Genomic DNA, 54,032 nt, shown 5'->3' on the forward strand with positions numbered 1-54,032 from the left:
TCGACGGAGCCCTGGGGGCCGAACTGCTGGTCGCCTTCAAGAAGCTGATCGAGAACCCGATGGGCATGCTGGTGTAGGAAAGGAAAGGGCTGTGCGGATATTCTTCACCAGCCTTTTTGCCTTTCTCATTTCCGGGTTGGCCGGCGGGCTGATCGCGCAATGGTTGGCCGTCGCCACCGGCGCCGAGGAAGAATACATCATCGTCTTCATGTTCTCGGTACTGGTGACTTTTGTCGTCACCTTCGTCTTCTTCGTCGCGCAATTGACGAACGATCCGGTCGCGGCCGTGGCGACGGCGGGAAAGTGGACGCTGATTGTATTTGTGGCGCTGCTTCTCCTCTTGGTCGCGCTGATCCTCTACAGCGACAGCAGCGCCGCGGTGGTCAGGAGAGACATGCCGGTGGTTGCCGGTCTTGGTCTGCCGGGCCTGGTGACGATCATCATCCATTGGTTGTTCGTGCGCTGGCGCGTGAAGCGCGATGTGGCCGACATAAAGGCGGGTTGAACGAATGAAGACGGTTCTTTGTTACGGCGACTCGCTGACCTGGGGCTACAATGCCGAAGGCGGGCGTCATGCGCTGGAGGATCGCTGGCCAAGCGTGCTGCAAGCTGGACTTGGCGAAGGCGTCCAGGTTATCGCCGACGGCCTCAACGGCCGCACCACCGCCTTCGACGATCATCTGGCCGGAGCCGACCGCAACGGTGCGCGGCTGCTGCCGACGGTGCTGACGACGCATGCGCCGATCGACCTGATCGTCATCATGCTCGGCGCCAACGACATGAAGCCGTGGATCCATGGCAAGCCGGTTGCCGCCAAGCAAGGCATCCAGCGGCTGATCGACATCGTGCGTGGCCACGATTATCCGTTCGACTGGCCGGCGCCGCAGATCCTGATCGTTTCGCCGCCTCTTGTCAGTCGCACCGAAAATGCCGACTTCAAGGAGATGTTCGCCGGCGGGGATGACGCCTCGAAGCAGCTTGCACCGCAATACGCAGCACTCGCCGACGAAGTTGGTTGCGGCTTTTTCGACGCTGGCACGGTGGCGCAAACAACACCTCTCGATGGCGTCCACCTCGATGCCGAAAACACGCGAAACATCGGCAAGGCGCTGACGTCAGTCGTGCGCGTCATGCTGGAATTGTGATTGAAGGAGAAAAACCCGTGGCTGAGAACTACGACGTCATCATCATCGGCTCCGGTCCCGGCGGCTATGTCGCGGCGGTGCGTTCCGCCCAGCTCGGCTTCAAGACGGCCATCGTCGAGCGCGAGCATCTGGGCGGCATCTGCCTGAACTGGGGCTGCATTCCGACCAAGGCGCTGCTGCGCTCGGCCGAGATCATGCACTATTCGGATCACCTGAAGGATTATGGCCTGAAGCTCGACGGCGGCAAGATCAGTGCCGATACCGCGGCCGTCGTCGATCGGTCGCGAAAAGTGTCGCTCAGGCTCAATGGCGGCGTCGCCTTCCTGATGAAGAAGAACAAGGTCGACGTCATCTGGGGCGAGGCCAAATTGTCGAAGCCCGGCGAGATCGTGGTCTCCAAGACGGCCAAGAAGCCGATGGAGCCGCAGCCGCCGGTGCCGAAAGGCGTCAAGGGCGAGGGCACCTACACCGCCAAGCACATCATCTTGGCGACTGGCGCGCGGCCGCGCGCGCTGCCCGGCATCGAGCCGGATGGCAAGCTGATCTGGACCTATTTCGAGGCCATGGTGCCCAAGGAGATGCCGAAATCTCTGCTGGTGATGGGCTCGGGCGCAATCGGTATCGAATTCGCCTCCTTCTACCGCACAATGGGCGCCGACGTGACCGTGGTCGAGCTGCTGCCGGCTGTGATGCCTGTCGAGGATGCCGAAGTCTCGAAATTCGCGCAAAAGCAGTTCGAGAAGCAAGGCATGAAGATCATCCTCGAGGCCAAGGTGACCAAGGTCGAGAAGGGGGCGAACTCGGTCACCGCGCATGTCGAGATGAAGGACGGCAAGGTCGAGAAGATATCAGCCGACCGCATGATTTCGGCCGTCGGCGTCCAGGGCAATATCGAGAATCTCGGCCTTGAAGCGCTCGGCGTGAAGACGGACCGTGGCTGCGTTGTCGTCGATGGTTACGGCAAGACCAATGTGCCTGGCATTTACGCCATCGGCGATGTCGCCGGCCCGCCGATGCTTGCCCACAAGGCCGAGCATGAGGGCGTCGTGTGCGTCGAGAAGATTGCGAACTTCCCCGGTGTTCACGCCATCGACAAGCTCAAGATTCCCGGCTGCACCTATTGCAACCCTCAGGTTGCCTCGGTTGGCCTGACGGAAGCGAAGGCCAAGGCCGAAGGCTGGGATATTCGCGTCGGCCGCTTCCAGTTCGCAGCCAATGGCAAGGCGATCGCGCTTGGCGAAGACCAGGGCTTCATCAAGACCATCTTCGACAAGAAGACCGGTCAGTTGCTCGGCGCGCACATGGTCGGCGCCGAAGTCACCGAATTGATCCAGGGCTTTGTCGTGGCGATGAACCTCGAAACGACCGAGGAAGAGCTGATGCACACGATTTTCCCGCACCCGACGCTGTCGGAGATGATGAAGGAAAGCGTGCTCGACGCCTATGGCCGCGCCTTGAACGCATGATAGATTCGCCGCGGGAGACTCAGCTTCGAAAGCCGCAGGGTCGCGACGGCGAGGCAGTTCGTTTCCGGATGCATTTTTACTGGCGCAAGGAGAAGGCATATGCACTTGAACGGCGTGGGCTGGATCGCAGCCATCATCATCGGCGGCCTGGCAGGCTGGTTGGCCGAAATGGTCATGAAGAGCAACACCGGCATATTCATGAACATTATCATGGGGATCCTTGGCGCTGTGGTGCTGAACGCCATCCTGCAGGCGCTCAACATCGGCGTGTTCGGCGTAGGCTGGACCGCCTATCTGATCACCGGCTTTATCGGTGCCTGCCTGCTGATCTGGGTCGGTCGCCTGGTGCGCCGCTAGTCGATATCGCTCCGGCTATGCGAAAACGGTTGTGGCGGCATGCGCCGCTGCAGCCTTTTTCTTTGTGTTGAAAAGTCCTAGATGACGTGAAAGTGACGATCGCCGACGGGCGGTCGCGAGAAAAAAGCCAGGGTTCAGATGGTCATTGTCCTCGACACGATCGCCAACGCGCCGCGGCTGCGGCATCCCGAGAAAGCGCATAAGCCCGACCAGGAAGTCCTGCGCAAGCCGGACTGGATCCGCGTCAAGGCGCCGGTGTCGAAGGGCTATGCCGAGACGCGCGAGATCGTCAAATCCCACAAGCTGGTGACCGTGTGCGAAGAGGCCGGTTGCCCGAACATCGGTGAGTGCTGGGAAAAGAAGCACGCCACCTTCATGATAATGGGCGAGATCTGCACGCGCGCATGCGCCTTCTGCAATGTCGCCACCGGCATTCCGACCGCACTCGATCCAGACGAGCCGGCCCGCGTCGCGCATGCCGTCAAGCAGATGGGCCTTACACATGTCGTCATCACCTCAGTCGACCGCGACGATCTCGCCGATGGCGGCGCGCAGCACTTCGCCGATGTCATCCGTGAGATTCGGGCGGCAACGCCTCTGACGACGATCGAAATCCTGACGCCGGATTTTCTGCGCAAGGACGGCGCGCTGGAGATCGTCGTGGCGGCCAGGCCCGACGTCTTCAACCACAATCTCGAAACCGTGCCGTCGAATTATCTGAAGGTCCGGCCGGGCGCCCGCTATTTCCACTCGATCAGGCTGCTGCAGCGGGTCAAGGAACTTGATCCGTCGATCTTCACCAAGTCCGGCATCATGGTGGGTCTGGGCGAAGAGCGGAACGAAATCCTGCAGTTGATGGATGATCTGCGCTCGGCCAATGTCGACTTCATGACCATCGGCCAGTACCTGCAGCCATCGAAGAAGCACCACCCGGTGATCCGCTTCGTCACGCCCGAGGAGTTCAAGTCCTTCGAGACGATCGGCAAGACCAAGGGTTTCCTGCTGGTGGCGTCTAGCCCGCTGACGCGCTCGTCGCATCACGCCGGCGACGATTTCGCCAGGCTGCGCGCGGCGCGCGAAGCGCAGCTCGCGAAATCGCTCTGATGCGTCTTCGACGCGACGCGCTCTAGAGCCGGGTTCATGCCGAAATTCGAAGCCACCCGCCGCGTTGCCCATACGCCTGAGCAGATGTTCGCGCTGGTCGCCGACATCGAGACTTACCCGCAATTCTTGCCGCTTTGCGAAGCGCTGACGGTTCGTTCGCGCAAGGAGCGTGACGGACGCACCATCCTCGTCGCCGACATGAGCATCGGCTACAAGGCGATCCGCGAGACCTTCACCACGCAGGTGCTGCTGAAGCCCGACGAGAACGCCATCGATGTGAAATACATCGATGGCCCGTTCAAATATCTGAGCAATGTCTGGCGTTTCGAGCCAGACGGTGCCGGCTGTGTCGTGCGCTTCTTCATCGACTACGAATTCAAGAGCCGCATCTTGGGCGCGCTGATGGGCACGATGTTCGACCGTGCCTTCCGCATGTTCGCCGAGGCTTTCGAAAAGCGCGCCGACGTCATCTACGGCAAGACACCGGCGGCCTGACTCCCGCCAAGCGTCTGCAAGCCGAGCTTGAGCGCATGGTCGACCGTTTGCCGGCGGATGAAGTCACGGCCATTGTCGGCAAACAGCTTGTATTCGGCCGTCACGGGTTGGCCGTTCACCGCAACGCCAAACCAGACCAGGCCGACAGGCTTTTCGGCAGAACCGCCACCTGGACCGGCAATGCCGGTAACGGCCAGGGTCAGCCCTGCGCGTGAACGGGTGAGCGCGCCCTTTGCCATCTCGATGGCTGTCTCGCGGGAAACCGCGCCATGCGCGTCGAGCGTGGTTGTTCGCACGCCGAGCATGTCCATCTTAGCTTCATTGGAATAGGTGATGAAGCCGCGATCGACCACGGCCGAAGAACCGGCGATGTCGGTCAGCGCGGCGATGATCATGCCGCCGGTGCAGCTTTCGGCGGTCGCCAGCATGATGCCGCGCTCGCGGCAGGCCTCGAGCAGGGCGATTGCCAGGCCGCTGTCGGTCATTCCGGAACCTCGCCGGGAAACACCACGCTGGCGGTGGCGATCGCCGCAATGCCTTCCTCGCGGCCGACGAAGCCGAGCTTCTCGTTGGTTGTCGCCTTGATCGAGATTCGGTCGGCGGAAATGCCCAGCATCAGGGAAAGAACCGCCGTCATCGCCTCGCGGTGCGGGCCGACACGCGGTGCCTCGCAGATCAGCGTGATGTCGGCATTGGCGATGCGCCCGCCGCGCTCCCGCACCAGTCTTGCCGCATGTTCGACGAATATCCGCGACGCAGCGCCTTTCCACTGCGGATCGGACGGCGGGAAGTGCGTGCCGATGTCGCCGGCCCCGCAGGTCGCCAGCAGCGCGTCGGTCAGGGCGTGCAGGCCGACATCGGCGTCGGAATGGCCCGACAATTTCCTGTCGTGCGGAATGGCGACGCCGCAGAGCGTGACATGGTCTCCCGGCTCGAAGGCATGGACGTCATAGCCGTTGCCGGTGCGGATATCGGGGAAGTGTGCCCGCTCGCTGGAAAGTCGCTGGTGCGCCATGGCGATGTCCCGTGCCCATGTGAGTTTGATATTGTCCGGCGAGCCGGGAACGAGCTTCACCGGCATTTGCATCCATTCGGCAATCGACGCGTCGTCGGTAAAGTCGGTTTTGCCTCGGTTATAGGCTTCTTCATGCATCGTCATGATCGCGAGGAAGGGAAAGCCTTGCGGCGTTTGCGCCGCGTGCAGCCCGTTTCTGGGGACTGTTTCGCCGACCATGCCGCTGGCCGATTCGCGTTTCAGCGTGTCGGCAACGGGCAGGGCGGGAAGCGCGCCTTCACGCTCGCCGATGGCCGCGATCGTGCGGTCGATGAGATCCATGTCGACAAAGGGACGCGCGGCGTCGTGGATGAGGACCTTGTCCGGCGCGTAGCTTCTTAGCGCGTGCAGCCCGAGCCGAACCGAATCCTGCCTGGTGGCGCCTCCGGCGATTGCCGTCACCCGATCGGCATCGGTGCCCACCGCTTGCCGAAAAAGCTCCTGGTCCTCGGCATGAATGGCCACGACGATCCGGCCGATGAGCGGGTGCGCCAGAAAAATATCGATGACACGAGCGATGACGGCGCGGCCGGCAATTCGTTGATATTGCTTCGGGCCATCGGCCTGCCCGGCGCGCGCGCCGCGGCCGGCCGCGACGATAACCACCGCGACTTTGCCACCCGGATCCGAAGCCTGATTTTCAGTTGCGCCAATCATTTAGTCTGGTCCTAGTCGCGGCCAAGGCCGAAGGCCAGCATTTTCCCAATTGCGCCTTAATGTGGCGTCATTCCGCGTTGCACATTTCTCTCGATCTGGCTAGAGAATGTGCAGCGAATGGACATGCTTGGTTTTTGTGCATGGTTAACTTGATCAGATTGGCCGCGCCTCTCGACGTCGGCGGTGTGAGAATCCGCAACCGCGTCTTCCTCGCGCCGATGTCTGGGATTACCGACGAGGCGTTCAGGCAGCGCGCCCATGCGCATGGCGCCGGCCTAGTCGTGTCCGAAATGGTGGCCAGCGGCGAACTCGCCAAGGGCAGGGCCGGCTGCGACCTGCGCATACGTCATTCCGGCCTGCCCGTCCATATGGTGCAGCTTGCCGGCCGCGAGGCGATCCATATGGCCGAAGGCGCACGGATCGCCGCCGGCGAGGGCGCCGACATCATCGACATCAACATGGGCTGCCCGGCCAAGAAGGTCACCGGTGGCTATGCCGGTTCGGCATTGATGCTGGACCTCGACCACGCGCTCTCGCTGATCGAGGCCGTGGTCGGCGCGGTCAAGGTGCCGGTCACGGTCAAGATGCGGCTGGGTTGGGACGAGGCGGCACTCAACGCTCCCGTCCTGGCGCGCCGTGCCGAGCAGGCGGGCGTCAAGATGGTCACGGTCCATGGCCGCACACGCTGCCAGTTCTACCAAGGCAAGGCGGATTGGCGCGCCATCGCTCGCGTCAAGGAGGCCGTATCCATCCCGGTCGTCGCCAATGGCGATGTCTGCTACCCAAGTGAGGCAGCCGCTATTCTCGAACAGTCCGGCGCCGACGCAGTGATGGTCGGCCGCGCCCACTACGGCGCGCCGTGGGTCGCCGGCAGCATCGCCGCGGCTGCCGCCGGGGCATTTTCGCCCGGCATTCCCGAGACCCCGCAAGCGCTCGCCGACTATGTCGTTGCCCATTACGAGGACATGCTGGCGCTTTACGGCACCGAGAGCGGCCTGCGTCAGGCGCGCAAGCATCTGGGCTGGTATCTCGATCGACATGCCGGGGGCGTCGCTGGCGACAGTAGAAAGGCGATAATGACCGCGTTCGAACCAGCCCGTGTCATCGCCTTGCTGCGCGATGTGTTTTCGCGCGACCCGCAAACCATGAACCTGCGGAGTGCCGCATGACCGCCACCGCTAGCAAGGGCGTTGAAATGGCGGATGCCGCCCAGATCGTGCTGAACACGATCCGCCGCCCGGTGATCATGATCAGCGAGGAAGGCTTCATCACCTTCGCCAACGCCGATGCCGAGGATTTCTTTCGCTCCAGCGCGACCATGCTGGCGCGCAACACTCTGTCCAAGCTCATACCCTTCGGCAGCCCGTTGCTGACGCTGGTCGACCAGGTGCGCGAGCGCCGAGCGCCCGTCAACGAGTATCGGGTCGACGTCTCGTCACCCCGCCTCGGCATCGAGAAGGTCGTCGATCTCTATGTCGCGCCGGTGCCGGAGTTTCCGGGCTCCGTCGTGGTCATGTTCCAGGAGCGGTCGATGGCCGACAAGATAGACCGGCAGATGACGCATCGCGGCGCGGCGCGCTCGGTGACCGGCCTGGCGGCGATGCTGGCGCATGAGATCAAGAACCCGCTTTCCGGCATCAGGGGGGCGGCCCAACTGCTCGAACTGTCCGCCTCCGATGAGGATCGCGCGCTGACGCGGCTGATCACCGACGAGACGGACCGTATCGTGTCGCTGGTCGATCGTATGGAGGTTTTTTCCGACGAGCGGCCGATCGATCGCTATCCCGTCAACATCCATGTTGTGCTCGATCACGTGAAGGCAATCGCAAAGAACGGTTTCGCGAAGAAAATCAAGATATTGGAGGATTATGATCCATCATTGCCTCCAGTATTCGCAAACCGCGACCAACTGATCCAGGTGTTCCTCAACCTGATCAAGAACGCCGCCGAGGCAATTGGCAGCGATCCGCAGGGCGAAATCGTGCTGTCCACCGCCTTCCGGCCCGGTATTCGGGTTTCGGTCCCGGGCACGCAGGATCGTGTATCGCTGCCGCTGGAGTTCTGCGTGCGCGACAATGGTTCCGGCGTCTCGGAAGATATCCTGCCGATCCTGTTCGATCCCTTTATCACCACCAAGCCGAACGGCTCGGGGCTGGGGCTGGCACTGGTCGCCAAGATCGTCGGCGAACATGGCGGCATCATCGAATGCGATTCGACGCCGCGCGCGACAACGTTCCGGGTCCTGATGCCGGCCTGGAAGGAAACGGCGCTGGGCGCCGATCAAGACGGCGAAGGAGACCGCAAATGACCGTTCGCGGCAATATTCTCGTCGCCGACGACGACGCGGCGATCCGCACCGTACTCAATCAGGCGCTGTCGCGTGTCGGTCACGAGGTGCGCGTGACCTCCAACGCCTCGACGCTGTGGCGCTGGGTGGCCGCCGGCGAGGGTGACCTCGTCATCACCGACGTCGTGATGCCGGACGAGAACGCTTTCGACATGCTGCCGCGCATCAAGAAGGCGCGGCCGGAACTGCCCGTCATCGTCATGAGCGCCCAGAATACGTTCATGACGGCGATCCGCGCTTCCGAAACCGGCGCCTACGAATATCTGCCGAAGCCTTTCGACCTCACCGAACTCCTCAACATCGTCAACCGAGCGCTGTCCGAGCCCCGGCGGCCCAAGATCGATGCCCGGCAGGAAGAGCAGCCCGAAACGATGCCGCTGGTCGGCCGTTCGGCGGCCATGCAGGACATCTACCGTATGTTGGCGCGCATGATGCAGACCGACCTGACGGTCATGATCTCGGGCGAATCGGGCACTGGCAAGGAACTGGTGGCGCGCGCGCTGCATGAATACGGACGCCGTCGTGGCGGTCCGTTCGTTGCCATCAACATGGCGGCGATCCCGCGCGACCTGATCGAATCGGAATTGTTCGGCCACGAGAAGGGCGCCTTCACCGGCGCGCAGAACCGCTCGACCGGCCGCTTCGAGCAGGCAGAGGGCGGCACGCTGTTCCTCGACGAGATCGGCGACATGCCGATGGAGGCGCAGACGCGCCTGCTGCGCGTCCTGCAGCAGGGCGAGTACACGACGGTCGGAGGCCGTACGCCGATCAAGACCGATGTGCGCATCGTCGCTGCCACCAACAAGGACCTGCGCACGCTGATCAACCAGGGCCTCTTCCGCGAGGACCTTTTCTACCGTCTCAACGTCGTGCCGCTCAGGTTGCCGGCGCTGCGCGAGCGCTCCGAGGACGTACCCGATCTGGTGCGCCATTTCTTCAAGCTTGGCGAGATGGAGGGGCTGCAGACCAAGCGTATCTCTTCCGGCGGCATCGAATTGATGAAGCGCTATCCATGGCCAGGCAATGTGCGCGAGCTGGAAAACCTCGTTCGCAGGCTCGCCGCGCTTTATTCGCAGGACGAGATTTCCGCCGAGATCATCGAGGCGGAGCTCAAGACAGGGGAACGCCCGGTGGTGCCAGGCGCCGGCAACCTCATTCCCGACGATCTTTCCATCGGCCAGGCGGTGGAGCACTTCCTGCAGCGCTATTTCGCCTCCTTCGCAGGCGAATTGCCGCCCGCCGGTCTCTACGAGCGTATTCTATCCGAAGTCGAATACCCGTTGGTGCTGGCTTCGATGACGGCAACCCGCGGCAACCAGATCAAGGCCGCGGAGCTTTTGGGCCTCAACCGCAACACCTTGCGCAAGAAGATTCGTGAATTGGGCGTCAACGTCTATAAGTCGTCCCGCCAGACCTGAGCCGACGCCAGGCACACGATCTTTTCAGGGGACCGAACGGGGAAAGAGTCCCGCCTTGGTCACACTTGTTGCATAATCGCCACAATGCGTTGCATAGATCGGACGCAATCACTGGCTCTACACGGCGACATGGCTCCGCGGACACCTGTACCCAACCAACCGCATTTCAGCGAACCCGGCGCGCGCGACGGACGCCGGCTGCTGGCGCTGCCTGGCGTGATCGCGGTCGTCGGCGCCCTGATCATGGCGGCTATTTCGTTCGCCATCCTGGTCGGTGCGACACCGATCGCGCCGGATGCCAAGGCGACGTGGGCGCTGATCGCTCTCAACGCCGCCTTCGTGCTCGTTCTCATCGCGCTGGTCGGGCGCGAGGTGCATCGCATCGTCATGGCCCGCCGCCACGGCAAGGCGGCTTCCCGGCTGCATGTGCGCATCGTTGCCATGTTCGCGCTGGTTGCCGCCATTCCCGCCATCATGGTGGCGATCATCGCCTCGATCACGCTCGATATCGGCCTTGATCGCTGGTTCGAGATTCGCACCAAGACGATCGTCAATTCGTCACTGTCGATCGCCGATGCCTATGTCCAGGAAAACGCCCGCAACCTGCAGGGCACGACGCTGTCGATGGCCTATGATCTGGATGCGTCGCGAACGCTCTACGGCCTCGACCGCACCGGCTTTCTCGACCTCATGAACAAGGAAGCCGTGGGCCGCTCGCTGGCGCACGCCGCGCTGATCAAGCCCGACGGCTCCTTCGTCATGAGCGCCAAGACCGATGCCGATTTCGCCATGCCGGAACCGCCGGAAGGAGCGGTTGCCACCGCCACCGACGGTAAGCCGGTGCTGATCGAGCCGCGCACGCGCAACATCATGGGCGCCATCGTCAAGTTGCGCGAGATCGAGGGCCTCTATCTCTACACCATCCGTCTGGTCGACCCAGAGGTGATCAAGGCGCGGCAGATCGTCAGGTCCAACACCGACGAGTATCGCAATCTCGAGGACAACAGGCGCACCTCGCAAGTGGCATTCGCGCTGCCCTATCTGTCGCTGACCCTGATCATCATCCTGTCGGCAATCTGGACCGGCATAGCCGTTGCCGACCGACTGGTGCGACCAATCCGTCAGCTGATCGGCGCTGCCGATGAGGTCGCGACCGGCAATCTCGACGTCGCGGTGCCGGTGCGGCCATCCGATGGCGATGTCGCCTCGCTCGGCGATACGTTCAACAAGATGCTGCTGGAGCTCAAATCACAGCGCAACGAGATCCTGTCGGCGAAGGATCTGATCGACGAGAGGCGGCGTTTTTCGGAAGCCGTGCTTGCCGGTGTCACCGCCGGCGTCATCGGCGTCGACCCCTACGGCATCATCACCATCGTCAACCGTTCCGCCGAATCGATGCTGGCCATTTCCGCCAGCGCGGCACTCGGGCAGAACCTTTCCGCGATCCTGCCTCATGTCGGCCGCGTCTTCGAGATCGGCCGTAAGTCCGGCAAGCCCGTCTATCGCGAGCAGGTGACCTTCTATCGCGCCGGCGCCGAGCGGACCTTCAATGTGCAGGTCACCATCGAGGCCGGCGACGACGGCTCCGAGGAAAAGTCCTACGTCGTGACGGTGGATGACATTACCGACCTGGTTCAGGCCCAGCGTTCGTCCGCCTGGGCCGACGTGGCGCGGCGCATCGCCCACGAGATCAAGAATCCACTAACGCCGATCCAACTTTCCGCCGAGCGTATCAAGCGCCGCTACGGCAAGGTCATCACCGAGGACCGCGAAGTTTTCGACCAATGTACCGACACGATCATCCGGCAGGTGGAGGATATCGGCCGCATGGTCGACGAGTTCTCGGCCTTTGCGCGCATGCCAAAGCCCGAGATGAAGGCCATCGACCTGCGCGAATCGCTGCGCGAGGCTTCCTTCCTGGTCGAAGTCAGCCGTGCCGACATCACCTTCGAGCGGATATTCGGCAATGAGCCGCTCAAGGGCACTTTCGACAGCCGGTTGATGGCCCAGGCCTTCGGCAACGTGATCAAGAATGCCGCCGAGGCGATCGACGGGCTGGAACAGAACGACGGTTCGCACGGCATAATCCGGATTCAAGCCGGGCGCCAGAATGGCGCGATTCGCATCGACGTCATCGACAATGGCAAAGGCCTGCCGCGCGAGAATCGCCAGCGATTGCTGGAGCCTTATATGACCACACGCGAAAAGGGCACCGGGCTTGGTCTCGCTATCGTCAAAAAGATCGTGGAGGACCATGGCGGCAGGCTGGAACTCCATGACGCGCCTGCGGACTTCCATGGCGGGCGCGGCGCGATGATCAGCATCATCCTGCCGCCCGCGGCCGGCACGCTGCCGCGGGGCGAAAGCAGGGCGGACCACGAAAGAGAAACTGAAAAGGTCGGTAATGGCGTCTGATATTCTCATCGTCGATGACGAGGAAGACATCCGTGAACTCGTCGCGGGCATCCTGAGTGACGAGGGTCACGAAACCCGTACGGCATTCGATGCCGACAGCGCCCTGGCGGCCATCGCCGATCGAGCGCCGAGGCTGATCTTCCTGGACATCTGGCTGCAAGGTTCGCGCCTGGACGGGTTGGCGTTGCTCGACGAGATCAAGACCATGCACCCGAACCTGCCCGTGGTGATGATTTCAGGCCACGGCAACATCGAAACCGCGGTTTCCGCCATCCGTCGCGGCGCCTATGACTTCATCGAGAAGCCGTTCAAGGCCGACAGGCTGATCCTCATCGCCGAACGTGCGCTCGAGACCTCGAAATTGCGCCGCGAGGTTTCCGATCTCAAGCTGCGTAGCGGCGAGACCTTCGACCTGATCGGCATGTCGTCGGCGATGAGCCAGTTGCGCCAGACCATCGAGCGTGTCGCGCCGACCAACAGCCGCGTGATGATCGTTGGGCCCTCCGGTTCGGGCAAGGAGCTGGCAGCGCGCGCCATCCATACGCTTTCGGCCCGCAAGGGCGCGCCGTTCGTGACGCTGAGCGCCGCCAACATCACGCCCGAACGCATGGAGATCGAACTGTTCGGCACCGAATCGAACGGAGTCGAGCGCAAGGTGGGAGCGCTGGAGGAAGCCCATCGCGGTATTCTCTACATCGACGAAGTGGCCGACATGCCGCGCGAAACGCAGAACAAGATTTTGCGCGTGCTGGTCGAACAGCAGTTCGAGCGGGTGGGCGGTACAAAGCGGGTCAAGGTCGATGTCCGCATCATTTCCTCAACCTCGCAGAACCTGGAGGCGATGATCGCCGACGGGCGATTCCGCGAGGATCTTTACCATCGGCTCGCCGTGGTTCCGGTCATGGTGCCAGGGCTGGCCGAACGGCGCGAGGACATTCCCTATCTCGTCGACAATTTCATGAAGCAGATCGCCCGCCAAGCCGGCATCAAGCCGCGCCGCATCGGCGACGATGCGCTGGCCGTGCTGCAGGCGCACAACTGGCCGGGCAACGTGCGTCAGCTCCGCAATAACGTCGAGCGGCTGATGATCCTGGCGCGCGGCGAGGATGTCGACGCGCCGATCACCGCGGATCTGCTGCCGTCCGAAATCGGCGATGTCATGCCGCGCACGCCCAACCAGTCGGACCAGCACATCATGGCGCTTCCGCTGCGCGAGGCACGCGAACAGTTCGAAAAGGACTATCTGATCGCCCAGATCAACCGGTTCGGCGGCAACATCTCGAAGACGGCCGAGTTCATCGGCATGGAGCGCTCCGCTTTGCATCGCAAGCTGAAGTCGCTGGGCGTCTGACGCGCGGCGTCCATCGGCCGCGCCTGGGCCAAGCATTTGCCGGTTACGGCGGCGGCGGAATCGCATAAGAAGGCCCGAGAATTTTCCAGGGGTCGCCAATGCCGCGCATTGCCTATGTCAACGGGCGCTACGTCGCTCATGCGGACGCTTCCGTGCATATCGAGGATCGCGGCTATCAGTTCGCCGACGGCGTCTACGAGGTCTGCGAGGTGGCGCGCGGCTTCATCGTCGACATGCCCCGCCATCTTGCCCGGCTGAACCGCTCGCTGACCGAACTGTCGATCGCCTGGCCGGTGACGCGCAACGTATTGCCGCTGATCCTGCGCGAAGTGGTCAACCGCAATCATGTCGCCAACGGCCTGGTCTATGTCCAGGTGACGCGCGGGGTCGCCAGCCGCGATTTCGTTTTTCCGTCGGCGGACACGAAGCCGGCTCTGGTGGTGACCGCCAAGAAGGCGGATCCTGCCGCCGGCACGAAACGGGCCGAGACGGGTATCGCGGTCATCACCGTGCCCGAGAACCGTTGGGATCGCGTCGACATCAAGAGTACCGGTTTGCTGCCCAATGTATTGGCCAAGCAGAAGGCCAGGGAAGCCGGTGCCCAGGAAGCCTGGTTCGTGGACACGGATGGCAACGTCAAGGAAGGCGGCTCGTCGAATGCCTGGATCGTTACCAGGGATGGCGTTCTGGTCACCAGGCCGGCCGAACATGGCATTCTGCGCGGCATCACGCGCACCACCATGTTCGAAGTCGCGGCAAAGCTCGGCCTGAAGATCGAGGAGCGTGGATTTTCCGTTGCCGAGGCCAAGGCGGCTCGCGAAGCATTCATCAGTTCGGCGACGACTATTGCCATGCCGATCGTGACCATTGACGGTGATCCCATAGCCAATGGACACCCCGGCTCAATAACACTTTCGTTGCGGCAGGCCTTTTTTGACATTGCGGAAAAAAGTCCAGCCTGATAACCGCACAGGTGGAATGAACATCAATATATCTCGTTCTGCTTGTCGTTACTGACGGCAAGAGGGTGTTTGCGCGCTTGACATGTGCCCGGTAATTTGGCGCATTGGCTGCAAACCGAAGGGGATCGGCGAAAGACAAAAACAATGGCGGAACGATCGCAAAACCTTCAGGACCTGTTCCTGAATTCAGTTCGCAAGAGCAAGAACCCGCTCACCATCTTCCTCATCAACGGCGTGAAGCTGACCGGCGTGGTCACCTCCTTCGACAATTTCTGCGTCCTGTTGCGCCGCGACGGCCACTCCCAGCTCGTCTACAAGCACGCCATTTCCACGATCATGCCGAGCCAGCCGGTTCAGATGTTCGATGGCGAGGAAAGCCAGGGCGCCTGATTGGCACGTGAGAGAGACGCGGACGGCACGGTTCGCGGAAAATCAGCGCATCATCCCGGGACGGAAGCGGAAGCCCCGACCCGGGCCGTTGTCATTGTGCCTGTGCTTTCCCGCCAACCGCGCAATGACGATGACACGAGCCGTCCCCGGCTGACACGCTCGGCCGAGGCGCGCCACGACGAAGCAGTCGGCCTTGCCCGCGCCATCGACCTTGATCTGATCCATACGGCGGTCGTCACCGTCAACGACCCGCGTCCGGCGACATTGCTGGGCAGCGGCAAGGTCGAGGAGTTCGCCGGGATCGTCAAGGAAGGGCATGCGGAAGTGGTCATCGTCGACCATCCGCTGACGCCGGTACAGCAGCGCAATCTCGAGAAGGAATTCAACGCCAAGGTGCTGGATCGCACGGGGCTGATCCTGGAGATTTTCGGCGAGCGGGCGCGCACCAAGGAAGGCACGCTGCAAGTCGAGCTTGCCCATCTCAACTACCAGAAGGGCCGCCTGGTGCGCAGCTGGACCCACCTGGAGCGTCAGCGTGGCGGTGCCGGCTTCCTCGGCGGCCCCGGTGAAACGCAGATCGAATCCGATCGGCGGCAGTTGCAGGAAAAGATCATAAAGCTGAAGCACGAGCTGGAAACGGTGCGCCGCACCCGCGACCTGCATCGCGCCAAGCGCAAGAAGGTGCCGTTTCCAGTGGTGGCGATCGTCGGCTACACCAACGCCGGGAAGTCGACGCTGTTCAACAAGCTGACCGGGGCAGGGGTGCTGGCGCAGGACATGCTGTTTGCCACGCTTGATCCGACACTGCGCCGCGTGCGGCTGCCGCATGGCACGCCGATCATTCTTTCCGACACGGTGGGCTTCATTTCGGACCTGCCGACGCATCTGATCGCGGCGTTCCGCGCGACCTTGGAAGAGGTCGTAGAGGCCGATCTCGTTATCCATCTGCGCGACATTTCCGATCCCGATACGGCGGCGCAGGCCGAAGATGTCGAACGCATCCTCGCCGACCTCGGCGTCGACGCCAGCGACACCAAGCGCGTGATCGAAGTCTGGAACAAGATCGACCTGCTGGACGAAGGCAACAGGCAACGGCTGCTCGCCGACGGCGCCGGCGGCGGCAAGGAGCCGCCAATCGCCGTATCGGCGGTATCGGGCGAAGGCATCGATGCGCTGAAGGCGATCATCGAAACGCGGATGGCCGGCGAGCTGCGAGATCTGACGGTGACGATCGAGCCGGCCCAGTTTGGCCTTCTCGATTGGCTTTACCGCAATGGCGATGTCGTTTCGCGAACCGACAATGACGACGGCAGCGCCACCATCTCGCTCCGGGCCACGCAAAGCGCCCGTGAAGAGATCGAAAGCCGATTGCGCCGCAGAAACAATGGCTAACGCGCAGCAATCCAGGAAGAAGTGCTACTTCGCGTTTTTTGCTTCCTGCCAGAGCGCTTCCATTTCCTCCAGGGTAGCTTCCTCCAGCGAGCCGCCTGTCTTTTCCAGGGCCTGCTCGACATAGTGGAAGCGTGAGCGGAATTTCTCGTTGGTGCCGCTCAGCGCCGCTTCCGAATCGAGCTTCAGGTGACGCCCAAGATTGACGACGGCAAACAACATGTCGCCGAACTCGTCCTTGATCTCAGCCGTTTCACCCTTGGCCAGAGCCTCGCGCAACTCCCCGATCTCTTCCTCGATCTTGTCCAGGATGGGAGCAGCCTCGCTCCAGTCGAAGCCGACACGGGCGGCCTTTTCCTGAAGTTTCAAGGCTCGCGTCAAGGCGGGCAGGGCGACCGGAACACTGTCCAGGAATCCCTTGCCATTGTCCTCGGGGTCGAGGCCACGCGCGAGGCGGGCTTGCCGCTTCTCGGCCTTCTCCTGCGCCTTGATCTTCTCCCACATGCCCTTGGCCATGCCGGCGCTGCGAGCCTTCTCGTCGCCAAAGACGTGTGGATGGCGGCGGATCATCTTGGTGGTGATGGCCTGGACCACGTCAGGGAACGCGAATTCACCGGCCTCCTGCGCCATCTGGGCATGGTAGACGACCTGCAGCAGGAGATCGCCAAGCTCGTCGCGCAGGTCGTCGAGATCGCCGCGCGCAATGGCGTCCGCCACCTCATAGGCCTCCTCGATCGTATAGGGGGCGATGGTGGAGAAATTCTGCTCGATGTCCCACGGGCAGCCGGTCTTCGGCGCGCGCAACGCGGCCATGATCTCGATCAGGCGTGAAATGTCGTTCGATGGCGTCATGCGGCGGATGCTATCGCGCGAACCGCCGCGCGGCCAACGCTGTCAGCCGGCGAGGGGGGCTTGTCCACAGTTGCACCGTACCCGCTTCGTCAGTCCAGCACGGAAACGATCGCCTTGGCGAGGTCATCCATGCCGTCCTCGGGCAGGCCCGCCACGTTGATGCGGCTGTCGCCGACCATGTAGACGGCATGCTCGGCGCGCAGCCGTTCGACCTGCGCTTCCGTGAGGCCAAGCCTGGAGAACATGCCGCGATGGCTGGCAACGAAGTCGAAACGGTCGGAATTGGATTGCCGGCGCAGCGCCTCGGCGAACGCGACCCTAAGCCTCAGCATACGCAGGCGCATCTCTTCCAACTCTGCTTCCCAGTCGGCACGCAGCGTGGCGTCTTCCAGCACGATGCGCACCGCGGCCGCGCCATGGTCCGGCGGCATCGAATACATCGCGCGCGCCGCCGACAGCATCTGGCTCATCGCGACGTCGGCGTGCGCGCCGTCCCTGGCCAGGACCATCGCCGCGCCGACACGATCACGGTAGACGGCGAAATTCTTCGAGCAACTCGATGCGACGACCATTTCCGGGACTTTCGCGGCCAGCAGCCGCAAGCCGAGCGCATCGGCCTCGAGGCCGTCGCCAAAGCCCTGATAGGCGATGTCGACAAATGGCAGCAAGCCACGCTCGACGATGAGATCGGTGACGGCCTCCCACTGAGCCACATCCAGATTGGCGCCGGTCGGGTTGTGGCAGCAGCCATGCAGCAGCACCACGTCACCGCTGTCTGCCGTCCGCAATGCCGCCAGCATGTCGTCGAAACGAACCGCACCCGAGGCTGCATCGAAATAGGGATATTCGCGAATCTGCAGGCCTGCGGCACGCATCACCGGCATATGGTTCGGCCAGGTCGGATCGGAGACCCAGACCGTCGCGTCCGATCGTGTGCGCTTGAGCAGTTCGGCCACCAGCCGTAACGCGCCGGAGCCGCCAGGCGCCTGCGCCGCACGGATGCGCGACAGGTCCGCACCCGGACCGAAGGCGAGCTTGGCCATCACAGTGTTGAAAGCGGTATCGCCGGCAAGGCCGAGATAGGTCTTGGTATCCTGTCCCTCCAGCAGCCGCTTCTCGGCTTCGCGCACGGCGCGCATGACCGGCGTCTTGCCGTCGCGATCCTTGTAGACGCCGACGCCGAGGTCGACCTTGCCAGGGCGCGGATCGGCGCGATAAAGCCCGATCAGCGCAAGAATCTTGTCGGCGGGAGCTGGCTGCAGGTCTTCGAACATCATTATGGTTCCGTTGGCGCGGCGGAGTGATACGCAAATTGGCCAGGTTTCACCAGCGGTTTTGCTGCGCCGACACGAAAAGCGGCACCTGTTGGTGCAGCTTCCACCCACTTCAGAGAAAGCATGCTCCATGCTCGTCCGTCTGACCATGATCTGCGCCGGCGCCGCGGCGACGACCCGGAAAGGATCGTTTCCTTCGGATGAACCGCTGGAGCCACGATCGCTGACATTGGCAAAGGCGATGCGCGGGACGCTGCGTCGCGCCGACCGTGTGTTGACGGGCCCGGCGCTTCGCGCCTGTCAGACCGCTGAGGCGCTATCGCTGGATGCGTCTGTCGATCCGACGCTGGCGGACCAGAATTGCGGACGATGGGCAGGCAAGAGCTTTGACGAGGTGCAGGCGCTACACCCGGATGAGATCGTCGCCTGGCGTACGAATCCGAATGCGGCCCCGCATGGCGGTGAATCGCTGGCCGAAATTGCCCAACGGGCCGCTGGTTTGATGGATCGATTGATCGCCGAACGTGGTCACACGATCGCCGTGACGCATGCCAGCGTCATCCGCGCCGCGATCCTGCATGTTCTCAGCGCGCCGCTTGCCGCCGGTTGGAAAATCGACATCGAGCCGCTGAGCATCACCGATTTTCGCAGCGACGGCCGCAGATGGGTGTTGCGCGCCTGCGGCGTGAGCGCTCCCAAACGGGCAAGTCCGCGTCGGGACTGAAGAGCAGCGCTGGATCGGCGAAGAAAAAGACAGCCGCCGGGATTAGAATCCCCACATGCTCCGTAAACAGGGCATGAAACCGTCGATGCCACGCTTTGACATTATAGGACAACTCGGGTCGCTGCGGCGCTACGCGCGTTCGCTGACGCGCGACGGCGTCGAGGCCGAGGATCTCGTGCACGACGCGCTGGTGCGCGCCTATGAGCGTCGTGGCACCTTCCGCTCCGGCGGCAACCTGCGGGCATGGCTGCTGTCGATCGTCCACAATACCTTCATCGACCGCATGCGCTCGCGCCGCTCGGAAGCGGCTCGTCTCGAACAGGCCGGATATCTGGCGGACGGCAGCACGCCGGCGCCGCAGGAACATTCCGTGCGCCTGGCGCAGGTGCGCGAAGCCTTTTTCAGCCTGCCGGAAGAGCAGCGCTCGGCGCTGCATCTGGTCGCCATCGAGGGGCTCTCCTACCAGCAGGCGGCAAATGCCAGCGGCGTGCCGCTGGGCACGCTGATGTCGCGTATCGGCAGGGCGCGCGCGGCCCTGCGCCAGCTGGAAGAGGCGCCGGCGCGGGGCAAAAATCATCTCAGGATCGTGGGAGGTGACTCATGACCGCTCTTGTCGACCCGGTTACGGACGCAGATCTCGACGCCTATGTCGACGACCAGCTCGATGTCACCCGTCGCATCGAGGTCGAAGCTTTCCTGTCCGCGCGTCCGGAAGCGGCCGCGCGCGTGATGTCCGATCTGCGCACCCGCGACGAACTGCGCGTGGCGCTGGCCGGCTCCGAGGGCATGGCGCGACCCACGACTGCCGATGCCGCGCGGCGGCTGGAGAGGGGACTTGGCCGGGGCCGAGTCTTCGGCATGTTGCAACGCGCGGCGGCGGTCGCCGCTTTCGTTGCCGCCGGCTGGCTGGCAAACGGCATTGTCGGGCCGATGTCGGTGACCAAGGTGGTCGCTTCGCCGCAGCCGCCCGCCTATGTCGACGAGGCGGTGCAGGCACACAGGACGACACTGCTGCGCGAAAACATGCCCTCGCAGACCGAGGCGCCCAATTACGATGCCGGCGAGATCCGCGCCGCCACCGCCATCGTCATGCCATCGCTGCCGAAGGACTGGAAAGTCCGCGACGTGCAGATCTATCCGTCGCGCTTCGGCCCGAGTGTCGAGATTGCGGTTGAAACGAAGGAGATGGGCCTGGTGTCGCTGTTCGCGATCCGGCCGGGCACTTTCGATGTGGTCAAACCGACCGTCGCGCCCTCCGGCGATATCTCCTCGGCCTACTTCCAGATCGGCGATGTCGCCTACGCGGTTGTCGCGAAGAGCGAGGTTCACGATCTCGACCGCGCCGCCGAAACGCTCGCCAGAACACTCTACTGACCCATCCACAAAGGAGACCTGAAAATGAATACGCCCAATCTTGGATACCGCGTGGACACGGGCCCCCGGGCCGGAGCCGTCTATGACGAGGGCCTGCGCCAGCACATGCTGCGCGTCTACAATTATATGGGCCTCGGCCTGGTGGTTACCGGCCTTGTCGCCTTGCTGGTGTCGTCGACGCCCGCCCTCTATGTGCCGATCTTTTCCAGCCCGCTGAAATGGGTGGTGATGCTGGCGCCGCTCGCTTTCGTGCTGCTGTTCTCGTTCAAGATGCAGACCATGTCGGCGGCAAGCGCGCAGGCAATGTTCTGGGCCTTTTGTGCCGTCATGGGCCTGTCGCTGGCCTCGGTGTTCCTTGTCTTCACCGGCACCAGCATCGCGCGCACCTTCTTCATCGCCGCCACCATGTTCGGTGCCACCAGCCTCTATGGCTACACGACCAGGCGCGACCTGATCCAGTTATCGTCCTTCCTGATCATGGGCCTGATCGGCGTGGTGATCGCCAGCATTGTCAACATCTTCCTCGGCTCGACCGCGCTGCAGTTCGCCATTTCGGTGATCGGCATCGCCGTGTTCATTGGCCTGACCGCCTGGGATACGCAGACGATCAAGGAGCAGTATGCGGAGAACTTCGATGCGGAGTCGCGGCAGAAGCTCGCCGTCTTCGGCGCCTTCTCGCTCTATCTGAACTTCATCAACATCTTCCAGCTGCTGTTGAATTTCACCGGCGAGCGGGAATAGTCCGAACCGTAGCAGGCAACATCTGGCATCCTGCCGTGGCCGGAGGGAAACCTCCGGCCATTTTCATTCGAAAGGGCGCCTGGCCCTTGGCGCCATCGACGTTCATCGCGACTGTGTGAAATGCAAACGCCGTCCGCCGCCTTGAGTTCACGCCCGGCCATTTGCTAACCTGCCGGCCATGCCAGACAGACCACGAGGACAAATGGAACCGGACAGCCTGACGCTTCACGGCGACGGTATATCGGTAACCATTGCCGGGCAGGGCGCCGAACTGGTTTCGCTGAGGGATGCGCAAGGATTTGAGTTTCTGTGGCAGGCCGGACCAGCCTGGCGGCGCCATTCACCGGTGCTGTTTCCGATCGTCGGCCGGCTGAAGGGCGATCAACTGCGCCATCGCGGCCAGACCTATCCGATGACGCAGCACGGCTTCGCCCGCGATATGCCATTTGCCTGGGCGGAGAGGGGGCCTCGATCCTGCACGCTGGTGCTCGCCGATGACGCGGAAACCCGAACGCACTACCCGTTCGCATTCCGCCTGGCTGTGACCTATACGCTGGGCGAGGGTCAACTCGACATAGGATTAGAGATCACCAACACCGGCGACGAGCCGTTGCCGGCCTCGATCGGGGCGCATCCGGCATTCAACTGGCCACTTCTGCCCGGTGTGGCCAAAACGGATTATCGGCTGATCTTTTCCGATGACGAGCCAGCGCCGATCCGCCGGCTGAAGGATGGCCTGCTCACCGCGACGCCGCAGCCAACGCCTGTCAAAGGCAATATCCTCGAGCTCTCCGAAGGGCTTTTCGAGGACGACGCCGTGATCATGGACCGGCCGGCCAGCAACAGCATTCGCTACGGCGCCGGTCACGGTCCGGCGATTGAGGTCTCGTGGCAGGGACTTCAGGAACTGGGCATCTGGTCCAAACCCGGCGGCGCACCGTTCCTGTGCATCGAGCCTTGGCACGGCATTGCCAGCCCGCTGGATTTCGATGGAGAGTTCATCGACAAGCCGGGCCTGATGCTGATCGCGCCGGGCGCGAAGCGTTCGTTGAGTTACCGGATCAGGTTGGAGCAGGGGCCTCGGTAAAGTTTCCTGCAGACCGGACAGGGGGCATATTCGACCTCAGGTCGGGTTTCAAACCTGCCGGACCACGGCGCCGATCACATTGACGAGAAGGCGCGCGGCGATGAGCGCCGACAGGCCGTCAATGTCGGCTGGCGGATAGAACTCGACAAGATCGAATCCAGCGATCCTCGCCCGCTTGCCGAGGCCTGCGATGAGATCGATGACCTGCGTATAGGTGAGGCCGCCAGGCGTACGCGCGGCCACGCCAGGCATGAAGCCTGGGTCGAGACTGTCGCAGTCGAAGGTGACGACGACCCGCGCGCCTTCCGGAATATGGCTGAGCGCCGCTTCGACACCTTGGGCGTGGACCTCGCGGGCGGTGACGAAACGGCTGCCATAGTGCCGCGCCGCTTCGATCTCCGTGAGGCGTGCGCTGCCGACGCTGCGCAGTCCGACCTGCACCATGCCGGCGACATGCGCCATCTCGCTCGCCCGGCGCATCGGGCTGGAGTAGCCGTGGCGTTCGCCATGCACTTCGTCACGCCAGTCGATATGGGCGTCGATCTGCAGGATCCAGACAGGCCCGTGATCCGCGAAGCCGGCGAGGAAGGGACTGACCACGGAATCGTCCCCGCCGAGCAGGATGGGCACGGCGGGCAATGACAGGACTTCGCGCGTCTTCGCCTCGATCCGGGCGCGGTTGCCGGCATTGTCATGCATGATGGTCAGGATGTCGCCGGCGTCGACGCAGCAGATCGGCCTGCCGTCGAACAACGGGCCGCCGAGATCGAAATCCCAATGCTCGACGAGCGCAGCATCATCCTGGCTTGCAACACGGATGGCATCGGCGGCCAAGGCGTGGCCGCCGCTGTCTTTGCCGGGATAGGTGCTGCCGTGACCGGCACCGACGATCACCGCACGGGGCACCGTGCCATCGGCGAGGCGATCGGGCAGGCCGAGAAAGGAAGATCGAGTGGTCATTTCTGATGGCCTTGAATCCAGCCGAAGCCTGATGAGCAGTTTGGGGCAGGGTAATTGCTTCGCCGGTCGGATTCCATTGCCGAAATCGCCGTCCGGAGGGTTCCGTCGGTCTTGGCTTTGAGGCACCTTTTGGCTGGGACATTGAGGGCCCTGATCAGGCAGGAACGTATGTCAACCGGATCACGTCCTTGCCGATCCGGTCACTGGCCACGAGGTGGAGTGGTGGCCGGGGGCCGGCGAAGAACGCCTTGCCGCGACCGAGCACGACAGGATGGAAGTAGAGTCGATACTCATCGATGAAACCGGTCAGGCTTCGCGCCATGTCTGGTCCGGAAACCGAAATCTCGCCTGTCAGCTCATCTTTCAGCCTGCGTATTGCAGCCTCCGTGTCATCAGCGACAAGCGTGGCGTTAGGGCCGACCGACTTCAACGAGCGCGAGACAACCCATTTCGGTTGCCGTCGCCATGCCGCCGCGAACTCGCGTAAATCCGGCGTCCACTCCGGATGGTCTTCATCCCAATAGCGCATGACCTCGTACATGCCGCGACCGTACACGCTGCCCGTCAGGCAGCGCACGTGCTCGATCCAATGACGGAAGAGCGTGGCATCAGGCCCAAATGCCTGGTGGTCGACGTAGCCATCTAGGGACAGGTTCATTCCGAAGACGAACTTCGCCATGCTGCAAAATCTCCATCCCAAGTTCCTTCAGCATACCCCAAGCCGCCAGAACTGTAAGTGAAGGTTTGGGCGCAATTTGAAAATTGCCAGAGGTATGCAGATTGCGTGCGGGGCGCGACGCAAGCGCGCGCGTGGCATCGCATTTCGCCATCCACCGACTTATGGCAGAAAGTCGCATAAGATAGATTATGGAACTAGAGCATGGGGCGTAGCTCGAGAATTGCTGCGGTTTCGGCCAGTGGCGGCAAACATCGTGAACGGCACCATGCCGGCACGTCACAACCTCGAACCCACGAACGCGACTGGAACAGCCGGCTGAACTGCTGTCTCTATCGTTCTGACTCGTATGGGATTTCTATCACCATGCCATCATAGGCCGGTTCGACGTTGTCGGGCGTCTCGGTCATCACGGCGGTGTAATCGAGCGGCACGTGCATGTGCGTCAGCACGGCGTTCCCAGGCGAAAGCGCCTCGATCCAGTCCAGCGCCTGGCCAAGCGAGAGATGGCTTGGATGCGTGTTGTATTGCAAAGCGTCGATGACCAGCATGTCGAGGCCTCGCAGCCGCTCGGCGGTGGTCTTGGGAAAGTCGCTGACATCGGGGCAGTAGGCGAGCCCGCCGATGCGGAAACCCAGCGAAATGATGTCGCCATGGATCTGGGGCAGCGGCTCGAAGGTGAGGGCACCCCCCTCTCCTTCGATCACAACCGGCCTGGCATGGTCGATGATGTGGGCGTCGACGATCGGCGGATAGGAGCTGCCTGGCGGCGTCTCGAAGCAATAGCCGAACGCCTCGCGCAGCCGCAGCATGGTCGGCTCGTCGGCATAGATGTCGATGCGATGCCGTTGTTCCAGCACATAGCCGCGCAAATCGTCGATGCCGTGGATGTGGTCGGCATGCGGATGCGTGTAGATCACCCCATCGATGCGCCTGACTGAAGCCATCAGCATCTGCTCGCGGAAATCCGGCCCGGTGTCGATGACGACCGTGGTGCGGCTGCCATTGGCGGCGATGCGCTCGACAAGCGCGGCCGTGCGCATGCGCCGGTTCCTGGGATTGGCGGGGTCGCAATTGCCCCAGTCGCCGGTGATGCGCGGCGTGCCTGGCGACGATCCAGAGCCGAGAATGGTCAGGCGCAGCCGGTCGCTCATGCCTCGGGTGCCCGCTGGTCCGGGCGTGGCATCTTTCCAAACAGCCGAAAGAAATTGTCGGTCGTCACCGCGGCGATTTCAGCCGCGGTGACGCCAATCGTCTCCGCCAAAACCTTGGCGGTCTGCGCGACATAGGCCGGCTCGTTGCGCTTGCCGCGAAACGGTACCGGCGCAAGGTATGGCGCGTCGGTTTCGACCAGCAACCGGTCGTGCGGCACATCGGCGGCGATGGCGCGCAATTCGACCGAGTTCTTGAAAGTCAGGATGCCCGAGAACGACACATAGCCACCTAGCGACACGCCGACCTCGGCGAGCCGCCGTCCCGACGAAAAACAATGCAGGATGAACGGGAAGGCGCCCTTCCCGGTCTCGTCCTCGAGAATGGCGGCCATGTCGTCGTCGGCGTCGCGCGAATGAATGACGAGAGGCAGCCCGGTCTCGCGGGCGGCGGCGATATGGGCGCGAAAACCCTGCGCCTGCGCATCGCGTGGTGCCTTGTCGTAGAAATAATCGAGCCCCGCTTCACCGATCGCCACCACCTTTTGGTGAGCGGACAGGCGGACAAGGTCGGCAGCGGTGACGTCGAGCTCCTCGGCGGCATTGTGCGGATGGGTGCCAACCGAGCAATAGACTTCGTCGAAAGTCTCTGCAATCTTAAGGACTTGTTGAAACCGCTTCACGCGTGTTGAGATCGTCACCATACGGCCGATGCCGGCCGCCTTGGCGCGGGCGACAATGGTCGCCCGCTCCTCTGCGAAGTCCGGAAAGTCCAGATGACAATGGCTGTCGACGAGCATCAGGCGTCCGCGTCCGTCTGTTCGACATAGCGCGGAAACACGCCCTCTGGCGCAGGCAGCGCCGTGCCGGACACAAGCGCATGGTCGGCGTGGACATGCGCGAAATCGCGATTGTCCGCCGGCACTGCCAAGAGGTCGAGCAGCTTGCCGGCCGAGCCCGGAATGAAGGGCTGGCATAGAACCGCCACGCGCCGCACCACTTCGGCGGTCGTCCACAGCACCGTTTCCATGCGCTCGGGATTGGTTTTCTTGAGCGCCCAGGGTTCCTGTCCGGCGAAATACCGGTCGGCTTCCGCAACCACGCCGAAGATCGCCGCCAGAGCCAGATGGATGCCCTGTTCGGCCATTGCCTTGCGCGCGGTGGCGAGAGCGTCGACCGCTTGATCGAGGATCACCTTGTCGGCTTCCGCCAGATCGCCGCGCTTCGGCACCACGCCGCCGCAGTTCTTGGCGATCATCGACAGCGAGCGCTGCGCCAGATTGCCGAGACCATTGGCCAGATCCGCATTGGTGCGGTTGACGATCGCTTCATGGCTGTAGCTGCCGTCCTGCCCGAACGGCACTTCGCGCAGGAAGAAGTACCGCACCTGGTCGAGGCCGTAATGCTCGACCATGGTGAACGGGTCGATGACGTTGCCGACCGATTTCGACATCTTCTCGCCGCGGTTGAAAAGGAAGCCGTGGCCGAAGACGCGCTTCGGCAGCGGGATGCCGGCCGACATCAGGAAGGCGGGCCAATAGACCGCGTGGAAGCGTACAATGTCCTTGCCGATGATGTGCGCATCGGCCGGCCAAAACCGCCAATTGTCAGCTTTTTCATCGGGATAGCCGACGCCGGTAATGTAGTTGGTCAGCGCGTCGACCCACACATACATCACGTGCTTTTCGTCGCCAGGTACCGGCACGCCCCAGTCGAATGTGGTGCGCGAGATCGACAGGTCCTTCAGTCCCGACTTGACGAAGCTCATCACCTCGTTGCGTCGCTCGGCCGGACCGATGAAGTCGGGCTGGTTTTCATAAAGCGCGATGAGCTTGTCCTGGTAGGCCGACAGGCGGAAGAAATAGCTCTCTTCCTCGACCCATTCGACCGGGGTTCCCTGCGGCCCGTAGCGGATATTGTCGGGGCGGACCTCGGTCTCTTCCTCGCCGTAATAGGCTTCGTCGCGCACCGAGTACCAGCCGGCATAGCCGCCCTTGTAGACGTCGCCATTGGCGGCCATCGCCTTCCAGATCGCCTGTGAAGCCGCGTAATGCCGCTCCTCGGTGGTGCGGATGAAATCGTCGTTGGAGGCGTTGAGCGCGGTCGCCATGCGCTTGAACTCGGCCGAGTTGCGGTCGGCCAGGTCGCGCGCCGAAATGCCTTCCTTCTTCGCCGTCTGCAGCATCTTGATGCCGTGCTCGTCGGTGCCGGTGAGGAAGAAGACCTGCTTGCCGTCGAGTCGCTGGAAACGGGCAAGCGCGTCGGTGGCGATCAGCTCGTACGCATGGCCGATATGCGGCTTGCCGTTCGGATAGGAAATCGCGGTCGTGATGTAGAATGTGTCGCGTGACATGAATGAACCGTCATGAATGTCTGAATGGAAGCCGTGGCGGTGGATATCGCATCGGAATGGCGATTGCCATCCCGAGACCAATGCATGCCGCCCAAAAGTGGCCCCGGCATTGGGGCAACGGCATGCACCAAAAAGGCCGTCACATTCGCATTGCAGAATTCAGGCGGTCGATCATGGTCAGGGCGTGCTGCTTCTTGTCGAGATTGTAGGTGTCCGTCTCAGATATAGCGTCCAAGGCCTCATGCCAAGTATCGGAGAGCGTTTTGGCCCGCTTGAGATCGCCAGCCTGCGCTGCCTGGCTTGCCGCGTCCGACAGAAGGTCCAGCGCCCGGCGGTTGAAGATGTCGAACTGGATCGCCTGGTCCCTGCCCGCGACGGCCTCGGCCAGGCGGTAGGCACCGGCAATATCGCTCTTTCCCGTCGCCACCAGGCCATCGAGCGTCTGCGCGATTTCCAGCCCGCCATACTGCGTCAGCAGGATCGCGCTGCGCGCGCTTCCCCCAGCCCGCTCGACCAGCGCGGCTCGCGCGGCCGGATCGTCGGGTGGTGGCGGGTCCGCTGTCTCCAGCACTGCCATCAGTTCGTTGGCGTCGAGCGGCGTGAATCGAACCACCTGGCAGCGCGAGCGGATCGTCGGCAGCAGACTGCCCGGCGCATGGACGATGAGAATGAACAGGGTCCGTGCCGGTGGTTCCTCGAGATTCTTCAGCAAGGCATTGGCCGCATTGACATTCATGTCGTCGGCTGGATCGACGATTACCACCCGGTAGCTGCCGTCGTGCGAAGTCAGCGACAGGAAGCGGCTGACCTTGCGGATCTCGTCGACGGTGACGACGGTCTTGAAGCTCTTGGTCTTGTCGTTCAAGGGGCGGGTCAGATGCAGCACCCCGGGATGCGCCCCGGTGGCGATCTGGCGAAACAGCGGCGAGGCCGGATCGGGAACCGCAAGGTTTCCGGGCGCCTGGTCGAAGGCCGGATGCTTCAAAAGGTGGTGGGCAAGATGGAAGGCGAGCGTCGCCTTGCCGATGCCGACCGGCCCGGCGAAGATCAGCGCATGCGGCAGCTTTCCCGCACGATAGGCGGCGGCGAGCATGGTGGCGGCCTGCCCGTGCCCGACCAGACGCGCTGTTTCGGAGGGTTCCGGCACACCGTCCAGCGTATCATGTTGTTCCGGCGCGATGCGTTCGAAGATCATACCGGTACGACCTGCATGTTGCGCTCGGGCGCCCTTGCCTCCAATGCCGCAAACACGGTCGCCGTGACGACATCCTCCACCGTGTCCGGGTCGGCTGACGCGTCGACGACGATGCAGCGTTCCGGCTCTGCCGCGGCGATCGCCAGGAACGCTTCGCGGCGGGCCTGGTGGATGGCCAGCGTCTCCTTTTCGAAGCGGTCGGCGGCGGCATCGCTGCCACGCCGCAATGTCGCGCGCTTCAAACCCTCGGCCGGGTCGATATCGAAGATCAGTGTCATGTCGGGCATCATGCCGTTGATGGCGACCTGTTCCAGCATGGCCATGAATGCCGGATCGATCCCGCCCGTAACACCCTGATAGACACGCGAGGAATCCAGGAAGCGGTCACAAAGCACGATGGAGCCGCGCTCGACCGCCGGGCGGATGACCTGCTCGACATGGTCGGAACGCGCGGCAGCGAAGAGCAGCGCTTCCATCTTCGGCCCGAACGGTTCGGCGGCGCCCGAAAGCAGCACATGCCGGACTGCTTCGGCGCCCGGCGAGCCGCCCGGTTCACGCGTGCGCAGGACATCATACTTCTTGGCGCGCATCTTTGTGGCCAGCCGCTCGATCTGTGTCGACTTGCCTGCGCCTTCGCCGCCTTCGAAGGTGATGAAAAATCCGCGCGCCAACCGAGAGGCCTTTATTCCTGTTTGAGTGGATTGTTGCGCTCTAGATAGTCCGCGTTCGGGGAAACGTCCATGCCGTCGGTGCTATCGCAGCCAGCCGATCGCCAATTCCTTGACGGCATCGAGCGCGCGTTGCGGCAGCGTGCCGACGCCGATCGACTCGGCTGCGAACAGCGGTGTCTCCTGGCTCAGCGTGTCGCCGATCCAGACGCGCAGTGCGCCCACCGGCTGCCCCTCCTCCACCGGTGCGGCGACCGGGCCGGTATAGACGATCCTGGCCGTCAGCTTGTCGCGGTTGGTGATCGGCAGGAAGATGTCGATCGGACCTTTTGCCTTCAGCGTCACGCCCGATTTCGCACCGCCAAAGACCTGGGCCTCGCCGACCACCTCGTCCTTGGCGAAAATCTCGGTCTTCTCGAACGAACGAACGCCCCAGTCGAGCAGTTTGCGCGCCTCTTCTGCGCGCTCCTTGTCATTGGCCAGTCCACTCATCGCCGCGATCACCCGCGTGCCGTCGTGGCTGACCGAAGCGACGATGCCGAAGCCGGATGTCTCGCTGGCGCCGACAGCCAGGCCGTCGGCCCCGATGTCCATCGCCAGCAACGGGTTGCGGTTCCTCTGCGAGATCTTGTTCCAGGTGAAATCCTTCAGGCCATAGTAGCGATAGTAATCCGGGTATTCGCGCCACAGATGCAGGGCGAGCTGCGCCAACTCGCGCACGCTTGTCTGCTGGCCATCGGCCGGCAGTCCGGTCGAATTGACGAAAGTCGATGTCTTGAGGCCGATCTGGCGCGCGCGTTCGGTCATCTCCCTGGCAAAATTGTCCTCGGATCCGGCCATGCCTTCGGCTATGATGATGCAGCCGTCATTCGCGGCCTGCACGGTCACCCCCTGGATCAGGTCCTCGAGTCGGATCGCCGACTTGAGCTTGGCGAACATCGTCGAGGTCCCCGACGGCGCGCCACCTGTGCGCCAGGCGTTTTCGCTGACCACGAACGTATCGTCGAGTTTGAGGCGACCGGACTTGAGGGCGTTGAAAACCACTTCCATCGTCATCAGCTTGGCCATCGAGGCCGGTGGAATGGGTTTGTCGGCATCTTTCGAAAACAGCACCGTGCCGGTGTCGGCATCGATCATGAAGGCCTGTGCGGCCTTGGTTTCGAAAAGCTGCGCTTGGGCCGGCGAAAGCGTAAGCAGGAGGCCGAGGAGAAAAAACCCGGCGAAAGGCTGTAGCAAGCGAAACTGCATGAAACGCGACCCATTGGCCGGCCCCTCCGGCGTGCCGAAACTATCGAGCTTTTTCGGCGAGGGATCAACTGCCGGCGGAAAGCCGGCTCCTGGATCAGTCGCGCACGACCAGCGCGTCGGGCGCGCCGTGCGACCAGGCCGCCTTCAACAACTCGTCCAGGCCGCCATGGCCGTCCGGATAGAGGTTGACCGCATACCAGTCATTGCCGTCGAGATCGGAGCGCTGGATTTCTATTCTGCCGAAGGGCTTCAGCGCCGAGGCCACACGTTCGGCTTGGGTGGCATCGTCGAACGTGCCGGCGGCGACATAGTCGGAGCTGGACGGCGCCGCTCGGGAGTTGGTCTTCTTCCACGACCGCAGGATGTCGGCGGGCGCCATGCCGCTTTCGTCCAGAGCGGCAAAGACATCCGCGCGATGGACGCGTTCATCGGCATAGGACAGCGAGGCCATGGCGAACGGCGATTGCGGCGGCAAGCCGATCTCCGGCCGTTCCGGCACGATCGGTCCGAAATCGGGCAGCGCGAGATCGCCGAAGACCGGCTGCGCGGACATCTGCCCCTCGACCGGGGTCGCGGCATCGGTCAACTGACCTGGAAACGGCACGGCGGCCGCGCCCATCGGAAGGCTCGGCGAAGGCCCGTTCATGGCCACCATGACGCCCGTCGGCAGGCCATCCGATGGATCCGGTATGCGGTTGCCTGGATGATAAGAGGCCATCAGATACTGGTCGTCATTGCCGTCGAGCGGGGCGCGGCCGACATATTCGACCTTCACCTTTGCGGTGCCGACCTTGTCGTAGTCCAGCATCTGTGCGGCCCGCTCCGAGACGTCGATGATGCGGCCCTCATGGTATGGGCCGCGGTCATTGACGCGCACGATCACCGAACTGCCGGTTTCGAGGTTGGTGACGCGGGCATAGCTGGGCAGCGGCATGGTCGGATGCGCCGCCGTCAGATGCGCCATGTCGTAGACTTCGCCGTTGGCGGTCAGCCGGCCATGGAAGGCGTCACCATACCACGAGGCCAGACCCACCTTGGCGTACCTCTTGTCTTCCTTGGGATAATACCACTTGCCGCGCACCTGATAGGGCTTGCCAAGCTGGTCGCGGCCGCCGCCGCGCCGCATGAAGGCAGCGCGCGGACTGGCCTTCACGCCATATTCGGTCTCGGCGAAATATTCCTTGGAGCGGGTCTTCTTGTAGACCATCCCCTTCGGCTCGGGCTGCGACGCGCAAGCGGCAAGCAATGCAGCGGACGCTGCAAGCAACGCAACCGCGGCAACGTGACGAAGACGCGGGTGCGTCACAGCCTGCATTCTTGATTGTCCCCTAAAGTCTCAACCCAAGACGTCGTATCCGACCATCAGAAGAGCCAAGCACTCACTCGACAATGCCAACGACGTCCCGGACCCCGATCCTTTGTGCGCAGGAATTGTTTATCACGGTATTAACCGATTGTGGCCGGAACCGGGCAAGATTGTGACGCCGCTCGTCTGGTCCCAGGGCGCCGGCAAAGGCCCGTTTCAGCCAAGCCGGTTGACAGGCCTTCGCCGGGCACACTAGAGCAGTGGCCGGCAGTCACTGGAGGGATGGCCGAGCGGTTTAAGGCACCGGTCTTGAAACGTGGTGAAAGCCATCCCGCGCCGTCATCGGCGGTCCCGATTAGCCCGGTTTTCCCCGCTTTTTCTCTGCCGCTCGCGAGCCATCATCCTACCTCGTCCCCACCCTTCCCTGCCTGTCCGGTGCCAAGTTCGGTGCCAATGCCAATCCTCTTCCGATCAATCGTGCCGTAGTCGGGGATGCAGGTGAAGAACACCGGCCGCTGGTCCCTGCCCGCCTTTTTGCACTGATCGCACCGAAAGACCTTCACTAGGTCATTGTGCATAGCCCCATGCTCGAGCCCCAGGCGGGCGCCAAGCGCCTCCATATCGATCTGGATGGAATGACTGCACATGGGATGACCGCAAGTGACGTAGAACGTCTCACGGCTGCGAATGGCGTCGGCAATGGTCTTGGACATGGTGCGGCCTCAGAGTGTGAAATCGCCGCGCCGGGAATATGTTCCTATTGGCTGAGATTTGGCAACATGAAAAAGGCCCGAAAGCGAAGCCGCCGAGCCTTTGTCAAACGCGTTTGACTTTTCAGCCTTGGTTGCCCTCGATCGCCTTGGCATCGGCCATGATGACCGGGGCGATCTCGTCATCTTCGAAGTTCCAACGTTCGAACACGCGCAGCTTCGACATGAGCCCGACCGTGGTCTTGGGCCGGGTATCGCGGATCTGATCAGCAAGGGCACTGGCAGCCTCGGCGCGCTTCGCCTCGGCACCCTCGACGCCGAGTAGACGGGCAAAGGTCGCCCTTCCCGCCTCATATTCCAGCTCGACCGCTGCGGTTGCGTCTGTCGCTTGGTCCCACCAGTGGAGCGCGCCGATGAACTCCGTCTCGAGCCGCAGAAGCTCCGCGTCCCGGGTCTCGTCCGTTTCCGTCACTGTGGCGGCCGCGGCTGGAACGATCGCGGCCAAGCCTGCCACGGGGATGGTTTTCAGGATGTCTCGACGGCTCGTCATGGTCATGCCACCTTCTTCGGCGCATCGACACGATTGCAGATAAAGCCCTCCAGTTTGTCCTCCGTCATCACCATGCGGCTGCCTTTCCGCCCGTTGTCTGGAGTGGCGTTGACGGTGAACACGCGTTTTCCGTCCTGTAGACCCTCCTGGAGCCTGACTTTGTAGCGCCCACAATACTTGGCCTCATAGATGCCGTCGCCTTCGTATCGCCCGGTGCGCCACATGGCAACGATGGCCACCGGGCAGCCGGAGGTGCCGTTCCCTCCAAGGTCGCTGATGTCATCCCAGTAGGCGATCCGGGGATTGATCTCCTCGGCGGCCTTGTGCAGTTCCGCCAGATGGAAGTCGTAGCGCTCGCGCGCCGTCATGGGCTTCTCGGGTTTTGCCTCGCCAGATGTGGCGATTGCCGCCGTGGCGGCTCCGGTGGCCGAAATGGAGGCTATTGCGCCAAGGGCGGCGCGGCGTGTCAGGAGCTCGCTCATGATGTATGCCCCACATTCAATCCCGCTATCATCAAACGCGAGCCGGCGCCGTGCAGGACGTCATGCAGTGCATCGATGCGTTCTGCGGCTTGGGCGATCCGTTCATACATTTCGACAGCCATCGTCTTGTCTTCGTCGGCGCCTTTTTCGTTGTCCAATCCGCCGAGCATTGCGATCAGCTCTGCCTTGGTCTTGTACATGATGGTCCAGGCAATCCGAATGGAGATAAGCGTCGGATTGACCTCGTCGTACCATTGCTGGTTCGTGGGAGGAACGAATTCCCCTTCCTGATGCTCCCATGGTGCCCAATCGAGCGCCATCAATTCATCGTCGGTCATTTCTGGCTCAATCGCTGGTGCGGCTGCAGAGGCCGCTGTGGCGCCTCCTACGGCCGGAAGGGACGCAAGGCCGGCGAGCATGGCGCGGCGGGAAAACCGCCCGGTGATCATTCCCTCGGCGCCGGGCAAAGCTTCGCCGGCGGCCAGAACTGGTGTGTTCGGCATGGTGTTTTCCTTTGAAAAGTTGTTACACTGTGATAGATACTTTGTATCCGGTGTTAATGTCAACACACAGTAACAACTAGTCAGCACAGGGTGATAATTTGACGCCTTCCCAAATGCGAATGGCCAGGGCCGCGCTAAAGATTGGTGTCCGCGACTTGGCGGAAATGGCGAGCGTGACGACTGCCACCCTGACGCGCTACGAAAACGAGCGCGGCGGTATGCATGCGGACACCCGAGACAAGGTGAAGCGCGCCCTCGAAGCCGCCGGTGTCGAGTTCATTCCCGAGAATGGCGGCGGCGCTGGCGTGAGGCTAAAGAAATGATGGAAAGCATCGCGAATCTGGGGACCGCCGTCTTCGGCGCGCTGGCGGCTTATTTCTGGTGGAGGGTGGCCGTGGAGAAAATCCCTGCCACGAAAGCCCTGACAGCGGACATGACCAAGATTGATGTCCCTTACCGCTTCATGCGCGTTTTTCGAGGCCGTAGCGCTGGCGACCAATTGCTGGCGGATCAGTTCGCACTGCTCTCGCGAGATTTCGATTGAATGAGCGCTGCTTACGGCGCCGACCGTGAGCGCAGCGACTGCCAACAGTCTCGGAAACATTTCCCCCTCCCAAGCCCGGCCGCAAGCATCGCGCAACCGACTCGCGCGCGCAAGCCAGGGAGGAACCTCAAATCACTTTGAGCAGCGCGATTGCCACCTGAAGCCCTGCGGCGATGGCGGCAAATGCCGCGGCGAGTTTGTTGTGCTTGGCCTGCACAGCAAGGGGTCTGGTAAGCCAGTCGAAATTCTCGCCGCGCTCGACCTAGCGCTCTTAAAGTTCGAGCTGGAACAGATCGGTGGCGACAAGGTGCGGCCCATCACCGATCGCCTGCAAAAGAACCTCGACGCTATATCGGCCGCCAGCGCTCACGCGGTGGCCGACAAAAGCATGGTAGCGAAGGGGGCGCTTGCCTTCATGGATGTTTGCGGGCAGCCACCGAACTAGGCCGAACGAAACTTCAACAACCTCCCGCGCACATCGGAATGTCCACGCAACTGCGTGACATCTCTCTTGCCCTCCTGCTGAAATCGTCAAGCACTCGCCCATCGGGGAGCCGGCTTGTTTTTGACCGTCGGAGATGCTGTTGTTCTAAAAACAACGGGGAGGTGGGCAAATGGATATAGCGGCAGCACTGTCGTTGCTTTCGCAGGCAATAGGCGTCGTCAAAGACCTGAGAGACATAGACAAGGGGTTCGACAAGGCTGCTCTTAAAGCGCAGATGGCCGATCTCTATGGCAGCCTCGCCGATGTAAAAATCGCACTCTCAGATGCGCAGATAACAATTCACGACCGTGAGCAGCAGATAAAAAAACTGGAAGATCAGATCGCCACACTGACTTCTGGTGAGGGCTGTCCGATCTGCAATACCGGCAAGCTCAAGGTAGTCAGTGTGCACGCGCACCCGATACTTGGCCCGGCCGGCGTCCAAGAGAAGACGCTGAAGTGCGATAATTGCACACATTTGGAGAGACGGATAATCGAGCCCGACGGCCGCTCGAAGCGCCGGTAAAAGGATGGGATCAATGGACCGACAAGCAATCATGATTGCCGAAGGCCTGAGGCCTCACGAGGTGAAGGCGCTCAGGATCCTGGCTGGCACTGCCGGCGACTTTGATCCCGTCGGATCGCTGCCAGGTCTCGCGCAGCCGATGATAGATCATCTGCTCGCCATGGGGCTGGCCGAGCAGGGTATCGCCAATGAATACAAAGGCACCGTCGGCTACCGGCTGAGCCCCTTGGGAAGCGCCGTGTTCTCTTCGCTCAAAGATCGCAAGCGTCAGAAGCCAAAGCTTAGGATGATCGCTTCGGCCATCAAGTCAGTTGATCTCAGGATAGCGAAACCGCCTCGGAAATAGCCTATGCTGCCGCCTGTGAGTTCAGGAGAAAGACAATGCCGATTGACGAGGGCCGATGGCTGTTCGACACGAGCGGCAAGCCGGCCTACTTCCACCAGGAAAATGTGATCTACGACGGGTCCAAGCCGGTCTACGTCGTGACGGATGATGGCTGGTGGTTTCCCTATAGTGGTGGCACCGGCGAATATTATCGTAGCGAGAACTGGATTTTCACCAAGGCCGGGAAGGCCGCCTTCTATTACGGCGAGGAATGAGCGGAAGACTACGCCGCCCTCGCCTCGATTGCCCTCTGCTGGCTTCCCTGGCCAGCGCCATGCAGTGCAGCGCCCTCGAGCGAGAGAGACCGGGCTGCTTCTCAACCCACGGCCCGAAATGCCCGCGCGGCAGGGTTTCCTTCATATGGTGCAACCAGCACCCGACCCTGACTTTGAGCTCGGTCGACCAGCGGCCGCCAGGCAGCGACACGACGTCGTTATCGACGGGCTCGGGCTCTGGCGGCCGGATCAGGTCGAGATAGGCCCCGTGCACTGCCTGCTGCCTATCTGGTGGCAGCTTGGCGAACTGGCGCACTGTCATCCCGCACCCGAAGGCCAGGACCGCGGTGTGGCGCTTCTCGCCCCGCAGTCGGCCTAGGCGCCCGTACTGCCATTCGTTGGGCAAGCGATAGCTGCCGACTCCCTCGACCTCGATCTCGGTCACGCCGCGGCCTTCTGGAACATCGCTGTGCCGGCCAGCATCGGGAAGAGCAGCGCCACCATGTTGTGGGCCGCAGATCCGGGCATGACCCTGGCCAGCCGGCGGACATGGCCAAGGTCGATCCGATCGAAGGCATCGAAGAGCTCGGAGCCGATCGGCATCGCCTCGATCCGCACCAGGTAGGACACGGCCTGCAGCGTGGCGGCGTGGAGTTCGCAACCATTGCCAGTCTGATTGGTGAGCTTGAACACCAGAGCGAGGTGCGACTCGCCATAGGCGCGGCCGATCGCGCGCACCGCCGGCTTGCAATAGCAATGGCCCGGCTTGCGGCCGGTGGTGCGGTTTTCTTCAGCGTCGTGAAGGGTGACGCCGCAGGCTCGGGCTATCCGGTGGATGTCGCAGGGGAAATCGCCCGTTCGAGCCAGCATCACTCGCGCTCCGATGTCGGAAACGCAGGGATAATGCATAAGCCGCGACTTATTGGCAACCCTCCGGCAAACTGCCATCGCGGTGCCGCATAGCGTTGCAGCCTGGGTATGATCCCGGCGACCCTTCGCACGCTTTCGCCAGAGGTCAGCTTGGTTGGCGCCCCGGTGACGTGGTTTTGGGCAAGGCCTAAGCGATCTGGAGCTGCTGTCCGACTGACCTGTCAGCCCCGAGAATGGTGGCGGCGCTGGGGTGCGGCTGAGGAGGGGGTAAGCGACTGGTGTCTGTGGGAAACAGGTGCGCTCGCCGGGCGAGGAACCCCATGCACCCACTCGCCCGACGAGCTACCTGATTAGAATACGCGACCAGGACCGGGATTTACCGGCAAGCTGGTAGGACGCAAAATGAATGCCAGCACCATAGTCCCGAAATGGCAGAAGGAACTGAGGTGAGGCAGCGAAAGGGTTTAGGGCGTGACGGAAGCACGTAGCGACTGGCAAGCGCGGTCTGCTTTCGGCCGCACGAGAGGATCGTAATTCGGTCTGAATCGAACGTCGGCTTCCAGTCGCGGTTGCGCTCCGCTCCGAGCAAACTCAAAGCACACACTACCCATCACCTACTATTCGACGAGTAGGACGGACTGTGTGGCGGGAATGTCGCGCATTCCGAGGCTCGCGCAATCCTGATTGATGGTCGAGTTGCCGGACCATTGGATCGTATCGGCGACGACTTGGGTACAGCCGCCATTGCCTGAGAAGTTGCCGAGATAGCTGATCTGCTGCTTTGGAAAGTAGATGGCCCCAGTCAGCAGCGAGTCCGCGGTGCCGTTGAAGGTGCTGGAGGCGCTGTTACCGGTCCTGTCGCCATAGAACAGCACGCCTGAATAGGTGCCCGAAGTCGGCGCGCTGAGCTTCACGGAGGCATTGCCGTTTATGCTGACCGTCGAACTGCCCGACATGAAGATGGTCACCCCGCTGCCAGTGATGGCAGCGTTGGCGTTAATCTTGAGATTCCCTTGGACCACATAGACGCCGGGCGAGAGCGTGACATTGCCCTTTAGCGCCATGCCGCTGCAGTAAGTGCCTGGGCTTAGCGTCGCTTTGGAATCGTCCTGGCAGGGGTTCGAAGCCGCCGGCGCCAGTAGGCCGGCGAATGGATCGGCGGCCGGCAACGCCTGGGTGATCGGCGCGGGGCAGACCGTGGTGACGGGGTTGCTGAGGGAGACGCCACCCGCCGAAACCACACAATCGGCCTGGAGGCTCGCCGATCCCTGGAGCTTTAAGGCGTCCGAGGCGATCGAGTTGGCCATCACCGAGCAGCCGGTGAGCTTCACGCTTGTGTTGCCAGAAAACAGAGCTGCCTTCGAAGCGGAGGGATCGAGCGCGAGTATGCAGGCCTTGGAGGCATTGGTGATCAGGGCGACGGCCCTCGCCTGTTCGGGAACCTGGCCCTGGGTGAAGAGCGACGTGAACATCCGGTCGAGATTCTGGCCGACGACCACCTCGACCGCCTTCTTCGCCGTGTTCGACCCGGACGCGGGCGGCGTATTGACGACGATCGTGCCGGAGCCGAGCCCGTTTGATGCGGCCGACTGGGTTGCGGCCGCGACGATCGTCGGCTTGTCGGACCCTGAGATTTGTTCGAGCGCGCCGGCATAGGCAGCGGCGTCGGCGGTCGCCTGCAATCTTAAGCTGTTATAGTACCAGAAGGAGGTCTCAATACCGAACCCCGCCGCACCAACAACGATCGGTAAGCTGAGCGCGAAGATGATCGCAACGTTTGCGTATGTATCCCGGCATATACCGTTTATTGCAAACCGAATTCGGCTGAACAAATTGCGGGCCATGCCCGGATTAGAAATCACTTATATGTAAAGAAAGGGTTTATTCAGACATTCTAATGAAGCTTAGACGTCGCTGGCGTGAACCTTGTACGCTTCCGTTTTCCTTCTGCGATTGCTTCGACAGGGCCTACTCCGGGCATGCCAGCGTCATAGTGGACGATGGCATCAAGGATCGCGACGTCCAGTCAATCCCGGTCTTGTTGTAGGCTCTGGTGCCATCCCAGCCTTCCTGATCCCCGGCATGGTGCAACGGCATAAGGACGATGTGCGCCGTCGACTGGTCCTTCCTTCCACGGAGTCCACCCCTTGCCGGGCCGCTCGGTCAGATCACAATCGCGCATGCGGCGGATGTTGCATAAGTCTCGGCTTATGAGCAAGACCGGCTGGCTACTGCTTATCCCGGAAATCGAGCAGCTTGGCGTGACGGAGCTTCTCCTCGCCCTTCCGCACGCGACCGACGAGGCCCGGCTTCAGCCATTCAGCCTTGTCGCTCCTGAGCCCTTTCGGGACCGGCCCGCCTACCTTTCCCTGCACCCGATCCCATAGGCGCTGGCGCTTGTCGGTCTCGAAGGTGACGAAGGCGCCGCCGGCATAGCGGCCCACCCCCCGACATGTCAGCCATGCTCGGCGTTGAAAGAATGGCGAGGAACACCGCGCGAGTTTGGCGCCTTTCACCGGTAGAGCTGTGCCTCGTTTCGGAAGGCTTTATCGACAAGGGTGTTGTTGGCGAACCCACCATCGACGTCGACGATCTCCAGGCTGATTGGCTTCTCGCCGGCTGAAGGATCTTCGGGGTCCTTGGTGTTGTCCTGCTTCTGGATCGGGGTGTTGACGAACACGCTCACATAGCCGTCTGGCTTCAACTGCACATGCCCGTTCAGTTTGGCTTGGTTTGCGAGGCAGTTGACGATCGCCATGTTGAGCAGGCGGCGATCGGGATCGGGTGTTGGATCATCTCCCTTGTAGCAAGACGGCGTGCCAGTTTCTTTCGTGGGTGCGGTTGATTTGTCGTCGACCAGCCCTTTAGCAATCTCATATTTGTAGACGTCATACCTGGACGCCGGAGCGGTCGTGGTGCCTGTTGGGTTTGTGGCGCTTGGTACCGTTGGGTATGCCGCCCCGTGGTTGACCTGCCAGTAATTGGTCCAGAAGCCCTGCGAACCGATCGGGTCAGACATGCCCTTAGAGTCGTTGTAGTTGGTGCCGGGCGGAAGGGGTAGCGCCGTATTGTCGGTAACAGGGTCATACTTGCTGCAGCCGTTTTTCTGTCCCTTCCGGACGTTGCTCGCAGGGCGGTACTGCCAGTTCTTGGTCTGCTTATTGAGGGAGCCGCTGTAAAGATCGAACCTTGTATTCAGGCCAGTGTTGACCTGACCCAAAGTGACGCCAGTTTTGGTGGTGAGTGCATCCCGATTGTAGCAGGTGCCAGAGGTTCCCATCGCGATTGCGTCTCGAATTGAACTCAGGTTGTTGTCTACCAGCCCGAAATTGCCGGGGCCGGGATTCGAGTCCACTTTCAAAACGCGGAACTCTCGTCCGTAGGTGTCTCCCAATGCAAAGGCTTGCTGGATGGTCTTGCTGGTCGCAGGATCGCTCGTCTCGAACGGGTTGCACATGAAAAGCGGCACCGTCTCGCAAATGGATTGAACGAAGCCGGCCACCGCCTGCGGCTGGATTTCCAACTTGTCCTTGCCGCCGAAGAGACTTGCCGGGAAGATTGTAGCGAACGCGCCGGCTCCGTCTGTCAACCCCGACGCATTCACCGTGACTTCGGCAAACGATACCGCCTTGGGGTCAGTGCTGGCCCAGTTTGTGCCACCGGCATCGACACCGGCTGTACTGATCGCGGTGTCATCGGAAGCGGGTATTCCGGTCAGGTAAGTTACGGTGACATCAGCCAATACCAGTGCATGATCGCCCGATGTAGAAAGCAGGGTCTTGTTGCTGACCAGATTGGTAATGGCGCTATTGGCCCTGGTGATGCTGTCCGACCGGCCATCGAGCTCGGCCGCGGCAGCGAGCGAAAGCGCATCGATGCCCTTCTGCAGGTCATTATGATGGCTATTGAGCCGGCTCATATCGATTGCCAACAGCGAGAAACCGATGAGCACCGGAATCATAATGGCCACCAGGATCATCGCGACCCCGCGTTGATCTCTCCAGAATTCACGCAACACGCGAAGCATCCAGCCCCTCCACCACACGCCGCATGCATTTCCCCGTGCCTCCGAGCATAGGCGCGCTGCCTCTATGCAGCAAGGGGTTGCATTAGCGGTAGTTAAACTGACGGACGAGGCAGGAGCATTCGAGCCGAGATGAGGCGCATTAGAAACTCCTAAATAACGGGGTATATCTGCCTTAATCGCATGCACCGCTGGCGATACGCGAAACGCGCCTATGGTAAAGACAGCGAAATTCCCTGCATTAGCAGACACTTAAGTTTTAATTGGCGAAGCTCGGCAAGCATCCGTGAGTTAATGCTTCGTTAAACAACAGTTGACACCCCATCGCGGCACGGAACAGGACCAATGTAGGACGAGGCGGGCAAGACACTATGGAGTGAATTCACCACGTCCATTTTCAGAGTGTAAAAGGGGAAGCGTAAACATGAAGAAATTTACAAACATGGCCTCGCAGTTCAGGGATGACGAATCTGGTGCTGCCATGGTCGAATACTCAATCCTGATCGGCATCATAGCGGCAGCATCGATCGTTGCGGTTATTGCCATCGGCGGATGGGTCGGCAGTCAGTTCACCGGCCTTTGCGCAAAACTCAATGGCAAAGGGTTGACTGCTGCGGGCGCCGCTGGCGGCACATGCTAAGGACATAGGCGCCACACGCCGTCCTCGATTGAACCTTTGAGGGGGCTGGCGAATGCCGGCCCCCTTTACCTGACTCCTTCACGTGATCCTGAATTCGATCTCGTATAGCCATGGCGAGGTATTCGTCGTGCCGCTGGTCTGTCGCAATTTGTGATAACGATAAGCCGTGCTGTTGGACCACGTCTGTTGCTGAATCACCGCACCGCCAAGAGTGAAACTGCTGCCCAGTCCGGTATAGGTGCTGTCGTCGTTCGAGCCCTCGATGACCCAGGTTCCATGGGTAAGTTCGGTGTCTTGCAGCCACAGGAACCCAGTCAATATCTTACCAGAGCCCAAGTCGAACTTGATCTCCCGTGACGACTCCCCGCTAGTGAACGCCGCAGCGCCATTCGCATCGGCCGTGAAGAGTCCATCCACCAGATTGTCGATGTGTGTGCCGAGCGTCATGGTTGCGGTCGTCGTCGTTGTGATCAGGCTGGTGCGATCACCGTCTACGAGGGCATCACGCACCTCCCCAATAGCAGGGTCGGCGATCCTGAATTGGATTTCTTTCAGCCATGGGCCAGATGCCGTTGCGCCCGCTATTTGTCGCAACTTATAGTAACGATAGGCCGTGGTGTTTGTGGCTGAGAAAAAGAAATATTTAACTATGCCGCCGCCGCCGAGAGCAAAACTGCTGCCGATGGTCGTATACGTGCTATCGTCGTTTGATCCCTCAAATACCCATGTGCCGTGGTCGGAGTGGGTATCTTGAACCCAGCGAAAGCCGTCGATGATCTTCTGAACACCCGCACCAAAATCAAATTTAACTTCCCTCAACGTCTGGCCACTGTTGAACCAACAGGCATCCGTGCTGTTGGCGGCGAACCCTCCATCGATTAGATTGTTGATGGTTCCACCGCCAAGAGTGGCTGTGGTGGTGACAGTGATTGATGAGGTTCGATCACCGAGCCCGCCGGCGTTCCAGTAGGATGGCATGGCGGATGCGGGAGGCGGCGGGGTAAAGACGAATGGATTTACGATCATCGTGGGAAATGGAAACGTCACTCGGGACGCCCTCCTTTGTTGGTGTTGGCAGAATGGATGATCTTCTCAGCGTCAGTGGCGATCCTCTCCAGTGGCACAGCGGCTCCCCAGCAAGAGGCGCTATGAAGGCCATTTCAGGTCACCTCCCTAAGCCCGAGAGCCGCGGCCATGCGCTGAAATTCCTGGATCCATTCATTTCGGTTGCCATGCGCGGCAACGAAAAACGCGCAATCGCGCATTGCGGCATCGATCGCTTCGGATTTGACCCCGGCTTTGATCAGATCGGCACGCGCTAGCGTGAAAACCTTCAGCGCCTCGTAATAGTCCTTGTCACCGTCGAGCTTGAACAAAGCGGCCCTCCTAGATGAAGGTAATGGAGTAATCGTGGACGGCTTGCGGAACCTCGCCGGCGGGTGCGACGCCCATCAAGTTTGCAAGCGCGACGGCACCATCGATCCGACCTCGAGCCCTGGCTTTGACCAGCTTGCGGTTGCCGGCCGGGTCGCTCGTCACGACAGCATTGCCCATGCACATTTTCAGGACGGGATGGTCGCCATGGGCGATCCTGGCGTTCAGGATTTCACCCTCCAGAGTTCGCAAGGCCGGGCTCATGGATGCGAAGCCCTGGCCAAATTCGACGAAGATTTCGGCGATCCGTTCCTCCGTGAATCCGGCCTTCAGAAGCCAGGGCTTGAGATGCTTGAAATTCCAGCGATCAAAGCCGATCTGCCTCACGTCATTGGCCTGGCAGAAATCCCACAAGAAGCCCGCGACGAATTCATAATCGACGGACTTGCCGGGTGCTGCGAGCAACTGGTTTTCCCGATGCCAGACGTCATAGGGAACGCGATCCGCGCGGGCGCGATCGGCTATTGCGTCGCCGGGCATCCAGAAATACGGCTCGATGCTCCAGACGCCATCAATCTTCGCGCCGGCGAGGAAGGCCGTCAGATCGTTGATCGCCGAGAGGTCGAGCCCGCCATAGACCGGATAGCCACTCAAAGGCTTCGGCGGCGCCGAGCATGCGGCCCAGGCCGAGCGCGACACAAACGGCGCCGTTACCTCCACCCGCTGGTTCAGCACGAAGTTGCGGAAGATCGCCTCTTGCGCCGGCATCCGCTTGGCGTCGTTCGCCTGCTTCCGCAACTCCCGCAAATTGAGATAATCGCCGGCCGCCGGATTGGCCATCTTCAACGTTTCGTCTGAATACGCGTCGGCATCCAGCGGCGCGGTGTACACGATCACGACGACATGGGAATCGACGCCGGTCTGAGCGTCATCGATCAGCACGGAAAGTAGGTCGGCATCCGTTGGCGCCTGCGTCGAGATGATGATCGACATGGGATCATCATGCGCGCCCATGGAATTCTCGACGGCGGCATAGAGTTCTGAAACCGGGCCTTTAACCTGGCCGAGTTCATCGTGCACCGCGAACACCGGGGAAATGCCGTGCGTGGTGCGGACCTCAGCAGAGAGCGCCCGGTAGAGCGTGCCGAGTTCCGGGCAGTAGAGTTCCTTCACGGTATCCCTGACGATGACCGCGCCACCCTGTGCCGCGTCCATTTTTGGGTTGAGGCGCACCATCTTTGCAGCCAGGTTGAATAGGATCGCCGCCTGCTCTTTGGATTGCGCTGTGCTCGGCAGTTGCGAGTTGGGCCGATATTCCGGGCCTACCAGATGGAGCAGAAGCAGAGCGGCCGCGAGAGTGGATTTGCCGTTCTTTTTCCCCAGGGACAGGATCGCCAGCCGCGTCCCGTGCGGATTGTCGTAGATCTTGCGCAGGCCCTCTTTCTGCCACAGGCGGAGCCGCAGAGCCTTGCCGGCGTCGCGGCCGTCTGGCACGCGGATATTGCGTTCCAGCCATTTGATATTGCGCTCGGCGCGGGTCAGGCTTCCCACAGCTTGCGGCCTCCCGTCCCGTCGCCGGCCGGCTTCTTCTTCGACTTGTCCAACGTCGATTGCTGGCTCAGCCGCATGCGCGTTGCCAGAGAGGCGATGCACCGGCTTTCTCGCTCCTGCGCGCGAAGCAGCTCAACGTATTCGGCAACGTTGACCTCCTTGGCCCTGTCCACGTTCCCGATCAGCGTCGCGATCCGATCCGCGGCGACTGTGTGGCGGCAATACTGAGCGAGCAGCCCATGCGTCTCGGCCGGAAACCAGTTCGCCGGCAGGCGGTTGACGATCGTGCTCCAGACCTCGGCCTGCTCTTTGGTGAGGATCGCCAGGGGCTTTGGACGGCCCACGGCGGCAATGCCGGCCGAGCCAATGACGACGGACAGCGCCGCCGATGATTTTCGGCCTCTTACGCCCATTTTTTCGGCCCCCGGAACGTTTTTTGAGGGCGGTTATGAAGAGAACGGCCCCAAGCGGTCCCTAGCCCCGTTCGACCTATCGCCACAACAGTCCCGCCCGGGTTCATTGGTTCCTCCAGTGCGGCCAGCCGTCGGCATCGGAGCCACGCAGATGGCGTGTTCCACCGCGTTCGATGCTTTGCTTGTCGGAGTCGTGATGCTCCTTGCACAAACTCTGGAAGGGGCCAGTGAAGAACCTCTCCGGATCGCCGTTGTGTCGTTCGAGGTGATCGCACACCGTGGCGCGAACTTGCCTGCCTCTCCTGGCGCACATGCAGCAGAACGGTTGGCTGCTTAGCTGCCCATCGCGGATCTCGCGCCACTCTCGTGTTTTGTAGAGGTGAGCGTGCCGGCTCATTGCTTGGCCTCCTGATTGAGGCGGTTCTCAAGTGCCAGCCTGACCATGACGAGCAGTTTGAGGTCGTTGTAGCGCTTGCCGATGTCCTCGACGCTCAGGTCGACCTTGCTGGTTATGACGCGTTCGACGGTCGCCACGAGTTCGCCGTCTTTCGGCCCGTCGTAGATTTCGGCGTCGACCGACAGACCGTCATCGGCGATGATGAAGAGCACGAAACATTCGTCGAAATTCGCCGGTAGCGTGATCATTGGCGATACTCCATCAGTCGGCGGCGGATGGTGCGCGCCATCACGATGCTGGCCGGCGGCGGATTGGCCGGTCTGGCAGCGGCCTCCAGCTTGGTCTCGAGTTCTGCAATGCGGAGTTCCAGCCCCGACGTTGCGCTTGCGTCCAACTGAGCTACTGCAACCAAGCGTTCCTGGAGTTCGCCGAGCCGAGCATCCAGACGCTTCTCGGCCTGGGGATCAGCGACAGGCGCTGGCGGTGGCGGTGGCGGCGCCTGGGGCGCTAGTGGAAGGGCATCGCGGCGTGCCAACCATTCCAATCCGTGATCCTGCTCCTGCAGGAAAACCGTGTTGCCGCCGGTGATCGGAGGCTGGTTCAGCTTGAAGCGCATCTCGTTGACGGTGAGCTTGCCCTTAGCCTTATCCAGTGCGTCCATGCGCGCCAACGTGTCGGTGCGCAGCAAGCCATCCAGATCGAACTCAACGCCCAGGCTATCGCCAAGGCCGAGACCCTCGTCGAGCAAGGCCTCGATGGCTTCGATCAATCCCTGAAGACACTGCGAATAGTAGGCAGTGAGCATGGTCTCGATGTTGTTATAAGTCGGCGCTGCGCCAACCTGCACAAGCCAGCCAGGGACGTGATAGACTGCGGCGATCTGCTCGCTCGTCCATTTCAGTTGCTCGATCAGTTGCGCGTCGACAGCGTTGACCGAGAAAGCCTCGTATTTCATGCCATTTGACAGGATCGCGGTCTTGCCGGCGTTAGGTCCGGTAAAGCGCTGGCTCCACTCGGCCTTGAGCCTTTCCGCGGACGGCTGATCGATAGATCCCGGAATGGTCAGGATGCCGCCGGGCATCGCGCCGTTCTGGAAGAAGTTGGTGGCATTGGCCGCGATTGACATTCCCTGCATCGCCGGAGCGCCGGCCGCGAAGACCGGAGAGATGCCGATGAGGGGATGATAGAGCGTGTTCCAACGATCGTGGATGACTTCGCGGGCGGGAACGATGACCTCGCCTGGAAGTCCGGAAATCCTGTCCGTGGCCAATCGGTAAAAGACCGAGCCATCGTCAGCCACCAAGGGCTGGACACGGTTCCAATCCAACACGTACATGGCGACAACGACGCCGCGGCCGTCGCGCTGCTTCAGAACCAGCGTATTGCCGTGCTGAAGCTTGGAAAGCACCCATGTTTCGACGAACTGCTGCCGGGTCTGGAAGCTGTTCGGCTTCCGCAATACCGGGGAATAGGCGCCGCGCGCCGTCTCGATCCAGACACCGGAGGGATCGAGACCGATCAGTCTCAAGCCCAACTTGCCGATGTCGCCAGCGATGAGCGTTTGGCAGGCAAAGACGGTCGGATGTGACTGCACCGTGGTCCGGTCCACCGGTGGTGCGTTTCGCTGCCAGGCGCCGGCGAACGGCTCGCGAATGAGCGGCATCCAGCGGTCTGAGCCGGTAACGGAATTCAGCGCCTTGCGACGTCCGGTGAAAGGGATTGTGCGGCCAAATATTTTCATTCGCCGTCCTCAACGACGCTGTTGAGACCGCTCATGTCCCGGGTTTCGTAGCCTCTGCCGCTCTTATCGCGGCCGGCCTTCGCCATCAGCGCCCATGAACTGCCGGGAGGCGCATCGCCGGCCGAAACATCCTTCGTTGCCACCCACGACGAGCCGCCCTGAACGACGACGGAGCCGCGCGTGTAATCGCAAGCCCTCTGCCATGTGCCCTGGAATTTGATCCCATGACGCTCGATTTCGTCGAGCCTCTTTGCGACAACATCGAGCCGATCGATCAATTCCTGGTGCGCATTCTGCCGCTCCAATGCCATCGCCATCGGGACGGCGACAATCTCGACCATCTGTCGAGCCGTAAGCATCGCGTCGTGCTTGACACCAGCCTTGGCGAGCAATCCGGTTAGAGCCTTTCGGGCAAATGTTTCGCGCTCGGCCTGCGCGTCTTCCTCGTCCGTGTCATCCTCGTCGTCGCCGGGCCATGCTGCATCGTCGTCATGACCCGTGGCGGTTTTGGTGCTCAACCCGGCGCTGAGCTCGACCATCTGCCGGACCAGTCTGCTGCGCTTGGCTTTCAGCTTCGGTAGGGTCTTGTCGATGGCGAACAGAACATCGTGATCGGAATCGATCTTCCGAGCATGGGTCTGTTCGAGGCGCCGGATGGTCTCGTCAATACCGTCGATCTGCTTGAGCAGCGCGGGAGCTTCCACTAGGCCACCGGGCTGACTCCAGCGCGGCACGATGCTCGCCAGGTGCAAGCGGCGGCGGCGCGGTGCCTCTGCGAGGAATTTCGCGACGCTCTCACGCTCTTCGCGAGTCAGTATCCGGTTCTCGGTCACGAATTCTGTGAGCGCCGGCTTCGCGCCGAGCGTGACGAGTTGCTTCACGAAATCCCGTCGCTGCTCATTGAGCTTGCTAAGCTCCTCAAAACTCGCCGCGGTGACGTCCGGATCTTGAACGGTTCTGTCTACCTGCTTTTCGAGTTTAGAGATCTTCCGATCGATGGTGCCGATCCACCGGAGAAGCTTCTCACCCTCGCGCTTGTCCTCTTTGGAAAGAAGCCTATCGTCATCATCAGGCAGCGCGCCGGCGAGATGCTGAGCCTTCAGTCGTGCATTGGTCTTTTGCCTCTCGGCCTTCGATTGTGCCTGGGTCTCACTCGCCATTCGGTCTCTGCCGCGAATTAGGTGCTTCGATCCTGGATAACACACGCCGATTCGGAGGCGCGTTACGCGTAACGCGGGAGCGTCAGGAGCCGCTTAGAGCCTTCAGGAACGACGCAGCCGCCGCCGCGATCTTGTCCTGATCCTCGGCATCCCATTGCTGCAGATAGCCGCGCTCGATCAGCCCGTCGGCGATGTCGCCAAGGTCGACGAAGACCCCGCGAAGCTCGCGTTTCTGTTCGCGCTTGCGCTCGCGGTACCGGCGCTGCCTCTCGCGCTGGTCGATCGGCCGTGACGCCGTGTCGCTCATGACGGGAACACTCCGGCGATGGCGGCCAGAATGATGGCGAAGGCCAGGATGGTGAGCGCGACTTGACCGGCATACGTCGTTTTGCTGCGCCGGCTGTCCGTTTGATGGCGTCGTAGGAACGAACGATGTCCGCGAGAGTTGATGCTGCTAGGATTTTCACTCTCTAAGGAGCCGGCACCATGTTGTTTGAGCCGTTGAATTCGGACGGTCACCTCCGCAGCCTGGTTTACCATGGCGCCCGACTGCAGTTGTTGCATGATCGCGTGCTGAAAAAGTTCGACAAGGTGGCCGCCTCGGCGGACAAGGTGGAGGCCGCGGCAGAACTGTTCGCTGATGTTGCCCGGCCAGCCGAAAGCCAGGTGACGCTCCGTCATGACGCGTGACCCTTGGCCGCGGCGTAGGCGTTGGCCGACCCATCGTCGTCGAGATTGCCCGTCTTGCGCAAATGCTCCGCTGCCTCTGCCATCGACATGGTCATAAGGTTCGGCTCTCTCGCGCGCGTAGGCTCTAACCTTTCTTCCTTTCTTTCCGGAGCATAACTGTCTGATGCTGATGCTAATGCTGATGGCCATTGGCAAACGGATGGTTCTGCCATCTCGTCCGATGGTTCTGCCATCGCCGCGCGATTGGCATCTGCAATGGCTCTGCCATGCGGTCGCCACTTGGCCTCAGCGCCTTTTCTCCCTGCCGCGACCTTCCTTTCACGCTTCGAAGCGGCCTCGATCCGATCCTCATCGAGCCTCCGAAGGCCTTCAGCCATTAACGGGCCGATGGCCTTCGCAACCTCTTCCCACCTGTCCGAATCGACGCCAGTTATGCGCATCAAACGCGGAAGGTCTTCAGGCAGCGAGCCATGCTGCCAGGCGTGCCTGCGCAGGCGCTCATAGGCGCCAAATTCCTCGGCCGAGAGATGGCCTGTCAGGGCCGTCTCTGTGCCGATGTAGACTTTCATCCACACGAGGTCGGTCATGGCGTGGCGACCTCCCGGAAGGTGTCACGGCTGATGAAAGGCGCCATGACGATGATCGGGATCTGACGGTCGACAATGCCGAACCGCCAATCAGCGATCGGCAGCGAGAAGCCTTGGCTTGTGAGAAAGCCGACGATCGTATTGATCGGACGATCACCATCGATCTCAACCAGGGGCAGCATCGGACGACGGGTGACGATGCAAGTCTCGCCCTCGTCGTTCAGCATTCCGACGAAGTAATATCCGCGGTGCATCTCGCACTCCCAGACATGGGCAGCGCCTCGGCCGATGGCCGTTTCGCCATCCTCGGGATCGTAGATGAACAGCGCCTTTTCGAAGCTTGGCAGTTGCCATTTCGACGTGAAGGCCAGGGCAGCGCCGATGCCTCCCAAATCGGACACGGTGTCCGAATTGAGCCCTGATCGGGCAAGCTGCATCAAACGGCGCGCGCGGCGTTCATGGATGGCGGCGCGGTCGAGAAAGGGCAGCCACTCACCATGCGCGCAGGCCGCCTTTGCTTCGACAAGCATCTGGCCGGCGTCCATGGCTCTGGAAACGCTGGTGCACTCTGCGATGGCCGAGTCGGCCGCCGCCTGGCGCACTCGCTCGGCAAGGTCAGCCAATCTGTTCGAGAGCAGATCGGAAGTGTTCTGTTTTCCTTGAAAATCGGCGGAAGTACCGCTATTTTCGTGAACACTTGAGCTTGAGTGATCCCCCCTGGCGCCCGTCGATTGGTCCTCGGCGGGCGTTCGCTTTTCTGGTGCCATCAGTGCGCCCTCGCCAGTCGTAGCGCGTTGGCGAGCCTGATCGCCTCGATGGCTTCCGGGGTCGTCAACCCATATCGTGTCCTCAACTCAGGAACGCAGGCTTGGCCTGAGCGCTCGCGCGGCCCAGCCAAGAATTCAGCCGCGGCGCGCACCGCCTCGTCGGGTTGGAGGTCGGACTGATCCATCAGGCCGCCTCCCCCAGCATCTTCTCGAGCGCGGCCTTCGGTACCAGCAGGCGTTTGCCGATTTTGATCGATGGGATTTCGCCGCGCTTAGCGGCTTCATATGCCTGGTTCCTCCCAATGCCGAGACGATGCGCTGCCTCGACAATGGTGATGGTCGCGCGGGTGATCTGTTGGTCGCTCATTGCAACGGGCCTCCTTTTCTGTACCCGTGCAGAAAATATTAACCTCTCGCCTCCTTTACAAGGCTTTTCTGTACCCATATAGAAAATAGGCACAGGAAAGGACGAGCGAGCACATGACAGCCGATAAGAAACGTGGACGTCCCACCAAGGCGCCCACTCCGGGAGAGCGGGTTTCGCTGGGCCTACGCGTGACCGCCGACATGAAAGAGCGCCTTGATCGCGCTGCGGCCGAGAATGGTCGGTCTCAAAGCCAAGAGGCCGAATACCGCCTTGAGCGTTCATTCGGAGATGAGCGCCTTTTCACCAGTCCAGAAATGCGTTTCTGGGCCATCATGAAAGCCGGCCGCTTTGCGCAGGAAGGTCAGTTTTGCGCCGCCCAGAAAGGGCATCCCGGATGGTCCGATACCGAATGGATGGCCGATCCGGATTGCCGGCAGAAAGCAACCTTCGACGTCATCGACAGTCTCATCAAGGACGTCGTGGCCATGCCAGATGCCAACCCAGAAGATATCGCGAATTACATCGAATCACTGAAGGCCCGGTTCATCAACCGACTGGCTAGCGCCGGCAAGCTCAACATCAACGCGAAGTTCGACGAGGAGAAGAACTGATGCGCGGTAACATCACTCGTCGCGGCAAGTCTTCCTGGCGCCTCAAGTTCGATCTCGGCACCGATCCGGTCACCGGCAAGCGCCTGACACAGTTCGCCACCGTCCGCGGCACGAAAAAGGAAGCCGAGGCGGAGCTTTCCAAGCGCCTCAACCAGATCGACGAAGGCACGTTCGTCGAGCGCTCGACCGCGACGGTCGCCGAATATGCGCGGCATTGGTTGAAGACGATCGCCCCATCGAAGACAGCGGCTAAGACGCGGGAACGTTATGGCGAGATCATCGAGCAGCACATTGTCCCGCAGATCGGCGTCGTTGCGCTGCAGAAGCTCGACGGCACCAGGATCGACCAGTTCTATGACCATCTGCGCACCAGCGGCCGCCGCGACGGCAAGGGCGGCCTGGCTGCGCAGACCATCCAGCATGTCCACCGCCTTCTCTCGCAAATCCTGGCGTCGGCCGTGAAGGCGAGGAAGCTTCGTCAATCACCCATGCCCGCCGTGCAGACGACGCCTAAGGTGCGGCGTGAGGAAATCCAGGTGCTGGATGATGCCGAGTTAAAAGCCCTTCTCGGCCACCTGAAAGGCCGTTCGATCTACATGCCGGTGCTGATGGCTGCATCCACGGGAATGCGCCGTGGCGAGGTGCTGGCGCTGCGCTGGAAAGATATCGATCTCGATCGCTCCACCCTCCAGGTCGTTCAGGTCGTCGAGGAGACGAAGGCCGGCATCGCGATCAAGGAACCGAAGACCGACCGCAGCCGTCGCACGATCGCCCTGCCCGCTCGTCTGGTAATCGAGCTGCGCCGGCACCGTAAGGAATTGGCCGAGCACCGCCTGAAGCTCGGCATGGGCAAGGACGAGCAGGATCTGGCGTTCCCGACCTGGGATGGCCGCATTCGCACCCCTCGCCCCTTCTCAAAGGAATTTGCGCGCGAGGCCGAAACCGCTGGTGTGCCTCAGGTCACTTTCCACGGCTTGCGGCATACCCACATCACGCACTTGCTGCGCAGCGGCGTTCCCGTGCATGTCGTGTCGGCGCGCGCCGGTCATGCCAACCCGTCGGTTACGCTGAACATTTATGCACACCTTCTGCCAGGACAGCAGGAAGGTGCCGCCGCGGTGGTTGACGCGGCCCTCAATGCCGCACTACAGGAATGAACCGCGAACCGGTCGGGAACGCCTTCGGTGCCAATTCGGTGCCAACCGCTAGAAATCGACCGATACTGAATTTCCTAAGTGGTTGAAAAATCACGATGGAGGGATGGCCGAGCGGTTTAAGGCACCGGTCTTGAAAACCGGCGTGGGCGCAAGTTCACCGTGGGTTCGAATCCCACTCCCTCCGCCACAAAGTCAATGAATCAGGTATTTAGGCAAACTTTCCCTGCCGACGAAACGCAAAAATTGTGGAAAGTGACAGATACGGCATCCGCCCGAACCGGCGAAATCGTCACGATTAACGGATCGTTGACCGCGCTGTCCTATTCTGAGACAGCGCGGTCAGATCCCAACCGGACTGCGCAGGCGGCTTCGGCAACAGCACCCGCCCGCATTGTCGGAGCCGCCGCTACACTCTGGAATAAATACCAGCAATGGTTGAATCAACCGTTACTGCAGTTGTTGAAATTAGAACGAATATCCGCCGTCTTGCCGCCATCCACCACCGGTGCCCCGGTTCAAAAATGGCAAGCTTCTCGCTGTAAGAGAGCCGTACCTTCTATACCGCAACTGTTGTCATCCAGCAGGATGACAACAGCAGTGACGGCGGATGGCCTTCCAGCCCGGCTCCATGCAGCAGCGAAAGGCAGGGAGCCGGGTTGACCTTGTCGAATCTAGATGCGCTCGGCCTCCGGCAGGCGTACGATGAACTTGCGGGAGGGCATCTGGGAGGAGCCCTTTATGTTCGAGGTGCGGAGCTTTGTCGCCAAGATGGTGAAACGCGAGCGCATGGCTGCCGAGCAGCGCGTGACGCTGCCGATAGTGAAAACACTCGCCGACCGGCCGGTTCACATCAAACCCCGGCCCGCCAAGAACAGACCGGCTCCGCCGCAGCATCACGCCGCCAGCAACATGTAGGCTTTCAGACGCCTGCACTTTCCGCACAGGACCGAGCTTGAGGATTGAGCGCCGACGCTCGATCCTTTCGCCCTCTTTCTCCGGAACCCTGGTGCGGTGCCGGGGATATTTGCGACGTACCGGGACTGGCGGGCCTATATCACCAGGGGACGGTGCGGCCGAGGTAGTCGACATAGGTCAACCCTGGGGTTCCTCGCTTGGCAAGCAAGA

General features: G+C 61.8%; 64 protein-coding genes and 1 tRNA gene (1 of these 65 running past the window's edge). 31 read left to right on the forward strand and 34 right to left on the reverse strand.

Annotated elements, in window-relative coordinates:
• The 6 genes from LB543_RS27430 to LB543_RS27455 form a co-directional block, all read left to right on the forward strand.
• The coding region (locus LB543_RS27430; RefSeq protein WP_224616382.1) for a hypothetical protein at window positions 1-505 on the forward strand (505 nt) is incomplete at its 5' end.
• 4 nt (window positions 506-509) lie between these two features.
• On the forward strand, window positions 510-1,145 hold the full coding sequence (locus LB543_RS27435; RefSeq protein WP_224616383.1) for an SGNH/GDSL hydrolase family protein: 636 nt from the start codon (window positions 510-512) through the stop codon (window positions 1,143-1,145).
• Between the two features lie 17 nt (window positions 1,146-1,162).
• Entirely contained in the window at window positions 1,163-2,611 is a 1,449-nt protein-coding gene (lpdA, locus tag LB543_RS27440) for a dihydrolipoyl dehydrogenase (RefSeq protein ID WP_140811862.1), read from the forward strand.
• 99 nt (window positions 2,612-2,710) lie between these two features.
• Complete coding sequence (locus LB543_RS27445; RefSeq protein ID WP_140758640.1) at window positions 2,711-2,968, forward strand: GlsB/YeaQ/YmgE family stress response membrane protein; 258 nt, start codon at window positions 2,711-2,713, stop codon at window positions 2,966-2,968.
• A gap of 138 nt (window positions 2,969-3,106) precedes the next feature.
• Window positions 3,107-4,072, forward strand: a complete 966-nt coding sequence (gene lipA / locus LB543_RS27450; protein ID WP_140811925.1) for a lipoyl synthase — start codon at window positions 3,107-3,109, stop codon at window positions 4,070-4,072.
• Window positions 4,073-4,108: 36 nt separating this feature from the next.
• A complete protein-coding gene (locus LB543_RS27455) occupies window positions 4,109-4,567 on the forward strand; it encodes a type II toxin-antitoxin system RatA family toxin (protein ID WP_224616384.1) in 459 nt (152 codons plus the stop codon).
• Here LB543_RS27455 and LB543_RS27460 read toward each other — a convergent pair.
• Together LB543_RS27460 and LB543_RS27465 are read right to left on the reverse strand one after the other, a co-directional pair.
• Window positions 4,543-5,052, reverse strand: a complete 510-nt coding sequence (locus LB543_RS27460; protein ID WP_224616385.1) for a CinA family protein — start codon at window positions 5,050-5,052, stop codon at window positions 4,543-4,545. The genes LB543_RS27455 and LB543_RS27460 overlap by 25 nt on opposite strands.
• Window positions 5,049-6,278, reverse strand: coding sequence for a bifunctional 2-C-methyl-D-erythritol 4-phosphate cytidylyltransferase/2-C-methyl-D-erythritol 2,4-cyclodiphosphate synthase (locus LB543_RS27465; RefSeq protein WP_140758644.1), 1,230 nt, complete (start codon window positions 6,276-6,278; stop codon window positions 5,049-5,051). The genes LB543_RS27460 and LB543_RS27465 overlap by 4 nt, the downstream gene beginning before the upstream one ends.
• 140 nt (window positions 6,279-6,418) lie before the next feature.
• On the opposite strand from LB543_RS27465, the gene dusB reads away from it, so the two are divergent.
• The 8 genes from dusB to hflX all read left to right on the forward strand — a co-directional run bounded on the left by dusB (window position 6,419) and on the right by hflX (window position 16,553).
• On the forward strand, window positions 6,419-7,447 hold the full coding sequence (dusB, locus tag LB543_RS27470) for a tRNA dihydrouridine synthase DusB (protein ID WP_224616386.1): 1,029 nt from the start codon (window positions 6,419-6,421) through the stop codon (window positions 7,445-7,447).
• Complete coding sequence (locus LB543_RS27475) at window positions 7,444-8,586, forward strand: two-component system sensor histidine kinase NtrB (RefSeq protein ID WP_224616387.1); 1,143 nt, start codon at window positions 7,444-7,446, stop codon at window positions 8,584-8,586. Before dusB ends, LB543_RS27475 begins: the two co-directional genes overlap by 4 nt.
• Complete coding sequence (ntrC, locus tag LB543_RS27480) at window positions 8,583-10,043, forward strand: nitrogen regulation protein NR(I) (protein ID WP_027142746.1); 1,461 nt, start codon at window positions 8,583-8,585, stop codon at window positions 10,041-10,043. The genes LB543_RS27475 and ntrC overlap by 4 nt, the downstream gene beginning before the upstream one ends.
• Window positions 10,044-10,127: 84 nt before the next feature.
• On the forward strand, window positions 10,128-12,458 hold the full coding sequence (locus LB543_RS27485; RefSeq protein ID WP_411908792.1) for an ATP-binding protein: 2,331 nt from the start codon (window positions 10,128-10,130) through the stop codon (window positions 12,456-12,458).
• Window positions 12,448-13,809, forward strand: coding sequence for a sigma-54-dependent transcriptional regulator (locus tag LB543_RS27490; protein ID WP_140758649.1), 1,362 nt, complete (start codon window positions 12,448-12,450; stop codon window positions 13,807-13,809). Before LB543_RS27485 ends, LB543_RS27490 begins: the two co-directional genes overlap by 11 nt.
• A 98-nt stretch (window positions 13,810-13,907) precedes the next feature.
• Window positions 13,908-14,771: a D-amino-acid transaminase gene (locus LB543_RS27495; RefSeq protein WP_140811856.1), complete on the forward strand. Its 864-nt coding sequence runs from the start codon at window positions 13,908-13,910 to the stop codon at window positions 14,769-14,771.
• Window positions 14,772-14,915: 144 nt separating this feature from the next.
• The gene (gene hfq / locus LB543_RS27500) at window positions 14,916-15,161 is read left to right on the forward strand and encodes an RNA chaperone Hfq (protein ID WP_006202172.1); all 246 of its coding nucleotides are present in this window, start codon (window positions 14,916-14,918) and stop codon (window positions 15,159-15,161) included.
• The gene (gene hflX / locus LB543_RS27505; protein ID WP_224616389.1) at window positions 15,162-16,553 is read left to right on the forward strand and encodes a GTPase HflX; all 1,392 of its coding nucleotides are present in this window, start codon (window positions 15,162-15,164) and stop codon (window positions 16,551-16,553) included. It abuts the gene before it with no gap.
• Window positions 16,554-16,577: 24 nt separating this feature from the next.
• On the opposite strand, the gene mazG is transcribed toward hflX, so the two are convergent.
• Window positions 16,578-17,402, reverse strand: a complete 825-nt coding sequence (gene mazG, locus LB543_RS27510; protein WP_224616390.1) for a nucleoside triphosphate pyrophosphohydrolase — start codon at window positions 17,400-17,402, stop codon at window positions 16,578-16,580.
• An 89-nt stretch (window positions 17,403-17,491) separates the two neighbouring features.
• Window positions 17,492-18,676, reverse strand: a complete 1,185-nt coding sequence (locus LB543_RS27515; protein ID WP_224616433.1) for an aromatic amino acid transaminase — start codon at window positions 18,674-18,676, stop codon at window positions 17,492-17,494.
• 130 nt (window positions 18,677-18,806) lie between these two features.
• On the opposite strand from LB543_RS27515, the gene LB543_RS27520 reads away from it, so the two are divergent.
• The 5 genes from LB543_RS27520 to LB543_RS27540 all read left to right on the forward strand — a co-directional run bounded on the left by LB543_RS27520 (window position 18,807) and on the right by LB543_RS27540 (window position 22,602).
• Window positions 18,807-19,400 carry a histidine phosphatase family protein gene (locus tag LB543_RS27520; RefSeq protein WP_224616434.1) on the forward strand — a complete coding sequence of 198 codons (594 nt, stop codon included), beginning with the start codon at window positions 18,807-18,809 and terminating at the stop codon, window positions 19,398-19,400.
• Window positions 19,401-19,485: 85 nt separating this feature from the next.
• On the forward strand, window positions 19,486-20,004 hold the full coding sequence (locus LB543_RS27525; protein WP_246682433.1) for a sigma-70 family RNA polymerase sigma factor: 519 nt from the start codon (window positions 19,486-19,488) through the stop codon (window positions 20,002-20,004).
• On the forward strand, window positions 20,001-20,774 hold the full coding sequence (locus tag LB543_RS27530) for an anti-sigma factor family protein (RefSeq protein WP_224616391.1): 774 nt from the start codon (window positions 20,001-20,003) through the stop codon (window positions 20,772-20,774). Before LB543_RS27525 ends, LB543_RS27530 begins: the two co-directional genes overlap by 4 nt.
• Before the next feature lie 24 nt (window positions 20,775-20,798).
• Window positions 20,799-21,515 (forward strand): Bax inhibitor-1/YccA family protein, encoded by a 717-nt coding sequence (locus LB543_RS27535; protein WP_224616392.1) that lies wholly within the window; start codon window positions 20,799-20,801, stop codon window positions 21,513-21,515.
• A 202-nt stretch (window positions 21,516-21,717) separates the two neighbouring features.
• Window positions 21,718-22,602, forward strand: coding sequence for an aldose 1-epimerase family protein (locus LB543_RS27540; protein ID WP_224616393.1), 885 nt, complete (start codon window positions 21,718-21,720; stop codon window positions 22,600-22,602).
• 48 nt (window positions 22,603-22,650) lie between these two features.
• On the opposite strand, the gene LB543_RS27545 is transcribed toward LB543_RS27540, so the two are convergent.
• From LB543_RS27545 to LB543_RS27605, 13 genes are all read right to left on the reverse strand, one after another.
• Window positions 22,651-23,562, reverse strand: a complete 912-nt coding sequence (locus LB543_RS27545) for an agmatinase (protein WP_224598032.1) — start codon at window positions 23,560-23,562, stop codon at window positions 22,651-22,653.
• 154 nt (window positions 23,563-23,716) lie between these two features.
• Window positions 23,717-24,241 carry a dihydrofolate reductase family protein gene (locus LB543_RS27550; RefSeq protein ID WP_224598033.1) on the reverse strand — a complete coding sequence of 175 codons (525 nt, stop codon included), beginning with the start codon at window positions 24,239-24,241 and terminating at the stop codon, window positions 23,717-23,719.
• Between the two features lie 329 nt (window positions 24,242-24,570).
• Window positions 24,571-25,392, reverse strand: coding sequence for an MBL fold metallo-hydrolase (locus LB543_RS27555; RefSeq protein WP_224616394.1), 822 nt, complete (start codon window positions 25,390-25,392; stop codon window positions 24,571-24,573).
• The gene (locus LB543_RS27560) at window positions 25,389-26,189 is read right to left on the reverse strand and encodes a TatD family hydrolase (protein ID WP_224616395.1); all 801 of its coding nucleotides are present in this window, start codon (window positions 26,187-26,189) and stop codon (window positions 25,389-25,391) included. The genes LB543_RS27555 and LB543_RS27560 overlap by 4 nt, the downstream gene beginning before the upstream one ends.
• Window positions 26,189-27,742, reverse strand: coding sequence for a methionine--tRNA ligase (gene metG / locus LB543_RS27565; protein WP_224616396.1), 1,554 nt, complete (start codon window positions 27,740-27,742; stop codon window positions 26,189-26,191). The genes LB543_RS27560 and metG overlap by 1 nt, the downstream gene beginning before the upstream one ends.
• A 139-nt stretch (window positions 27,743-27,881) precedes the next feature.
• On the reverse strand, window positions 27,882-28,937 hold the full coding sequence (locus tag LB543_RS27570; protein WP_224616397.1) for a DNA polymerase III subunit delta': 1,056 nt from the start codon (window positions 28,935-28,937) through the stop codon (window positions 27,882-27,884).
• Window positions 28,934-29,608 (reverse strand): dTMP kinase, encoded by a 675-nt coding sequence (gene tmk, locus LB543_RS27575; protein ID WP_224616398.1) that lies wholly within the window; start codon window positions 29,606-29,608, stop codon window positions 28,934-28,936. Before tmk ends, LB543_RS27570 begins: the two co-directional genes overlap by 4 nt.
• Window positions 29,609-29,689: 81 nt before the next feature.
• Complete coding sequence (locus LB543_RS27580; RefSeq protein WP_224616399.1) at window positions 29,690-30,853, reverse strand: D-alanyl-D-alanine carboxypeptidase family protein; 1,164 nt, start codon at window positions 30,851-30,853, stop codon at window positions 29,690-29,692.
• Between the two features lie 94 nt (window positions 30,854-30,947).
• The gene (locus LB543_RS27585) at window positions 30,948-32,168 is read right to left on the reverse strand and encodes a septal ring lytic transglycosylase RlpA family protein (RefSeq protein WP_224616400.1); all 1,221 of its coding nucleotides are present in this window, start codon (window positions 32,166-32,168) and stop codon (window positions 30,948-30,950) included.
• Window positions 32,169-32,557: 389 nt separating this feature from the next.
• The gene (locus LB543_RS27590; RefSeq protein WP_224616401.1) at window positions 32,558-32,872 is read right to left on the reverse strand and encodes a hypothetical protein; all 315 of its coding nucleotides are present in this window, start codon (window positions 32,870-32,872) and stop codon (window positions 32,558-32,560) included.
• A gap of 121 nt (window positions 32,873-32,993) precedes the next feature.
• Window positions 32,994-33,425 (reverse strand): hypothetical protein, encoded by a 432-nt coding sequence (locus tag LB543_RS27595; protein WP_224616402.1) that lies wholly within the window; start codon window positions 33,423-33,425, stop codon window positions 32,994-32,996.
• Window positions 33,422-33,901 carry a hypothetical protein gene (locus LB543_RS27600; protein ID WP_224616403.1) on the reverse strand — a complete coding sequence of 160 codons (480 nt, stop codon included), beginning with the start codon at window positions 33,899-33,901 and terminating at the stop codon, window positions 33,422-33,424. Before LB543_RS27600 ends, LB543_RS27595 begins: the two co-directional genes overlap by 4 nt.
• A complete protein-coding gene (locus tag LB543_RS27605) occupies window positions 33,898-34,404 on the reverse strand; it encodes a hypothetical protein (RefSeq protein ID WP_224616404.1) in 507 nt (168 codons plus the stop codon). The genes LB543_RS27600 and LB543_RS27605 overlap by 4 nt, the downstream gene beginning before the upstream one ends.
• 119 nt (window positions 34,405-34,523) lie before the next feature.
• Here LB543_RS27605 and LB543_RS27610 point away from each other — a divergent pair, with 119 nt between their 5' ends.
• The 6 genes from LB543_RS27610 to LB543_RS27635 all read left to right on the forward strand — a co-directional run bounded on the left by LB543_RS27610 (window position 34,524) and on the right by LB543_RS27635 (window position 36,558).
• Window positions 34,524-34,727 carry a LacI family DNA-binding transcriptional regulator gene (locus LB543_RS27610; RefSeq protein ID WP_224616405.1) on the forward strand — a complete coding sequence of 68 codons (204 nt, stop codon included), beginning with the start codon at window positions 34,524-34,526 and terminating at the stop codon, window positions 34,725-34,727.
• Window positions 34,724-34,948, forward strand: a complete 225-nt coding sequence (locus LB543_RS27615) for a hypothetical protein (RefSeq protein ID WP_224616406.1) — start codon at window positions 34,724-34,726, stop codon at window positions 34,946-34,948. Before LB543_RS27610 ends, LB543_RS27615 begins: the two co-directional genes overlap by 4 nt.
• Window positions 34,949-34,973: 25 nt before the next feature.
• Entirely contained in the window at window positions 34,974-35,393 is a 420-nt protein-coding gene (locus LB543_RS27620; RefSeq protein ID WP_224616407.1) for a hypothetical protein, read from the forward strand.
• A 169-nt stretch (window positions 35,394-35,562) separates the two neighbouring features.
• Complete coding sequence (locus LB543_RS27625) at window positions 35,563-35,958, forward strand: hypothetical protein (protein ID WP_224616408.1); 396 nt, start codon at window positions 35,563-35,565, stop codon at window positions 35,956-35,958.
• A 13-nt stretch (window positions 35,959-35,971) separates the two neighbouring features.
• Window positions 35,972-36,304 (forward strand): hypothetical protein, encoded by a 333-nt coding sequence (locus LB543_RS27630; protein WP_224616409.1) that lies wholly within the window; start codon window positions 35,972-35,974, stop codon window positions 36,302-36,304.
• 35 nt (window positions 36,305-36,339) lie between these two features.
• Window positions 36,340-36,558, forward strand: a complete 219-nt coding sequence (locus LB543_RS27635; RefSeq protein ID WP_224616410.1) for a hypothetical protein — start codon at window positions 36,340-36,342, stop codon at window positions 36,556-36,558.
• 441 nt (window positions 36,559-36,999) lie between these two features.
• On the opposite strand, the gene LB543_RS27640 is transcribed toward LB543_RS27635, so the two are convergent.
• The 4 genes from LB543_RS27640 to LB543_RS27655 form a co-directional block, all read right to left on the reverse strand.
• Window positions 37,000-37,428 carry a hypothetical protein gene (locus tag LB543_RS27640; protein WP_224616411.1) on the reverse strand — a complete coding sequence of 143 codons (429 nt, stop codon included), beginning with the start codon at window positions 37,426-37,428 and terminating at the stop codon, window positions 37,000-37,002.
• A gap of 617 nt (window positions 37,429-38,045) precedes the next feature.
• On the reverse strand, window positions 38,046-39,272 hold the full coding sequence (locus tag LB543_RS27645) for a pilus assembly protein TadG-related protein (protein WP_224616412.1): 1,227 nt from the start codon (window positions 39,270-39,272) through the stop codon (window positions 38,046-38,048).
• A gap of 384 nt (window positions 39,273-39,656) precedes the next feature.
• Window positions 39,657-39,872 (reverse strand): hypothetical protein, encoded by a 216-nt coding sequence (locus LB543_RS27650; protein ID WP_224616413.1) that lies wholly within the window; start codon window positions 39,870-39,872, stop codon window positions 39,657-39,659.
• Between the two features lie 68 nt (window positions 39,873-39,940).
• Window positions 39,941-41,455, reverse strand: coding sequence for a TadE/TadG family type IV pilus assembly protein (locus LB543_RS27655; RefSeq protein ID WP_224616414.1), 1,515 nt, complete (start codon window positions 41,453-41,455; stop codon window positions 39,941-39,943).
• A 439-nt stretch (window positions 41,456-41,894) separates the two neighbouring features.
• On the opposite strand from LB543_RS27655, the gene LB543_RS27660 reads away from it, so the two are divergent.
• Complete coding sequence (locus LB543_RS27660) at window positions 41,895-42,092, forward strand: Flp family type IVb pilin (protein WP_224616415.1); 198 nt, start codon at window positions 41,895-41,897, stop codon at window positions 42,090-42,092.
• A 78-nt stretch (window positions 42,093-42,170) separates the two neighbouring features.
• Here the strand turns inward: LB543_RS27660 and LB543_RS27665 are convergent, their stop codons facing one another.
• Complete coding sequence (locus LB543_RS27665) at window positions 42,171-43,139, reverse strand: hypothetical protein (protein WP_224616416.1); 969 nt, start codon at window positions 43,137-43,139, stop codon at window positions 42,171-42,173.
• 32 nt (window positions 43,140-43,171) lie between these two features.
• Here LB543_RS27665 and LB543_RS27670 point away from each other — a divergent pair, with 32 nt between their 5' ends.
• A complete protein-coding gene (locus LB543_RS27670; RefSeq protein WP_224616417.1) occupies window positions 43,172-43,414 on the forward strand; it encodes a hypothetical protein in 243 nt (80 codons plus the stop codon).
• Between the two features lie 64 nt (window positions 43,415-43,478).
• Here the strand turns inward: LB543_RS27670 and LB543_RS27675 are convergent, their stop codons facing one another.
• From LB543_RS27675 to LB543_RS27725, 11 genes are all read right to left on the reverse strand, one after another.
• Window positions 43,479-45,017 (reverse strand): terminase TerL endonuclease subunit, encoded by a 1,539-nt coding sequence (locus LB543_RS27675; RefSeq protein ID WP_224616418.1) that lies wholly within the window; start codon window positions 45,015-45,017, stop codon window positions 43,479-43,481.
• Window positions 45,005-45,430, reverse strand: a complete 426-nt coding sequence (locus LB543_RS27680) for a hypothetical protein (protein ID WP_224616419.1) — start codon at window positions 45,428-45,430, stop codon at window positions 45,005-45,007. Before LB543_RS27680 ends, LB543_RS27675 begins: the two co-directional genes overlap by 13 nt.
• A gap of 393 nt (window positions 45,431-45,823) precedes the next feature.
• Window positions 45,824-46,075, reverse strand: coding sequence for a hypothetical protein (locus LB543_RS27685; RefSeq protein ID WP_224616420.1), 252 nt, complete (start codon window positions 46,073-46,075; stop codon window positions 45,824-45,826).
• Window positions 46,072-47,568, reverse strand: a complete 1,497-nt coding sequence (locus tag LB543_RS27690; RefSeq protein ID WP_224616421.1) for a phage portal protein — start codon at window positions 47,566-47,568, stop codon at window positions 46,072-46,074. Before LB543_RS27690 ends, LB543_RS27685 begins: the two co-directional genes overlap by 4 nt.
• A complete protein-coding gene (locus tag LB543_RS27695; protein WP_224616422.1) occupies window positions 47,565-48,728 on the reverse strand; it encodes a hypothetical protein in 1,164 nt (387 codons plus the stop codon). The genes LB543_RS27690 and LB543_RS27695 overlap by 4 nt, the downstream gene beginning before the upstream one ends.
• An 82-nt stretch (window positions 48,729-48,810) precedes the next feature.
• Complete coding sequence (locus tag LB543_RS27700; protein ID WP_224616423.1) at window positions 48,811-49,035, reverse strand: hypothetical protein; 225 nt, start codon at window positions 49,033-49,035, stop codon at window positions 48,811-48,813.
• Window positions 49,032-49,409 (reverse strand): hypothetical protein, encoded by a 378-nt coding sequence (locus LB543_RS27705; protein ID WP_224616424.1) that lies wholly within the window; start codon window positions 49,407-49,409, stop codon window positions 49,032-49,034. The genes LB543_RS27700 and LB543_RS27705 overlap by 4 nt, the downstream gene beginning before the upstream one ends.
• Entirely contained in the window at window positions 49,406-50,005 is a 600-nt protein-coding gene (locus LB543_RS27710) for a DUF1376 domain-containing protein (RefSeq protein ID WP_224616425.1), read from the reverse strand. The genes LB543_RS27705 and LB543_RS27710 overlap by 4 nt, the downstream gene beginning before the upstream one ends.
• Window positions 50,002-50,772 carry a DUF3102 domain-containing protein gene (locus LB543_RS27715; protein ID WP_224616426.1) on the reverse strand — a complete coding sequence of 257 codons (771 nt, stop codon included), beginning with the start codon at window positions 50,770-50,772 and terminating at the stop codon, window positions 50,002-50,004. The genes LB543_RS27710 and LB543_RS27715 overlap by 4 nt, the downstream gene beginning before the upstream one ends.
• Entirely contained in the window at window positions 50,772-50,957 is a 186-nt protein-coding gene (locus tag LB543_RS27720) for a hypothetical protein (RefSeq protein ID WP_224616427.1), read from the reverse strand. Before LB543_RS27720 ends, LB543_RS27715 begins: the two co-directional genes overlap by 1 nt.
• Window positions 50,957-51,139 carry a helix-turn-helix domain-containing protein gene (locus LB543_RS27725; RefSeq protein ID WP_224616428.1) on the reverse strand — a complete coding sequence of 61 codons (183 nt, stop codon included), beginning with the start codon at window positions 51,137-51,139 and terminating at the stop codon, window positions 50,957-50,959. Before LB543_RS27725 ends, LB543_RS27720 begins: the two co-directional genes overlap by 1 nt.
• 113 nt (window positions 51,140-51,252) lie before the next feature.
• Here LB543_RS27725 and LB543_RS27730 point away from each other — a divergent pair, with 113 nt between their 5' ends.
• The 4 genes from LB543_RS27730 (at window position 51,253) to LB543_RS27745 (ending at window position 53,822) form a co-directional block, all read left to right on the forward strand.
• The gene (locus LB543_RS27730; RefSeq protein ID WP_224616429.1) at window positions 51,253-51,750 is read left to right on the forward strand and encodes a hypothetical protein; all 498 of its coding nucleotides are present in this window, start codon (window positions 51,253-51,255) and stop codon (window positions 51,748-51,750) included.
• Complete coding sequence (locus LB543_RS27735) at window positions 51,750-52,907, forward strand: tyrosine-type recombinase/integrase (protein ID WP_224616430.1); 1,158 nt, start codon at window positions 51,750-51,752, stop codon at window positions 52,905-52,907. The genes LB543_RS27730 and LB543_RS27735 overlap by 1 nt, the downstream gene beginning before the upstream one ends.
• A gap of 97 nt (window positions 52,908-53,004) precedes the next feature.
• Window positions 53,005-53,094: transfer RNA gene (locus LB543_RS27740), tRNA-Ser, on the forward strand.
• 551 nt (window positions 53,095-53,645) lie between these two features.
• Window positions 53,646-53,822, forward strand: coding sequence for a hypothetical protein (locus LB543_RS27745; protein ID WP_224598082.1), 177 nt, complete (start codon window positions 53,646-53,648; stop codon window positions 53,820-53,822).
• A 139-nt stretch (window positions 53,823-53,961) separates the two neighbouring features.
• Here LB543_RS27745 and LB543_RS27750 read toward each other — a convergent pair whose 3' ends face one another.
• Window positions 53,962-54,032, reverse strand: partial view of an SDR family NAD(P)-dependent oxidoreductase gene (locus LB543_RS27750; RefSeq protein WP_224616431.1) — the end only. The gene runs 646 nt beyond the window's last position; the window shows 71 of its 717 coding nt (coding positions 647-717); its start codon lies off the right edge, out of view; it ends in the stop codon at window positions 53,962-53,964.

Source organism: Mesorhizobium sp. ESP7-2 (assembly GCF_020164715.1).
Taxonomy (GTDB): domain Bacteria; phylum Pseudomonadota; class Alphaproteobacteria; order Rhizobiales; family Rhizobiaceae; genus Mesorhizobium.

What these genes read in the sequence shown, in the direction of transcription:
- LB543_RS27735 (WP_224616430.1), top strand. Translation starts at nt 51,750, where the DNA reads ATGCGCGGTAACATCACTCGTCGCGGCAAGTCTTCCTGGCGCCTCAAG.
- lipA (WP_140811925.1), top strand. Translation starts at nt 3,107, where the DNA reads ATGGTCATTGTCCTCGACACGATCGCCAACGCGCCGCGGCTGCGGCAT.
- metG (WP_224616396.1), bottom strand. Translation starts at nt 27,742, where the DNA reads ATGTCACGCGACACATTCTACATCACGACCGCGATTTCCTATCCGAAC.
- ntrC (WP_027142746.1), top strand. Translation starts at nt 8,583, where the DNA reads ATGACCGTTCGCGGCAATATTCTCGTCGCCGACGACGACGCGGCGATC.
- LB543_RS27645 (WP_224616412.1), bottom strand. Translation starts at nt 39,272, where the DNA reads ATGGCCCGCAATTTGTTCAGCCGAATTCGGTTTGCAATAAACGGTATA.
- LB543_RS27730 (WP_224616429.1), top strand. Translation starts at nt 51,253, where the DNA reads ATGACAGCCGATAAGAAACGTGGACGTCCCACCAAGGCGCCCACTCCG.
- LB543_RS27705 (WP_224616424.1), bottom strand. Translation starts at nt 49,409, where the DNA reads ATGACGGAGCGTCACCTGGCTTTCGGCTGGCCGGGCAACATCAGCGAA.
- LB543_RS27455 (WP_224616384.1), top strand. Translation starts at nt 4,109, where the DNA reads ATGCCGAAATTCGAAGCCACCCGCCGCGTTGCCCATACGCCTGAGCAG.
- hfq (WP_006202172.1), top strand. Translation starts at nt 14,916, where the DNA reads ATGGCGGAACGATCGCAAAACCTTCAGGACCTGTTCCTGAATTCAGTT.
- LB543_RS27615 (WP_224616406.1), top strand. Translation starts at nt 34,724, where the DNA reads ATGATGGAAAGCATCGCGAATCTGGGGACCGCCGTCTTCGGCGCGCTG.
- LB543_RS27600 (WP_224616403.1), bottom strand. Translation starts at nt 33,901, where the DNA reads ATGAGCGAGCTCCTGACACGCCGCGCCGCCCTTGGCGCAATAGCCTCC.
- LB543_RS27695 (WP_224616422.1), bottom strand. Translation starts at nt 48,728, where the DNA reads ATGGCGAGTGAGACCCAGGCACAATCGAAGGCCGAGAGGCAAAAGACC.
- LB543_RS27525 (WP_246682433.1), top strand. Translation starts at nt 19,486, where the DNA reads ATGCCACGCTTTGACATTATAGGACAACTCGGGTCGCTGCGGCGCTAC.
- LB543_RS27435 (WP_224616383.1), top strand. Translation starts at nt 510, where the DNA reads ATGAAGACGGTTCTTTGTTACGGCGACTCGCTGACCTGGGGCTACAAT.
- LB543_RS27635 (WP_224616410.1), top strand. Translation starts at nt 36,340, where the DNA reads ATGCCGATTGACGAGGGCCGATGGCTGTTCGACACGAGCGGCAAGCCG.
- LB543_RS27460 (WP_224616385.1), bottom strand. Translation starts at nt 5,052, where the DNA reads ATGACCGACAGCGGCCTGGCAATCGCCCTGCTCGAGGCCTGCCGCGAG.
- LB543_RS27550 (WP_224598033.1), bottom strand. Translation starts at nt 24,241, where the DNA reads ATGGCGAAGTTCGTCTTCGGAATGAACCTGTCCCTAGATGGCTACGTC.
- LB543_RS27465 (WP_140758644.1), bottom strand. Translation starts at nt 6,278, where the DNA reads ATGATTGGCGCAACTGAAAATCAGGCTTCGGATCCGGGTGGCAAAGTC.
- LB543_RS27745 (WP_224598082.1), top strand. Translation starts at nt 53,646, where the DNA reads ATGTTCGAGGTGCGGAGCTTTGTCGCCAAGATGGTGAAACGCGAGCGC.
- LB543_RS27640 (WP_224616411.1), bottom strand. Translation starts at nt 37,428, where the DNA reads ATGCTGGCTCGAACGGGCGATTTCCCCTGCGACATCCACCGGATAGCC.
- LB543_RS27530 (WP_224616391.1), top strand. Translation starts at nt 20,001, where the DNA reads ATGACCGCTCTTGTCGACCCGGTTACGGACGCAGATCTCGACGCCTAT.
- LB543_RS27670 (WP_224616417.1), top strand. Translation starts at nt 43,172, where the DNA reads ATGGATGATCTTCTCAGCGTCAGTGGCGATCCTCTCCAGTGGCACAGC.
- LB543_RS27485 (WP_411908792.1), top strand. Translation starts at nt 10,128, where the DNA reads ATGCGTTGCATAGATCGGACGCAATCACTGGCTCTACACGGCGACATG.
- LB543_RS27655 (WP_224616414.1), bottom strand. Translation starts at nt 41,455, where the DNA reads ATGCTTCGCGTGTTGCGTGAATTCTGGAGAGATCAACGCGGGGTCGCG.
- LB543_RS27720 (WP_224616427.1), bottom strand. Translation starts at nt 50,957, where the DNA reads ATGGATCAGTCCGACCTCCAACCCGACGAGGCGGTGCGCGCCGCGGCT.
- mazG (WP_224616390.1), bottom strand. Translation starts at nt 17,402, where the DNA reads ATGACGCCATCGAACGACATTTCACGCCTGATCGAGATCATGGCCGCG.
- LB543_RS27725 (WP_224616428.1), bottom strand. Translation starts at nt 51,139, where the DNA reads ATGAGCGACCAACAGATCACCCGCGCGACCATCACCATTGTCGAGGCA.
- LB543_RS27690 (WP_224616421.1), bottom strand. Translation starts at nt 47,568, where the DNA reads ATGAAAATATTTGGCCGCACAATCCCTTTCACCGGACGTCGCAAGGCG.
- LB543_RS27625 (WP_224616408.1), top strand. Translation starts at nt 35,563, where the DNA reads ATGGATATAGCGGCAGCACTGTCGTTGCTTTCGCAGGCAATAGGCGTC.
- LB543_RS27685 (WP_224616420.1), bottom strand. Translation starts at nt 46,075, where the DNA reads ATGATCACGCTACCGGCGAATTTCGACGAATGTTTCGTGCTCTTCATC.
- LB543_RS27605 (WP_224616404.1), bottom strand. Translation starts at nt 34,404, where the DNA reads ATGCCGAACACACCAGTTCTGGCCGCCGGCGAAGCTTTGCCCGGCGCC.
- LB543_RS27540 (WP_224616393.1), top strand. Translation starts at nt 21,718, where the DNA reads ATGGAACCGGACAGCCTGACGCTTCACGGCGACGGTATATCGGTAACC.
- LB543_RS27445 (WP_140758640.1), top strand. Translation starts at nt 2,711, where the DNA reads ATGCACTTGAACGGCGTGGGCTGGATCGCAGCCATCATCATCGGCGGC.
- LB543_RS27515 (WP_224616433.1), bottom strand. Translation starts at nt 18,676, where the DNA reads ATGTTCGAAGACCTGCAGCCAGCTCCCGCCGACAAGATTCTTGCGCTG.
- LB543_RS27590 (WP_224616401.1), bottom strand. Translation starts at nt 32,872, where the DNA reads ATGTCCAAGACCATTGCCGACGCCATTCGCAGCCGTGAGACGTTCTAC.
- LB543_RS27715 (WP_224616426.1), bottom strand. Translation starts at nt 50,772, where the DNA reads ATGGCACCAGAAAAGCGAACGCCCGCCGAGGACCAATCGACGGGCGCC.
- LB543_RS27475 (WP_224616387.1), top strand. Translation starts at nt 7,444, where the DNA reads ATGACCGCCACCGCTAGCAAGGGCGTTGAAATGGCGGATGCCGCCCAG.
- LB543_RS27595 (WP_224616402.1), bottom strand. Translation starts at nt 33,425, where the DNA reads ATGACCATGACGAGCCGTCGAGACATCCTGAAAACCATCCCCGTGGCA.
- LB543_RS27570 (WP_224616397.1), bottom strand. Translation starts at nt 28,937, where the DNA reads ATGATCTTCGAACGCATCGCGCCGGAACAACATGATACGCTGGACGGT.
- LB543_RS27680 (WP_224616419.1), bottom strand. Translation starts at nt 45,430, where the DNA reads ATGGGCGTAAGAGGCCGAAAATCATCGGCGGCGCTGTCCGTCGTCATT.
- LB543_RS27585 (WP_224616400.1), bottom strand. Translation starts at nt 32,168, where the DNA reads ATGCAGGCTGTGACGCACCCGCGTCTTCGTCACGTTGCCGCGGTTGCG.
- LB543_RS27560 (WP_224616395.1), bottom strand. Translation starts at nt 26,189, where the DNA reads ATGCTCGTCGACAGCCATTGTCATCTGGACTTTCCGGACTTCGCAGAG.
- LB543_RS27520 (WP_224616434.1), top strand. Translation starts at nt 18,807, where the DNA reads ATGCTCGTCCGTCTGACCATGATCTGCGCCGGCGCCGCGGCGACGACC.
- LB543_RS27555 (WP_224616394.1), bottom strand. Translation starts at nt 25,392, where the DNA reads ATGAGCGACCGGCTGCGCCTGACCATTCTCGGCTCTGGATCGTCGCCA.
- LB543_RS27495 (WP_140811856.1), top strand. Translation starts at nt 13,908, where the DNA reads ATGCCGCGCATTGCCTATGTCAACGGGCGCTACGTCGCTCATGCGGAC.
- LB543_RS27545 (WP_224598032.1), bottom strand. Translation starts at nt 23,562, where the DNA reads ATGACCACTCGATCTTCCTTTCTCGGCCTGCCCGATCGCCTCGCCGAT.
- LB543_RS27610 (WP_224616405.1), top strand. Translation starts at nt 34,524, where the DNA reads ATGGCCAGGGCCGCGCTAAAGATTGGTGTCCGCGACTTGGCGGAAATG.
- LB543_RS27490 (WP_140758649.1), top strand. Translation starts at nt 12,448, where the DNA reads ATGGCGTCTGATATTCTCATCGTCGATGACGAGGAAGACATCCGTGAA.
- LB543_RS27660 (WP_224616415.1), top strand. Translation starts at nt 41,895, where the DNA reads ATGGCCTCGCAGTTCAGGGATGACGAATCTGGTGCTGCCATGGTCGAA.
- LB543_RS27535 (WP_224616392.1), top strand. Translation starts at nt 20,799, where the DNA reads ATGAATACGCCCAATCTTGGATACCGCGTGGACACGGGCCCCCGGGCC.
- LB543_RS27580 (WP_224616399.1), bottom strand. Translation starts at nt 30,853, where the DNA reads ATGCAGTTTCGCTTGCTACAGCCTTTCGCCGGGTTTTTTCTCCTCGGC.
- dusB (WP_224616386.1), top strand. Translation starts at nt 6,419, where the DNA reads ATGGTTAACTTGATCAGATTGGCCGCGCCTCTCGACGTCGGCGGTGTG.
- LB543_RS27700 (WP_224616423.1), bottom strand. Translation starts at nt 49,035, where the DNA reads ATGAGCGACACGGCGTCACGGCCGATCGACCAGCGCGAGAGGCAGCGC.
- LB543_RS27710 (WP_224616425.1), bottom strand. Translation starts at nt 50,005, where the DNA reads ATGACCGACCTCGTGTGGATGAAAGTCTACATCGGCACAGAGACGGCC.
- LB543_RS27630 (WP_224616409.1), top strand. Translation starts at nt 35,972, where the DNA reads ATGGACCGACAAGCAATCATGATTGCCGAAGGCCTGAGGCCTCACGAG.